The sequence below is a fragment of the Anaerolineae bacterium genome (assembly GCA_013178015.1).
Classification (GTDB): domain Bacteria; phylum Chloroflexota; class Anaerolineae; order DRVO01; family DRVO01; genus Ch71.
Window position 1 is genome coordinate 1 of sequence record JABLXR010000020.1, and the last position, 57,671, is coordinate 57,671.

42 protein-coding genes, 2 tRNA genes and 1 other RNA gene (1 of these 45 running past the window's edge) are annotated in these 57,671 nt (G+C 66.2%); 14 read left to right on the plus strand and 31 right to left on the minus strand.

All coding sequences use genetic code 11. From position 1 onward, the window contains the following. Positions 1–390 (minus strand): hypothetical protein (locus tag HPY83_09310; GenBank protein NPV08145.1); only part of this gene is annotated, 390 nt, incomplete at its 3' end. 12 nt (positions 391–402) lie between these two features. Further along, positions 403–1,497 (minus strand): site-specific integrase, encoded by a 1,095-nt coding sequence (locus HPY83_09315; GenBank protein NPV08146.1) that lies wholly within the window; start codon positions 1,495–1,497, stop codon positions 403–405. Positions 1,498–1,607: 110 nt separating this feature from the next. Here HPY83_09315 and HPY83_09320 point away from each other — a divergent pair. Then, positions 1,608–1,681: transfer RNA gene (locus HPY83_09320), tRNA-Val, on the plus strand. 105 nt (positions 1,682–1,786) lie between these two features. Next, positions 1,787–3,175 carry a phenylacetate--CoA ligase family protein gene (locus HPY83_09325; protein NPV08147.1) on the plus strand — a complete coding sequence of 463 codons (1,389 nt, stop codon included), beginning with the start codon at positions 1,787–1,789 and terminating at the stop codon, positions 3,173–3,175. 504 nt (positions 3,176–3,679) lie between these two features. On the opposite strand, the gene HPY83_09330 is transcribed toward HPY83_09325, so the two are convergent. The 15 genes from HPY83_09330 to HPY83_09400 all read right to left on the minus strand — a co-directional run bounded on the left by HPY83_09330 (position 3,680) and on the right by HPY83_09400 (position 20,888). Continuing rightward, positions 3,680–4,006 (minus strand): hypothetical protein, encoded by a 327-nt coding sequence (locus tag HPY83_09330; protein ID NPV08148.1) that lies wholly within the window; start codon positions 4,004–4,006, stop codon positions 3,680–3,682. A gap of 288 nt (positions 4,007–4,294) precedes the next feature. Next, positions 4,295–5,581, minus strand: a complete 1,287-nt coding sequence (locus HPY83_09335; protein NPV08149.1) for an MFS transporter — start codon at positions 5,579–5,581, stop codon at positions 4,295–4,297. A 34-nt stretch (positions 5,582–5,615) separates the two neighbouring features. Continuing rightward, complete coding sequence (locus tag HPY83_09340) at positions 5,616–6,122, minus strand: GNAT family N-acetyltransferase (protein NPV08150.1); 507 nt, start codon at positions 6,120–6,122, stop codon at positions 5,616–5,618. After that, positions 6,119–7,129 carry an SIS domain-containing protein gene (locus HPY83_09345; GenBank protein NPV08151.1) on the minus strand — a complete coding sequence of 337 codons (1,011 nt, stop codon included), beginning with the start codon at positions 7,127–7,129 and terminating at the stop codon, positions 6,119–6,121. Before HPY83_09345 ends, HPY83_09340 begins: the two co-directional genes overlap by 4 nt. Positions 7,130–7,154: 25 nt before the next feature. Next, the gene (locus tag HPY83_09350) at positions 7,155–8,354 is read right to left on the minus strand and encodes a M28 family peptidase (GenBank protein ID NPV08152.1); all 1,200 of its coding nucleotides are present in this window, start codon (positions 8,352–8,354) and stop codon (positions 7,155–7,157) included. Further along, positions 8,336–9,157, minus strand: coding sequence for an amino acid ABC transporter substrate-binding protein (locus tag HPY83_09355; GenBank protein NPV08153.1), 822 nt, complete (start codon positions 9,155–9,157; stop codon positions 8,336–8,338). The genes HPY83_09350 and HPY83_09355 overlap by 19 nt, the downstream gene beginning before the upstream one ends. After that, positions 9,148–10,302, minus strand: coding sequence for a hypothetical protein (locus HPY83_09360; GenBank protein NPV08154.1), 1,155 nt, complete (start codon positions 10,300–10,302; stop codon positions 9,148–9,150). The genes HPY83_09355 and HPY83_09360 overlap by 10 nt, the downstream gene beginning before the upstream one ends. Then, positions 10,299–11,450: a hypothetical protein gene (locus HPY83_09365; protein NPV08155.1), complete on the minus strand. Its 1,152-nt coding sequence runs from the start codon at positions 11,448–11,450 to the stop codon at positions 10,299–10,301. Before HPY83_09365 ends, HPY83_09360 begins: the two co-directional genes overlap by 4 nt. Beyond that, the gene (gene gltA / locus HPY83_09370; GenBank protein ID NPV08156.1) at positions 11,447–12,871 is read right to left on the minus strand and encodes an NADPH-dependent glutamate synthase; all 1,425 of its coding nucleotides are present in this window, start codon (positions 12,869–12,871) and stop codon (positions 11,447–11,449) included. Before gltA ends, HPY83_09365 begins: the two co-directional genes overlap by 4 nt. Beyond that, positions 12,858–13,724, minus strand: a complete 867-nt coding sequence (locus HPY83_09375; protein ID NPV08157.1) for a sulfide/dihydroorotate dehydrogenase-like FAD/NAD-binding protein — start codon at positions 13,722–13,724, stop codon at positions 12,858–12,860. Before HPY83_09375 ends, gltA begins: the two co-directional genes overlap by 14 nt. A 338-nt stretch (positions 13,725–14,062) precedes the next feature. After that, complete coding sequence (locus tag HPY83_09380) at positions 14,063–14,257, minus strand: hypothetical protein (GenBank protein NPV08158.1); 195 nt, start codon at positions 14,255–14,257, stop codon at positions 14,063–14,065. After that, a complete protein-coding gene (locus HPY83_09385) occupies positions 14,250–14,561 on the minus strand; it encodes a hypothetical protein (protein ID NPV08159.1) in 312 nt (103 codons plus the stop codon). The genes HPY83_09380 and HPY83_09385 overlap by 8 nt, the downstream gene beginning before the upstream one ends. After that, positions 14,554–15,246: an HAD-IA family hydrolase gene (locus HPY83_09390; protein ID NPV08160.1), complete on the minus strand. Its 693-nt coding sequence runs from the start codon at positions 15,244–15,246 to the stop codon at positions 14,554–14,556. The genes HPY83_09385 and HPY83_09390 overlap by 8 nt, the downstream gene beginning before the upstream one ends. Beyond that, a complete protein-coding gene (locus tag HPY83_09395; protein NPV08161.1) occupies positions 15,243–18,395 on the minus strand; it encodes a protein kinase in 3,153 nt (1,050 codons plus the stop codon). The genes HPY83_09390 and HPY83_09395 overlap by 4 nt, the downstream gene beginning before the upstream one ends. A gap of 288 nt (positions 18,396–18,683) precedes the next feature. Further along, the gene (locus HPY83_09400; GenBank protein NPV08162.1) at positions 18,684–20,888 is read right to left on the minus strand and encodes an ATP-dependent RecD-like DNA helicase; all 2,205 of its coding nucleotides are present in this window, start codon (positions 20,886–20,888) and stop codon (positions 18,684–18,686) included. A gap of 506 nt (positions 20,889–21,394) precedes the next feature. On the opposite strand from HPY83_09400, the gene HPY83_09405 reads away from it, so the two are divergent. Beyond that, on the plus strand, positions 21,395–23,650 hold the full coding sequence (locus HPY83_09405; GenBank protein ID NPV08163.1) for a GAF domain-containing sensor histidine kinase: 2,256 nt from the start codon (positions 21,395–21,397) through the stop codon (positions 23,648–23,650). Further along, entirely contained in the window at positions 23,647–24,300 is a 654-nt protein-coding gene (locus HPY83_09410) for a response regulator transcription factor (GenBank protein ID NPV08164.1), read from the plus strand. The genes HPY83_09405 and HPY83_09410 overlap by 4 nt, the downstream gene beginning before the upstream one ends. A 41-nt stretch (positions 24,301–24,341) precedes the next feature. Here HPY83_09410 and HPY83_09415 read toward each other — a convergent pair whose 3' ends face one another. Continuing rightward, on the minus strand, positions 24,342–24,770 hold the full coding sequence (locus HPY83_09415; GenBank protein NPV08165.1) for a response regulator transcription factor: 429 nt from the start codon (positions 24,768–24,770) through the stop codon (positions 24,342–24,344). Positions 24,771–25,170: 400 nt separating this feature from the next. Between HPY83_09415 and HPY83_09420 the strand changes: the two genes are divergently transcribed. The 3 genes from HPY83_09420 (at position 25,171) to HPY83_09430 (ending at position 28,928) form a co-directional block, all read left to right on the plus strand. Then, positions 25,171–26,232 (plus strand): hypothetical protein, encoded by a 1,062-nt coding sequence (locus tag HPY83_09420; GenBank protein ID NPV08166.1) that lies wholly within the window; start codon positions 25,171–25,173, stop codon positions 26,230–26,232. Between the two features lie 190 nt (positions 26,233–26,422). Beyond that, positions 26,423–27,955, plus strand: a complete 1,533-nt coding sequence (xylB, locus tag HPY83_09425) for a xylulokinase (protein ID NPV08167.1) — start codon at positions 26,423–26,425, stop codon at positions 27,953–27,955. A 25-nt stretch (positions 27,956–27,980) separates the two neighbouring features. After that, positions 27,981–28,928 carry a sugar kinase gene (locus tag HPY83_09430; protein ID NPV08168.1) on the plus strand — a complete coding sequence of 316 codons (948 nt, stop codon included), beginning with the start codon at positions 27,981–27,983 and terminating at the stop codon, positions 28,926–28,928. Here the strand turns inward: HPY83_09430 and HPY83_09435 are convergent. Further along, positions 28,914–30,008, minus strand: coding sequence for a geranylgeranyl reductase family protein (locus HPY83_09435; protein NPV08169.1), 1,095 nt, complete (start codon positions 30,006–30,008; stop codon positions 28,914–28,916). The two genes, HPY83_09430 and HPY83_09435, sit on opposite strands and share 15 nt — an antisense overlap. 596 nt (positions 30,009–30,604) lie before the next feature. On the opposite strand from HPY83_09435, the gene HPY83_09440 reads away from it, so the two are divergent. The 4 genes from HPY83_09440 (at position 30,605) to HPY83_09455 (ending at position 36,462) form a co-directional block, all read left to right on the plus strand. Next, positions 30,605–30,856, plus strand: coding sequence for a hypothetical protein (locus HPY83_09440; GenBank protein ID NPV08170.1), 252 nt, complete (start codon positions 30,605–30,607; stop codon positions 30,854–30,856). Between the two features lie 125 nt (positions 30,857–30,981). Beyond that, complete coding sequence (gene nifJ, locus HPY83_09445; protein ID NPV08171.1) at positions 30,982–34,593, plus strand: pyruvate:ferredoxin (flavodoxin) oxidoreductase; 3,612 nt, start codon at positions 30,982–30,984, stop codon at positions 34,591–34,593. A gap of 29 nt (positions 34,594–34,622) precedes the next feature. Beyond that, a complete protein-coding gene (locus HPY83_09450) occupies positions 34,623–35,651 on the plus strand; it encodes a dihydroorotate dehydrogenase-like protein (GenBank protein NPV08172.1) in 1,029 nt (342 codons plus the stop codon). A 235-nt stretch (positions 35,652–35,886) separates the two neighbouring features. Continuing rightward, entirely contained in the window at positions 35,887–36,462 is a 576-nt protein-coding gene (locus tag HPY83_09455) for a hypothetical protein (GenBank protein NPV08173.1), read from the plus strand. Between the two features lie 78 nt (positions 36,463–36,540). Here the strand turns inward: HPY83_09455 and HPY83_09460 are convergent, their stop codons facing one another. From HPY83_09460 to HPY83_09480, 5 genes are all read right to left on the minus strand, one after another. Continuing rightward, the gene (locus HPY83_09460) at positions 36,541–37,512 is read right to left on the minus strand and encodes a GNAT family N-acetyltransferase (GenBank protein NPV08174.1); all 972 of its coding nucleotides are present in this window, start codon (positions 37,510–37,512) and stop codon (positions 36,541–36,543) included. Further along, on the minus strand, positions 37,499–38,407 hold the full coding sequence (gene rsmA / locus HPY83_09465; protein NPV08175.1) for a ribosomal RNA small subunit methyltransferase A: 909 nt from the start codon (positions 38,405–38,407) through the stop codon (positions 37,499–37,501). The genes HPY83_09460 and rsmA overlap by 14 nt, the downstream gene beginning before the upstream one ends. Beyond that, entirely contained in the window at positions 38,407–39,336 is a 930-nt protein-coding gene (locus HPY83_09470; GenBank protein NPV08176.1) for a hypothetical protein, read from the minus strand. Before HPY83_09470 ends, rsmA begins: the two co-directional genes overlap by 1 nt. 331 nt (positions 39,337–39,667) lie before the next feature. Continuing rightward, positions 39,668–39,930: signal recognition particle sRNA large type (gene ffs / locus HPY83_09475), an RNA gene on the minus strand. Positions 39,931–39,983: 53 nt separating this feature from the next. Further along, a tRNA-Ser gene (locus HPY83_09480) sits at positions 39,984–40,069 on the minus strand. 1,055 nt (positions 40,070–41,124) lie between these two features. Here HPY83_09480 and HPY83_09485 point away from each other — a divergent pair. Both HPY83_09485 and gyrB read left to right on the plus strand, forming a co-directional pair. After that, positions 41,125–42,096, plus strand: a complete 972-nt coding sequence (locus HPY83_09485; protein NPV08177.1) for a hypothetical protein — start codon at positions 41,125–41,127, stop codon at positions 42,094–42,096. After that, positions 42,093–44,027 carry a DNA topoisomerase (ATP-hydrolyzing) subunit B gene (gyrB, locus tag HPY83_09490; GenBank protein NPV08178.1) on the plus strand — a complete coding sequence of 645 codons (1,935 nt, stop codon included), beginning with the start codon at positions 42,093–42,095 and terminating at the stop codon, positions 44,025–44,027. Before HPY83_09485 ends, gyrB begins: the two co-directional genes overlap by 4 nt. A gap of 311 nt (positions 44,028–44,338) precedes the next feature. On the opposite strand, the gene rpoD is transcribed toward gyrB, so the two are convergent. From rpoD to HPY83_09525, 7 genes are all read right to left on the minus strand, one after another. Further along, complete coding sequence (rpoD, locus tag HPY83_09495; protein NPV08179.1) at positions 44,339–45,520, minus strand: RNA polymerase sigma factor RpoD; 1,182 nt, start codon at positions 45,518–45,520, stop codon at positions 44,339–44,341. Between the two features lie 1,531 nt (positions 45,521–47,051). Continuing rightward, positions 47,052–49,739 (minus strand): hypothetical protein, encoded by a 2,688-nt coding sequence (locus HPY83_09500; protein NPV08180.1) that lies wholly within the window; start codon positions 49,737–49,739, stop codon positions 47,052–47,054. A gap of 162 nt (positions 49,740–49,901) precedes the next feature. Then, positions 49,902–50,867 (minus strand): ABC transporter permease, encoded by a 966-nt coding sequence (locus HPY83_09505; GenBank protein NPV08181.1) that lies wholly within the window; start codon positions 50,865–50,867, stop codon positions 49,902–49,904. Positions 50,868–50,933: 66 nt separating this feature from the next. After that, complete coding sequence (locus HPY83_09510; GenBank protein NPV08182.1) at positions 50,934–51,908, minus strand: ABC transporter permease; 975 nt, start codon at positions 51,906–51,908, stop codon at positions 50,934–50,936. A 177-nt stretch (positions 51,909–52,085) separates the two neighbouring features. After that, on the minus strand, positions 52,086–53,933 hold the full coding sequence (locus HPY83_09515; protein NPV08183.1) for a peptide ABC transporter substrate-binding protein: 1,848 nt from the start codon (positions 53,931–53,933) through the stop codon (positions 52,086–52,088). Positions 53,934–54,078: 145 nt separating this feature from the next. Then, a complete protein-coding gene (locus HPY83_09520; protein ID NPV08184.1) occupies positions 54,079–55,077 on the minus strand; it encodes a dipeptide ABC transporter ATP-binding protein in 999 nt (332 codons plus the stop codon). Beyond that, positions 55,067–56,056, minus strand: a complete 990-nt coding sequence (locus tag HPY83_09525; protein ID NPV08185.1) for an ABC transporter ATP-binding protein — start codon at positions 56,054–56,056, stop codon at positions 55,067–55,069. The genes HPY83_09520 and HPY83_09525 overlap by 11 nt, the downstream gene beginning before the upstream one ends. 230 nt (positions 56,057–56,286) lie before the next feature. Between HPY83_09525 and HPY83_09530 the strand changes: the two genes are divergently transcribed. After that, positions 56,287–57,671, plus strand: partial view of a DUF4038 domain-containing protein gene (locus tag HPY83_09530; protein ID NPV08186.1) — the 5' portion only. It continues 187 nt past the right edge of the window; 1,385 of the gene's 1,572 nt are visible here — the first part of the coding sequence; the start codon lies at positions 56,287–56,289; the stop codon falls past the right edge of the window.

Sequence of the window (57,671 nt, forward strand, 5' to 3'; positions counted from 1 at the left end):
GGGCAGGCTCTCTGCCTCCCGTTCTTCCAGCAGCAGCCCCACGAAGGCCCGCAGGGGCCAGTCGGGGTTGCGCTTCATGAACCACGTCAAGTCGCTCTTGCCGGCCCAGTCCCGGTACCAGGCCAGGTCGTATCCCAGCTTGGGCAGCCAGCGAACCATGTGCTTGCGGGTGCAGGGCACCCACCACTGAGGCAGGCGCACGCCGTACTGCCGGGCCAGTTCCGCCCAGTGAGGAGCGTCCAGGAAGTCCCGGCGTAGGTTGGCCTTGGCCCATTCCCGTTGCGCTTTCCTGGCCTCCCGACTCTTGGCCGCAGCGGCTTTCACATCCCACTTTGAACGACGATTCTGAGGGGTTTTCGTGCGGTTCTGGGTAGGGGCAGTGTCTTTCATCACGTGGCCTCCCTAACGTGCCAAAGCCTTGGTGATAGCCGCTGCAGCAGCGCCATCGTCGGCACCGATGACGTGGGCGTACACGCTCATGGTGATGCTGGGGTTGGCGTGCCCCAGCCGCTGGCTCACCAGGGGCACGGGGAGGCCCTGAGACAGCAGCAGGCTGGCGCTGGTGTGTCTCAGATCGTGTACGGCCAGCGTGGGCACTCCCAGGCGACGGCACTCCCGCTTGAGGGCGTTCAGGGGTGTCGATCGGTGTAGGGGTGCGCCCGCTCTGGTGGTGAACACGAAGTCAGTGCCTTCCCAGGCAGGCCCCGCTCTCAGTCTCCATTCGGCCTGTTGTGCCCGCTGGCGGCGGAGCGCCCGTAGCCCCTCGGAGCCCACGGCCAGCGTCCGCACTGAGGCTTCGCTCTTGGGTGCCGTCACGATGTACTGCCCATCCAGCCGGTGCAGGGTCTGGCCCACGGTGATGGTGCCGGCCTCAAGGTCCACCTCATCCCAGGTCAAGGCCCGGAGCTCGCCCGAACGGCAGCCAGTGACGATGGCCAGCGACCAGAAGGGATGCAGCCAGTGGCCCTCAGTCCCAGCCACGAAGGTGCGCAGCTGGTCGGCGGTCCACAGGCTGCGCCGCTCCGTCCGGTAGGCCGGGCGCAGCACCCGGTCGGCGGGGTTGGCGCCGATCCACTTCCATCGGACGGCTACCTCCAGGGCCCGGTGCAGCACCCGATGCGCCTTGTCCGCCACGGACGGGCTGAGGCCGGCATAGAGCCTCTGCAGGTGGCTCGGTTCCAGCCGGCTCAGGCGCACATTGCCCAGAGCGGGCAGTACGTAGGTCTTGAGCACCAGTTGATGATGGGCCTTGGTGGAGGGCTTGAGGTCGGCGGCCGCCAGCCACTCGGTCGCCAGGTCGGCCACCGTCCGCCGTCCGGCCTCGGGGAGCCCGGTGCCCGCACTCGCTTGCCGCCTAAGCTCCGCCAGCTTCGCCCTCGCCTCCGCCTTCGTCTTCCCGTAGACAGTGCGACGGTTCCGCCCTATCATGAGGGAGGCTTGCCACCGTCCATCCTGTCGCTGAAACACAGTGCCTTCGCCGGGGCCACGGTTCGCCATCGGTGCCTCCTTCGCCCCGGCGTTGCTGTAACGTTGCTGTCAGAACGGATGTTCTGGCGGTGACCTACTAGGGGTAGTATGCCAGATGCCTCGCACCTACTACACGTTGTGGGCGAGTAGCTCAGTTGGTCAGAGCGCTTCCCTTACAAGGAAGAGGCCACAGGTTCGAGTCCTGTCTCGCCCACTGCTGGCACCGGATGGGGCCCGTCGGCGCACTGCCTAGTGAACCGCGGGCCTTCTTCTGCTCAGTGGCCATCGCAAACGCTACGTGACCGCTCGGGAGGGTTCGATGGCGACCAGGGCGACAGACGGACCGCTGTCGATCGCCTTCGACGCCTGGAGGGTCGGCAAGGCATCTCCCGGATCGTGGGCGCCGCGGCGCCAGGCACGGCTGACGCAGCTCATTCGTCACGCCCGCCAGTCCTCGCCCTTCTACAGCAAGCTGTACCGCTCCTCCCCCGAGCCGTGCATTGACTTGAGATACCTGCCGGTGGTCACCAAACCCGACCTGATGGCCGCGTTCGACGAGTCTGTCACCGATCGCGCCGTCACCAGGACTGGGGTGGAGGCCTTCGTCTCGGACGCAGAACGGGTCGGGGAGCCCTTTCTGGGGCGCTACCTGGTGTGCACTTCCTCGGGCACCACTGGAGTGCCGGGGATCTTCCTCCACGACCCTCACGCTGTGGCCGTGTATCAAGCCCTGGTGATGACACGAAGCTACGTGCGGTGGTTCACACTCTCTCAGACTTGGGCGCTGGCCCGCCGCGGGGTGCGTGGGGCCATGGTTCTGGCCGCCGGTGGCCACTTCGCTGGCATCGGCTGGCTTGAGCGGGCCCGAAGGCTCTATCCCCGACTGGCAGGCATGTTCCGGTCCTTCTCCGCTCTGCAGCCGATTGACGAGTTGGTCAGCCAGCTAACCGACTTTCAGCCCACCTTGCTGTTGGGTTACCCCAGCGCCTTGGCGGTGCTGGCCGACGAGCGTGCTGCGGGAAGGCTGGCGATCGAGCCGATGCTGGTAGCCAGCGTTGGGGAGTCCTTCACCGAGGCCATGCGTCAGCGGATCGAGGAAGGCTTCCAGTCGCGTCTGCGCGACAGCTACGGGGCCTCGGAGTTCCTCTACATGGCCTTCGGGTGCGACCAGGGGTGGCTACACCTGCACGCTGACTGGGTGGTGCTGGAACCGGTCGACAAGCAATACGGACCGGTGCCGCCGGGAGAACCGTCTCACACAGTTCTGCTGACCAACCTGGCCAATCGCGTCCAGCCCATCATCCGGTACGACCTCGGGGACAGCGTGACTGTCAAGCCAGAGCCGTGTCCCTGCGGCTACCCCTTGCCGGCCATCAAGGTGCAGGGTAGACAGGCCGACGTCCTTTCATTCCGGGGGGCCGGAGGTCGCTCCGTGCCGGTGCTGCCCCTGGCCCTTGCTACCGTCATCGAGGAGACAGTGGGAGTGCAGCGGTTCCAGGCTATCCAGACTGGTCCGGCGGAGCTCCGGCTGAGGCTGCTGCCGGAAGCGGACAGAGATGCAGAGCAGGTCTGGGAGGCCGTCCAGGGCCGGCTCCGGGCGTGGCTGGGCAGTCAGGGGCTGGAGAACGTGCGTCTCGTCAGGGCAGGAGAGCCACCACAGCAGGACCCAGTGAGCGGCAAGCTGCGCCAGGTATGGGCGGATCTGTAGGCCGCTCCCGCGGGTCGCGGGTGCACGGGGCGACCCGATGCGCTTCGCTGGGGTGACCGCACCGAAGCGGGCACCCAATATCCGAGACCGGCCGCGGTCGCCTCGGCCCTCCATGCCGCCCGTGCCGATAGGGGATGGGGAGCGGGTCGGGGAGACAGCGGCGCAGGTACTCGCGGTCATGGGGCACCGGCGTTCACCGTGCTCCAAGCGATCCGGCCCATCGCTCCCGGTGCTCAGGGTGGGGGAGAGGCTTCGGGACCCTGGCTGCAGTCACGGTGAACTACGGGTTGCGACAACTTGTGCCTACCTCACAGACGGCCCAGGCCCGGGACAGGTCATGAACCCAGGTGCCCGCGCAGATCGCTGGACGGACAGCCTCGCCTACACTACCTCGGGCGATGGGCCCGGCTCGACCAACAGCCCGCCTGGCACTGGCATGGGCTTTCGCCCAGCGGGGCAGAGCTCCGCTAAGCTGGCCGCCTATCGCTGCCGGGCAGGTGCCGCTCAGTGACCCCCCTGAGACCCGGCACTTCTCCCGGACTCTTCCTCGCCGAGGACGTGACGCACCCCCGCGGGAGTGATCCTGATGACGGGGGGCATGCGCCCCAGCTCCCGGAGCAGGATCAGGCCCATCTTGTGGAGCCGGCGGTAGACAGCCATATTCGAGGGAGCAGCTACCAAGTAGTGCCCCGTTCTAGTACCGCGCAGGGCGGCGCCGCCACCCTCTTCGAAGATCACCTGGTAGCTATCCCCCTCGCCAGCCCGCTCATACATGGCGAGGGACCATAGCAGGGCGAACTCCTCCGGAAGCACCTCCTGCCGGTAAGCCACGACTTCCCCCAAGCCGGTTGACGGCTAGTACTTTAGTACTATGTGCTGTCGTCCTTCTGACATTATTATGCACCCATTGTATATGAAACCTGGGCCTCATTCGTTTGATTCTGGTTAGAAGCCGAAGCGTGGTCCCGCGCCCGGCAGTGAGGGTGACTCAGGCTTAGGAGAGGCTGTACAGCCAGGGAGCGACTGGGTACACGAAGCGGCCTGGCTGGGTCGGCTTGGCCCGGCCGATGGGAGTTGACTCCGGCGGAGTGTGCCGGACTCTTTGGGAGGAGCAGTGGCCTAGGGAGAAGGGCGGTCGGCTGCTTGCTCGTCGCCGGGCGGAGGGCCGCTGCCGTCTTCGAAGCGGAGGAGCTCCGGCACCAGGAAGCCTGTCAGTCCACAAGCTAGGCACACTGTGGCACCGGCAACGTAGATGGGCCTCACTCCGACGGCATCGGCGAGAGGGCCCGAGATCATGAGCCCTAGCGGGGTGGCCGCATGGGCCAGGCTGAGAGCGAAGGTCATCACCCGACCTTGAATGGCGGGATCCACGGTGGCCTGCAGGATAGCGACTATGGGCCCGTTGATCAGCGGGTTGACGAAGGCGAATCCGGCCATGCCTACGACCGCCAGCCAGAACCGCTGACTGGGCGCCAGCCCCACCGTGAGCAGAAACATCCCGGCGACAAGTAGGCCCAGCAGAACGGTCAACATCCTCCTCCTGAAGCCGCCCCAGGCAGCGAGCAGCAAGCCGCCGCCGACCATGCCCAGGCTAAAGGCGGACTCCAGAGTGGCCAGGTGACCGGGGCCGCCAGCGAAGTGGTCAGTGACTAGGAGGGGCAGCAGCCACATGGCCGGGTTGATGACCGCGTTCAGTAGGGCAGCGGTGGCCATGAGAAGGCCCAGCGCCCGCCATTCCAGCACGTAGCGCATGCCGGCCCTGAGATCGGACAGCAGCGTAGGCCTCAAGGCGACCGGGGCTGCTAGGTCTTCGCGTAACGGTTGGGGAACGGTCACGCAGGCCAGCAGGGCAACGGCGATGGCAGCGGTGGCCACGTCCAGAACCATGATGCTGGCTATGGAAGTGATGGAGAGGAGGAGGGCTCCTAGGGGCGGCGAGAGGACGGCCATGGATGCTTGCACTGTCTGATTCAGCCCGGCCACGCGCGAGAGGTGCCGGCCGGGCACCATCAGCGTGGTGGAGGCCTGCATGGCGGCGAAGTGGAAGGCCCCGCCCAGGCCTCGCGCCGCCATGATGACGAAGACGTGCCAAGACTGGGCCTGGCTCGACCAGAACAAGTAGGCGAGCCAAGCCGACACCAGGGCGACGGCGGCGTCGGCCGCCATCATCACCGCGCGCCGGTCCAGGCGATCCACTAGCGCCCCCGCCACCGGCCCCAAGAGCACTTGGGGGAGAGTGGTGGCCAGGGCGGAGGCGACCAGAACGGTGGCGGAACCGGTGGTCGTGGTCAGCCACCACACCAGGGCGAACCCAGCCACCGAGCTCCCCACGATGGAGACAGCCTGGCTGGCCCACACGGTGAAGAACCGGGGCCACCAGTTGGGGGCCACTTCAGTCGTCGCCATGCCGCCTCCGGCCCTCGCCGCGCCGGCCCGGCCGCTACAGCTTCATCATATACTCGACGCTGGAGAGCACGGGCACGAAACCGACCTTCTCGTACGCGCGGCGGGCAGCGGCGTGAGCCTCGTCCAGCCCGGTCACCACGGTGGCGAAGCGCATGCCCTCGCGGCGGAAGACGTCTAACACCGCCCGGTACTGGGCGCTGCCGATCCCGCGGCCGCAGAACTCCGGGTCCACCGCGTTGTTGCCAATGGTGCCGATCCTCCGCTCGCGATCGAGGGTGAAGGTGATGAACCCAACCACTCGCCCGCCTACCTCGCTCACTAGAGTCCATCCAGGGTGGTCGCGGGCGAAGGACCGCACCTGTTCCCGCTTGTTCTCGACGCTCGACCGACGTGCCACCTCGCCCAGGGCCTGCTCCTGGAGATATGCGAAATGCGCGTAGATGGGCGTCCAGGCAGCGGCGGCGATGTCCTCGATGGCCTGGGCGTCCGCGGGCCGGAATGGGCGGATGACAAGGTCAGAGCGCTGGATGGCTGCGCTCATATGGTGAGCGTCACCTTGGTGAGCGCTCGCGGGCTGTCGGGATCGAACCCCTTGGTGAGCGCCAGATGGTGGGCCAGCCACTGCCCGGGCACGATATTGACTATGGGGCTGAGCCACTCGGGCACGGAGGGGACCCTCAGCGCCACCCGACCCAGGGCTAGGGCCTCGTCCGCGTCGGAGATCACCACCACCTCGGCCTGCCGGTCCTTTACCGTCTTGATAGAGGACAGGAGGTTGTGATACAGAGCACCGGTTGATGCTACCGCTATCACGGGGAAACCCTCGTCTACGGTGGCCAGAGGGCCGTGCATGAAGTCGGCGGTGCTGTAGGCCTGAACGTGGCTGTAGGTGAGCTCTTTGATCTTGAGGGCGATCTCCGCCGCCGTGGCCAGGTTGTACCCTCGACTCAGGACCAGGGCTGACTCCATGTACCGATAGCGCTCCGCGGACGCTCGTACCTGGTCCTCAAGGTCGAGGGCCTGGGCGACGGCGTCGGGTATCCGCTCGATGTCCGCCTGGCGCGCCTTGTCGCCGGACAGGGCGGTCGAAAGCAGGGCCACACAGGCCAGCTGGGAGGTGTAGGTCTTCGTGGCCGCTACTGCCTTCTCTTCGCCGGCCAGGCAGGGCAGCACAAACTGGCAGGCGCGTGCCAAGGGCGAGTCCTCGTCGTTGGTGACGGCCAGGGTCAGGGCTCCCTGGGAACGCGCGTCCTCCAGCACGGTGACAATGTCGGTGCTGGCTCCGGACTGGGAGATGCCCACCACCAGAGCTCCGTCGAGTCGAGGGGGGGACTGGTAGAAAGTGTACAGCGACGGGGCGGCCAGCGCCACAGGAAGGCGGTTGGCGGAGCCCCACAGGTACTTGGCGTAGGTGGCGGCGTGGTCCGAGGTGCCGCGGGCGGCGATGAGGGCGAACCTGATGCCGCTTGAGGCGATGGCGGCGGCACACTCCCGAGCGCGCTGCCAGTTCTGCGTTACCACCCGGCGCAGCACCTCGGGCTGTTGCATGATCTCGCGTCGAGTCTGGGTCAACCTAACCCTCCATCCTTAGTCTTCCGGCCGTCAGGAGCTCCTCGTCAAGCTTGGCGGCTAGGCCCTGAGCCAGTTGTGCTGCTACTTCCAGGGTCGAAGGCTCCAGCCGGTCCGGGGTGTCCGTGATCCAGTGCCGGTTGGGCACGGCTCCCCTGCGGTCGAGGGCATGCACGGTGACGGCGGGCATGCCGGAGCGCAGGGCCAGGTAGGCGGCGCTGTTGGAGTCCTGATAGGGGCGGGCCCGCACGGGCAGCCCGAGCTCGGCCACGACATCTCCCGCCAGACCCAGCACCTTCCTGGGGACGGGGACCGACCGCACCATCCCTTCCATCAGGCTGATGGTGACCGTTCCGCTGCCCACGCCAGCCAGGTTGACGAGCAGTGTGCTCGCCTGTCGCAGGCGGAAGGAGGCCAGGAACGCTCGCTGCCCGGCCATGCCAGTCTCGTGACCGGCGGTGGCCACGATCCAGGTCTCTGTCTGTTCTAGGCGAGGCAGCGTCTCTGCCAACTCGATGAGCACGGCCAGCCCCGAGGCACCGTCGTTGGCTCCGGGGGACCGGGGTAGGTTCAGCACCCCGTGAACCAGCACCCCCAGGTGGAAGATAAGGTAGAGCCCGGCCGCAAACGCCACCCAGACGAACCCCGAGAGAGGGCTAAAGACGGCGACCACGGCCAGCACCAAGATGATCACACCGGCATTGAAGGCGAAGAGAAGAGCCTGGCGCTGGATGAGGGCCGCCCGGGGCGCGCTGAAGAGCGTAGGCTGGGCCGTGTCCAGGTGGGCCACGAACACTATGGCCCGCAGGGGAGAGCCATTGGCCGCCCGCCTGCCGATCACGTTGTGCGAACGGGCGCGAGGCAGCCACCGCGATAGAGCCGGGATGGCTGCAGCCTCAGTGGCGAGGATGCTCACCCCAGCGAGGGCGGCGGCGGCCGCCAAGGGGGCGGAGTAGGTCAGGATGATGGAGGCTGACACCAACAGGCCGTAGGCGATGATCTGGGGCAGGTGAGGCTGAGTGGCGACCTCGACCGGCTGCAGGTCTGCCTGAACCCCGGCCGAGTCCAGACGGTCTCGCACGTACTCTGCTGTCTGCCTCTCCGCTGGCGACCCCGCCGGACGGGCGCCGAAACGCTCCACGATCTCACGGGCGGTCGACAGAAGCCGGTTCTGCCTCGCCGGGTCTATCTGGGCTCGCGCCAACAACCCTCTCCCAACCAATACACCACCGCCGCCCGATAGTCGTCGCTGGCCATCACCTCGTCCAGGGCGTCGGCCACGGCCTCGGCCACAGCGGTATCGCCTGCTCGTGCCACTACGCTGTACGGCACCTCGGAGATCAGCGGCCCGAAGGCGATCCCGTCATGGGGAAGGCCGAAGCTGCAAGCGGAGACGCGGGTGACGATGCCTGCCTCGGCCCCTTCGGTCAGCTGCAGCACCACATCCTGCTCCGACAACACCTCGGTGACCCGAGCCCTGGGCCAGTTCTGCCGGGCTAGGCGGGCGGCCTCGCTCCCCGCCTCGGCCAGCACCTCGCCCTCGAATGCGTCCGGGTCCGCGGCCCAGGAGTCCACTCGGTACAGCCACTGGAGGCCGTCGGTGAAGTAGGGAGCACTGTACCGAACGTCGCCCGTGCGCAGGGGGTCGTACGGAAGGGCGGAAAGGAGCAGGTCAACCTCCCCGCACGATAGGGCTTCGTACAGGCCGTCGAAGGCGATGTTGGCGATGTCCAGGTTCAGGTCCATCTCCCGCGCCAGCAGCCGCGCCAGGTCCACATCCAGTCCCTCCAGCTCGCCGACGGCATTGACGACCTCGAAAGGGGGGAAGGAGGCATCCATCCCTACGCGCAGAGTCCCCCTCTGCCTCACTAGATCCAGCGAGTGATCCCGGCTACGGTCGGAGACGGCCATCCCCAACACGAGCACGAGCAAGATCGGGATCAGTACGAGGGCCCATCGGCGCATGGACGGATTATAGCCGGAGGCGACGGCCTTGGCTATCGGCACTGGTGGGCGTATAGACGCACGGCATCGTACACCGGCCGGGGCTGGAAGCCGGGGGTCACGAAGGCGAAGTAGTCCTGGTAGGAATGCTGGAGCCAGGGGAAGCGGAAGGCCCACGTGGCGACCATGGGGCACCAGGACCAGCGATGACGGGCGAACTCATAGGCCCGCACAGTGTAGTCCAGGCGGAGAGCCGGACTCACTGCTCTCGTCCATCTGGGATGGTCGTTCCACCCCGCTTCGGTGACGTACGCCGGCATCCCCGTGTAGCCCAGTCGGCCCAGGGCTGCGCGCAGGAGCTCGGCGCGGCGGAAGTTGACCCGGCCCGGCTCCGGATCGTCTTCCGGTGGGGAGGCCCAGCCGTAGGCATGCACCGCCAGCGCATCCATGCTCTGGCAGGCGCCGACGGCGCAGGCCCTCTCCAGGAAAGTGAGGTCATCCATGGCCTGGGGGTCGTCCAGCGGCGCCGGGACGGGCGCCAAGGCGCCGCCGAGGACCACCGTCTCGGGCGCCTCGGCCTTGATGGCTCCGTAGCAAAGGTGCAGTAGCTCAGCATAGCCCGCGGGATCGGGAGGCCGGAAACCCCACTCTAGGGCCAGGTTAGGCTCGTTCCAGACGATAACGTGAGCCACCTCCTCCCGGTAGCGCTGAGCGAACCGGGAGCAGAAACGGGCGAAGTCGTCATAGTGGTCGGGATCGAGGTAAGAGGAAGCGGAACCGGTCGGGCGGGCCCACTGGGGGACGTACCCCAGGCGGGCCACCAGCTTGAGCCCCTGGCGGGCGGCGTGCTTCACCGTGAGGTCGGCGTGAGCCCAGGAGAACCGCCCCGGCTGTGGCTCTACGTAGGCCCAGGGGAAGTACTCCACTACCCAGTGGGCCCCCATCTCGCGCACCATCTCCAGGGTGCGCTTGATCTTCCACTCCTCCACCTCGTCGGTGAGCCGAGTGTGGACGCCCAGAATGGGGTTGCAGCCGCGAACCGCCTGCTGCGGACCCAGGGACACCAATGGCTCTGGGTGCACTCCGGCAGCCAGCCCCACGATGGCGGTGGCCAGGCCCCGTAGCACCTGCCGCCGGGAGGGGGAGAAGATGGGGACTCGCGAGGCCGCCGGTGCCAGCCAGAGGCGAGGCGACGCGAGGTCGCTCAAGACAGGGATGGCAGCCCGGCCAGGAAGTCCCGCGCTTCCCTCAGCCTGGCGAAGCGGGAGTCTCCGGTGGCGAAGAACGAGACACCCTCAGGTGCTGCGGTGAGAGCGGCGGCGGTGGCGGCGGCCACCTCGGGATCGTCCAGCCACAGGATGGGGACCAGCTCGGCCCGGCCACTGAGGCGGGCTCTAGCGCGTCCCGCCTCGATACTCACCGCATCGAGAGTCAGGCCTTGGTCTAGAGGAGCACCGGGTCGGCTGGCAGCCTCTAGGCCCAGGAATCGCAAAACCGCCTGATCCCGGTCCGCCGGCGGCGCGGCCGCCAACAGCGTGCCTAATCCAGTGACCTCGGATGCGAGACAGGCAGGCCCTTGGCCCAGTCGGTATATCATGGGCGCTAGGACATCGAGGCTGGTCCCCAGCCGGGCGTAGTCCTGTCCCACCAGGGGAGCGAGTGAAGGGGTGAAGACGTAGGCTCCCAAACGCATCTCCGGGGCGGTCGCCCGGAGCACGGCCCGCACCTCGGTCACTGCCTCGCTGATGACATCGGCGCGGAACTGCAGCCACTGCCCAACCTCCTCGCTCGCATCCAGGAACGCCAGGAGGTCGACGGGGGCTCGTAAGCCGGGAAGGGACCGGCGCAGGGCGTCTGCGGTCAGGCTGGCGAGACGATCGCGGAGCCGCCGCAATCCCTCGGCCAGCCGATCCAGCGACAGACCCTTGTCGGAGGCTAGGGCGGCACACCAGCGACAGGTGCAGGTGAGGAAGGTCTCTGCTCCCTCGAAGGGCGAAGCGAAGCGAATGCCGTCCAGGAGGAGCCCGGCAGCCCCCCAGCCGGCCATGTCCCGGACCCGGTCCAGCAGGCGCTGGCGGAGGACGGGGTGACTGGGGCAACCGGACGAGAACCAGGTACGTTGCCTGCCCTCGAGGGATTGGCAGAGAAGGTGGGCCTCGTTCTCGGCGACGGTGAAGGCCCCCAGGCACAGCCAGGGCTCCAGCCCCTGGTCCCTGACGGCCGCTACCTCATCAGGAGAGCCCGCCGAGACTAGGTGCTGCACGCCCAGTTGGGCAGCAGCACTACGCGAAAGGGCGCTGTCCTGGTGAAGCTGACCGTGCAGCCACAGCGCGGGGCTGCCAGCGCTCATGGTCAACGGACGATCTCCTCCGCACCGGCCCAGACGGGGCTGACGGCGCTGAGATAGGCGTCAATGTCGGCGGCGGCTCGTTTCCCGGCGCCCATAGCTGAAATGACGGTAGCCGACCCGGTGGTCACGTCTCCCCCCGCCCAGACGCGTTCCCGGGTGGTGCGTCCGGTGGTGGGGTCGGCCTCCACCGTGCCGCGACGGGAGCGCTCAAGGCCGGCTGCCTCAGAGAAGACGAGCGGGTTGGGGCGGGTACCCAGAGCCATGATCACCATGTCCACTTCCATGTCAAACTCGGTGCCTTCCAGCGGGTAGCAGACCCGCCGGCCGTCGGGCCCCGGCTCGCCCAGCTGCATGCGCACGTTTCGCATGCCGGTGACCTTCTGCTTCTCATCGCCGTGGATCATGATCGGGGTGGCCAGGAAGTCGAACGCTATGCCCTCGGCGCGGGCATGATGGACCTCCTCAGCCCGGGCGGGCATCTCCTGGGCGGATCGGCGATACACGATGCGGACGTCGTCGGCCCCGAGGCGGAGAGCAGTCCTGGCGGCGTCCAGAGCCACGTTGCCAGCACCGATCACGGCCACCCGTCTGCCCACGTAGACGGGTGTGTCGTACTCGGGGAAGAGGTAGGCCTTCATGAGATTGACGCGGGTGAGGAACTCGTTGGCCGAGAAGACGCCGTTTAGATTCTCCCCCGGAATGCCCATCCACATGGGCAACCCGGCGCCGGTACCGAGGAAGACGGCATCATGTTCCCGGAGGAGTTCGTCTATGGTGTAGAGCCGGCCCACTACCGAGTTGAGGCGTATCTCCACCCCCAGGCTCTGCACGAATTGGACCTCGGCATCCACTACGTCCTTGGGAAGCCGGAACTCGGGGATGCCGTACATGAGCACTCCGCCCGGCCGGTGAAGGCTTTCGTATATCACCACCGAATGACCGGCGCGAGCTAGATCGGCTGCTGCTGTCAATCCAGCGGGCCCGGACCCGACGACTGCTACGCTCCTACCCGTAGGAGGGGCGATTTCCACCGACTGGACCCCGTACTGGCGCTCCCAATCGGCGACGAACCGTTCCAGCCTGCCCACGGCAATGGGTTGCCCCCTCCGCGCCAGAACGCAGGTCATTTCGCACTGCGTCTCTTGAGGGCAGACCCGGCCGCAGATGGCAGGCAGATTGTTGCGGCTCTTCAGGATCCGACTCGCCTCCGGCATGTCACCCCTGCAAAGGGCGTGAATGAACTCGGGGATGGGCACCTCGACCGGGCAGCCTTCGATGCAGCCAGGCCTTCGACACTGGAGGCACCTCTCGGCTTCCAGTTGGGCCATCTCGGCCGTATAGCCTAGGGCGACCTCCTCGAAGTTGTGGCGGCGCACGATGGGGTCCTGCTCCGGCATCTCCTGTCGGGGCAAATCACGCGGCTTCATGAGCGCCCTCCTTGCGGCTGCCGCAGGCGCACTGCTGTTCTCGGAACCGTTCCAGGGCAAGTCGCTCGCTGTCCAGGTAGAGCCGTTGCTTCTCGAGCAGCAGATCCCAGTTGACCAGGTGCCCGTCGAACTCAGGCCCATCCACGCAGGCGAAACGCGTCTCGCCCCCGATCTCGACCCGGCAGGCGCCGCACATCCCCGTTCCATCCACCATTATGCTATTCAAGCTGACGATGACGGGTGTCTCGTAACGCTTGCAGGTCAAGGCGCTGAACTTCATCATGATGGCTGGGCCGACGGCCCAGACGCGGGCGACGCGCTCGCGTTCGAGCAGCTCGGCTAGGGGCTCAGTGACCAAGGCCTTGCGCTTGTAGGAACCGTCGTCGGTGCACACCAGAGGCTCGTCGCTAAGGGCGGCCATCTTCTCCTCCCAGAAGATCAGGTCCTTGCTGCGGCAGCCCATGATGGTGTGCACCTTGTTGCCGGCTGAGCGTAGCGCACGGGCGATGGGGTAGACGGCGGCGATGCCGACTCCTCCTCCCACGCAGGCCACGGTGCCGTAATGCTGAATCTCGCTCGGCCGTCCCAGAGGGCCGGTCAGGGCGTAGAGCGAGTCGCCCGGCTCAAAGGTCGCCAACAGGGCGGTGGTCTTGCCCACCTGCTGGAAGACGAGGTCAACGGTGCCCTTCTCCCGGTCCCAGTCGCCCAGGGTGAGAGGGATGCGCTCGCCGGACTCAATGGCGATGAGGATGACGAACTGCCCTGCTTGGGCCTTGCGCGCGACTTCGGGCGCAGAGACGCGGAGTAGGGTGGTCACCGGAGCGAGCTGCTCCTTACCCACGATCTCATACACGACTAGCCTCCTGCAGCGCGACCCTCAGTATCCCCTCGACTATGGGGGCTACGCGATGACTGGCGGTGCATCTGCCCCGCAGTAGATACAGCCGGCGGACGGGGCCGACAGCGATCGCTTTACCCCTCGGGCTCGGCGTTCGGCCCCTCGCCCCTTGCGGCTTCTCTCCGTTCCCCCCCCGAGCTGCGCCCGCCGTTGTGTAAGGGCAAGGGGCTCAACCACACCACCCCTGACTGCGGCCGCATGCCAAGCTGTGAGGCCAGGCCGTATGGGAGCCCGGCGGGGGCGGTCACGGTGCCCGCCGCCAAGGCCTGGCCGGTGGGCGCCGGCTGCCCGATCTAGCCGAAGGCGTCTATCACCTGCTTGGCCAGAGCCAACGCCGTCATGCCGATGCCGGTGATGTCGGTGGCGCTGGGGCCGGCGGGCTTCCTGCTCCCCGAGCGCCGAGAAGCGACCACGGCGCCCAGCAGGGCGCCCAGGGTCCCGCCGATGATGGCACCGACGAGAATGCTTTTAGCTCCCACCTTACCCACGGTACGACCTCCAGACTCTGCTTCGCGGGGAGCTTACCAGGGAGGCGACGGTGGCGATGGCCGACGCCAGGGCCGCCAAGGCAACGAACGGGGCGGCCGCGTATCCCACGTACTGCTCCACGTAGTCTCGCCCGCGCACGGCTGCCACCTGCCAGACGGGGAAGTTGATGGCCAGCCAGTGCCGGAAACCCCGCAGATAGCGGACGGCGAAGTAGCCGACCGCTAGCATGGGCAGACCGACCAGGAAGAACTCCAGAGCCAGAAGCACTATGGAAGCATCGCGCCAACCGGCCAGATCACCCATCTCGCTTACTCCTGCTCTCCGCAACCACACGCCAGCTGCCATTATTCACTAACCCGATGAGGGAATCCATACGATCTATCATGAAGTCGGGAGTCACGTCGAAAGCCTCTGCCGCTCTGGTAGTAGTGAGCCCCACCGAGACCATCCCCGCTGCCTGGGCAGCCTGGATGTCGGTGGGATGGTCTCCCACCATGATGGAGCAGCCTGGGGAGGCGCCTAGCAACCTTAGCCCCTCCAGAAGGTGCTCGGGATTGGGCTTGACGTGGCGGACGTCGTCGCGACTGAGGAGCACGTCGAAGGGCAGACCGTGCCGCACTGCCACTTCTAGGACTGCTGGTCGGCAGTTCCGGGTGACGATGCCCAGCCTGATGCCCCGAGCCCGCAGCCAGGCCAGCGTCTCCGGAACTCCTGGTAGGGGTCGGGCATCCCGGGCCGCCATGAGCTCCACCTCACGTATGCTGGCCAGGGCGTCCCGCTGGAAAGCAGCGGCGATGGCCTCGTCTCGGGCGGCCAGGCGGTCGCGAACCGACTCCACTAGCTCCAGGGTGAACCGGCTGCCGCCCTCTGCCGTCTCGCCATAGCGGTGGATAACGTCCACGGCACCCTGGCGCATGGCCTGGAAGTCAATAGTGATGTGCACCAGAGTGCCATCGAAATCGAACAAGACAGCCTGCGGCAGGCTCATTCGGTGATCACCACCTCAACCTCTCCCCTCCATTCGCCGATCGCCACGACAACCACTGCTCCAATCTCCTGGCCCGCCGGCGGGCTCTCCGCTACCACTCTGAGCCGGGCCCGATGGCCCGGCCTGATGGTAAGCTGCCTGGGCCGGACGCTCAGCCAGGCAGCCGAGGCCTGCGCTATGCCGTCTGCCGTCGCCCGGCCGGCATTCCGGACGATGATAATGCCTTCCATCCCCGGCTTCAAGACCAATCGGTCCGGGGTCAGCTCGATCTGGGGACGCGCCACTACCCGCAGCCGGAGCTCGACCTCGGCCTCGCCACCGTTGGAGGACACGAACAATGCGCCCGGCAGCGTCACTTCACCCGGGTGCATGTCCTGGGGAGGCTGGGCGGCAATGGCGACAGTCTCAGATCGGCCGCTGGCTATAGAGACCTCGGGGTCCAAAACGGACACCCAAGGCACCGATGAAGCTACCGCGGCCCGCAGCTCTCCCACTCCCCGGTTGAACAAGATGAGCTGCCCCTGGACGGGGGCGAAGTCCACGCTGTCGGGAAGGCTCAGAACAGGCTCGACAGCCAGGATAGGCTGGGAGAACGCCACGGTGGCCGGAACCGGTCGGCTGTTGTGGGGCCCGTGGAAGGTCAGGAGGGCGCGGGCCTGATGGGTGCCCGATGGGACCGCCAGCCCGTAGGCGCGCACCGTCAGAGAGGTCGTCTCTCCTTCCGGGCACACGCCCGAGGAGGGGCTCAGCTCGACCCAGGGGGCATCGGTGGTGGCGCTCCAGTGCAGGTCGCCGGTACCGCTGTTAGCGATGGTGAGATGACGCTCGCTTACGCCCTGCTCTGGGATCACTCCGAAGTCCAAGGAGGCTGGCTCTACCTCGAGCACGGGCTTGACGAGCTTGTAGCGAGCGGCGATGCCGATGTTGCCCCCCTCGCTGCGCACAGCCAGGGCTGGGCTGGCCTGGTGAGCTCCGGGCTGCTCGGTTGCTGCCTCGGTGAGGGACACGGTGACCACGGTGCTCGATCCGGGCCTCAGGCTGCCCTCGGCCGGCCTGGCGGCGATCCAGACCACCTGGGGCACCAGCCTGAAGGTGAGCGCTTCGTTCCCTCGGTTGGACAGCACCAGCGAGAGCTGAGCTCTCGCTACCTCATGGGGCCCGAGAGCTCCGAAGTCCAGGTCATTGTCCGCCACCGCCAGCAGAGGCCGGATGACTTCGACCTCGGCGGCCAGCTGGCGGTTCCCGACCGGGCTGGTGATGCGGATGGCGGACGGCAGCGTCAATCTGCCGGGCTTGAGAGAGCCGGTATCCAGCCGGGCTGAGACCCGCACCCATTGCCGCGGGGGAACGGTCACCTCGGGGGTGATGACGGTGATGGCGTCGTCGGCGGACCGGATGCGGGCGGTGAGGGGTGCGGAGCCGGGGTTAGCCACGATCAACTCCGCCTGGGCTGCCTCCGGGTGGCGGACCGCGCCGAAGCTCAGGGCTTCGGGCTGGACGCAGAGCTCGGGGCGGCCTCGGCTGAAGGAGACGTCAGCATAAGCTTGGCCTGCATCGCTATCCACCAGCAGAGCGCGCGTGAATGTGCCCCCCTCTTCAGGAGCCTCGGGGGTCAGTCGGACCTGAACGGTGGCTGATCGGCCCGCCTCCAGCCTGACGTCGGAAGTGGACACCTGCAGCCAAGGAACGGCGGTGCTCAGATGAACGGAGAGCTGCCCCCCGCCGGCATTGCTCACAGTGATGGGTTGCGTGGCGCCCTCGGGCCCAACCAGCCCGAAGTCCAAAGCCTGACGGTCCAGCTCTAGCTCAGGGGCGGGCTCGACCACCTCCGCCGGCACCCAGTGCCGGCCTGCGGCGATCACCAGCACCGCTCGAGGCACCCGGGAGGTGTGAGCGGGAATCTGGTCTAGATTCGCCCGAATGAGCACGCTGCCCTCTGCGTCTGGGTCCAGCTCGATCGTGTCCGAGGCAGGCGTGAGCCAGGGGACGGCCGTGCGTACCTGGGCCGTGACTACCCGCTGCAGGTTGTTGCGGAGGCGGAGGCGGTAGCCCACCTGACGCCGCTTGGGGCTCCGCACGATGCGCAGGCGCCTGGTAACCACGGTGATGTCTGGCATTGCCGCCGGCCTGGCCGGGGTTGCGGGCGCGGGAGCCGGAGTCACGGTATCGCCGCTGGGAGCCGTCGCCGGCGCTGCCGCCGGCTGGGCGTCGTCAGCCGGCGCCAGCGCCCGACGCAAGTGGGCCATGCTGGGGTACCTCTTGGCCGGGTCCTGGCGGCGGGCGCGCGCCAGAGCCCGGCGGAGAGTGGGAGACAGGTCGGGAGCACCGCGACCGTCCTTAGGACCACGGGCCAGCAGCAGGAGCAGAGTGCCCAGAGCGTAGATGTCGGACTCAGGCCCGGCATAGGCCTCGGCTGCCTGCTCGGGTGCCTCGAAGGGAGGGGTGCCGCGGTTGGCCTCCCCGCGCGACTGGCCGGCCCTGAAGTGACGAGAGAGGCCCAGGTCGAGGAGGATGGCGTCTCCCCGCTTGGTGACCATCACGTGCGACGGTTTCAGGTCGCGAAGAAGGACGGGCGGCTCCTGGGAGTGAAGGAAGGCGATGGCGTCCGCCAGTTGAGCTCCCAACGCTCGCACCTGTGGCTCGAGCAACGGCCCCCGCCGGTAGATCTCCTGAAGAGTCTCACCCTCGATCCAGGGCATGACCACCCCCACCGAATCCTTATCCCGAAAGTGGGAGAGGATGGGCACCACGCCAGGGTGGCGGAGAGTCTCTAGGGCAGAGACCTCGCGGAGGAAGTTGGCCAGGGCGGTCCGTTTCTCCTCGGCGGTCACCAGGGCCACGAGGTCCAGGCGCTTGACGGCCACCGTGTGCCCTGACTGGAGGTCAAGCGCGCGATAGACCGCCGAGGTGCGGCTGCGAGAGGCTTGCTGCAGAACCTGATACCTGCCCGCCAGCACGTACAGCTCCCGCCCCAGGGCAGAGCGAGCCGGGCGGCCGCTGACCACCGACTGGCCGCATCGGGGACAGGCGGTGGCATCCCCATCCAGGCCGAAGCCGCAGCGTGGGCAGGGCAGCCGGAGGCGGGCGCGGCAGTGCTCGCAGGCCACCGCGCCCTCTCGGTTGGGGTAGCCGCATTCGGGGCAGCGCATAGGGGGTCCAGAGTCCCTGTGAGAGATAGACGCCCGATAGTGGGCGAAGAGCGCATCCCATTATACCTGTGGCGGGTGGAGTGACGCCAGAGTGCTGCTGTCGCCGCCGCTGGGCGTGGGTCGGAGGTCGACCAGAGCAGGGCCTGGGCCTCGACCCGAGGCACGCCGTGGCAACGGTCAGCGTGAAAGGCCTGTAGGGGGAAGGCCGGTCAGGGCTGGCCTCGGCGCTGGGCAGCCTCCGTCTGGTTCCCCCGCCCGGCAAGGCCGCTTCTGCTGCTGGGCTAAGCCCTATCGGGTCTCGAGGGCTCGCAGCCGGTCCGCCAAGCGGGTGTTGCGCTGGGCGACGCGGTTGTTGCGCACGGCCATGGCGATGGCGCGCCGGTCTCCCACCAGGACTACCATCTCCCGGGCGCGGGTGACGGCGGTGTAGAGCAGGTTACGTTGAAGCATAACGTAGTGCTGCGTCAACAACGGCACGACCACCACCGGAAACTCACAGCCCTGGGACTTATGGATGCTCAGGGCATAGGCGTGCGCCAGCTCGTCCAGCTGGACGAAGTCGTAGGCGACGGGCCTGCCGTCGAACGAGACTACGATCAGGCCTTCTTCGAGGTCTATCCCGGCCACGCGGCCCAGGTCGCCGTTAAAGACCTGGCGGTCGTAGTTGTTTCTGATCTGCATCACCCGGTCGCCTACCCGGAAGACGCGATGACCGTGCCTGCGCTCAGCACGAGAAGGGCTAGGAGGATTCAGGGCGGCCTGAAGTCGCTCGTTGAGCTCACCCACGCCGGCAGCGCCACGATGCATAGGGGCCAGCACCTGGATGTCGTCCATGGGGTCGAAGCCGAACCGGGCCGGGATGCGTCGCGTCACCAATTCGATCACGCGCTCGGCGGCTCGGCGTGCGTCTCGCTCCGGGAAGAGGAAGAAGTCGCGGGAGTGACGCTCGAAGAGAGGGATCTCGCCCTGGTTGATGCGATGGGCGTTCACGATGATGAAACTGTCCGGGCTCTGACGGAAGATGGTGTCAAGCCTGGTGGTGGGCACCCGTCGGCTGGCGATCAGGTCGCGCAGGACATTGCCAGGCCCCACGGAGGGAAGCTGGTCAACGTCGCCCACCAGCAGCAGGTGGCCGCCGGGCGGCACGGCTGCCACTAGATGGTTCATCAGCAGAACATCGATCATCGAGGCCTCGTCCACGATGAGGATGTCAGCGTCCAGAGGGTTGTCGCGGTCGCGCAGGAAGCGGTACCCAGCCGCCGGCTGGAACTCCAGCAGGCGGTGGATGGTCTTGGCCCCCACTCCGGTAGTCTCCGTCAGTCGCTTGGCGGCGCGGCCGGTGGGGGCTGCCAACAGCACCGACCGCTCCTTGGCCCGCAGAAGCTGCACTATGCCAGCCACGATGGTGCTCTTGCCGGTGCCGGGGCCGCCGGTGAGGATGCTGACCCGTTCGGTCAGGGCCATGCGAATGGCGGCCTTCTGCTGGGGCGTCAGGGCTATGGCGGAGAGGCGGTCGAGCCAGGAGAAGGCGCGATCCCAGTCCACGGTGGCGAAGGCGCCCAGACGGTCCTGGGGTGTGGTCTGGAGCCTATGGATGCGACTAGCGATGCCCGTCTCTGCGTGGAGGAAGGGAGGCAGATAGACCGCGTCGTCCTCGGCCACCAAGTCGTTCTGGCGCAGCAGGGCTTCCAGCTGGGCTCCGCAGGCATCGGCGGGAACCTCAAGCAGCTCGGACGCTTGCTGGAGCAACTGCTCCTGGGTCGCGTAGCAGTGGCCCTCGTCGCAGAGAGTGCTGAGGGCGTACAGCAGGCCGGCCTGCACCCGGGCGGGGGCATCCGGTGCGAGGCCCAGGTTGCGGGCGATCTTGTCGGCAGTCTTGAACCCGATCCCATAGACGTCGCGAGCCAGGCGGTATGGGTCCTCGCGCACCACAGCCACGGCCTGGTCGCCGTAGTGGCGGTAGATCTTCACCGCCAGCCCGGTGCTGACTCCGTGGCTCTGGAGGAACACCATCAGATCCTTGATCTGCTTCTGCTCCTCCCAGGCGCGGACGATCATCCCGCTGCGCTTCTCGCCGATGCCCGGCACCTCGAGCAAGCGCGATGGCGACTCTTCGATGACGTCCATGGCTTCGAGCCCGAAAGCGTTGACCACTCGCGCTGCCGTCACTGGCCCGATCCCCTTTATCAAGCCGCTTCCCAAGTACTTGCGGAGCCCCTCAATGGTAGCCGGCAGCTCCACCGAATAGGTGCGAGCTTCGAACTGGCGACCGTACTGAGGATGGTTGGTCCAGCGACCCTGCAAGCGGACCGATTCGCCCGGGTTGACTCCGGCCAGGGGGCCGACCACCGTCACCAGGTGAGACTTCCCTTTGGGTACCACCCGGGCCACCGTGTAGCCCGTCTCCTCGCTCTGGAAGGTGAGACGTTCCACGGTTCCCTCAAGGGTCTGCAGGGGGTATTCTGCTCCGACGGGGGTGCTCCCTACGGTCATGTCTTGCGCCTTGCTCCAGTAAGCTATTGTACACCCCGTCGTGTTCCTACCTAAATGACGTGGGGGCTCAGGGTCGAGGGGAAGAACCGAACGGGCCGCGGTGGCCAAGAAGGGGCGGCAACTTGTCGCAGTTCGGGGCACCGGTGGCGCGGACGACAAGACCGTGCTGACGGGGCTCCCGCCCGCGTTGGGCGCGTGCTTCATGGGCGGCCGGCTTCCGCCCCTCGTCTGCTGTGCCGCGAGGAGCGCTGGCTCGTCTCCGTTGAAGGCAGTCGTCCGCGCCTGGGGAGGCTCCTTCCTGGTCAGGGGGCGAGCCATGCCTGCCAGATGCGCTCTCCCCGCGATGTTGCTCAGGCTTGAGTGGCGGCGCCGGTGTGATAGAATGCCCACGCCGGAAGGGAGGCCGTTCTGAGAAGCAGGCTCAGCCTACTGCTCATGCCTGGAGCCCTTCGGCGCTCTCTCGCACGCATGGGCGGTGAAATGCAAGCCATGGAGGTCCGAGGATCATGCCAGCCGGTGCGCGCAGCCTCAGAGATACTGCCGGCCTACGCGGGCCAGGGATGTGGCGCGGGCGCGAGTCGGACTTCCAGGCGTTGCTCGCCGCGGCCCGGTCTATCCTAGGCCAGCCGGACTTCCAGCACGCTGCCCGCGCCATCTTCGATGCCTGCAAGTCGGTCACCGGGGCAACGGCCGGGTACGTAGCCCTGCTCACTCCGGACTCCAAGTTCAACTCGCTGTTGTTTGTGGATGCCGGCGGGTTGACGTGTCTGGCTGACGAGAGCGTGCCCATGCCCATCAGAGGCATGCGCCAAGAGGCAGTTCGGGCGGGGGTGCCGATCTGGCACAACGACTTCGCTCATAGCCCGTGGTACGGCCTCGTTCCTGAAGGCCACTGCCCCTTGGATAATGTTATGTTCGTGCCCCTGATGTCGGGAGGGCGGGCCGTGGGCCTGTTAGGGCTGGCCAACAAACCGGGAGGTTTCCAGGAGAGCGACGCCCAGGCGGCGGAGGCATTCGGGGAGCTGGCTGCGGTAGCCCTCACGCACGGCCAGTCAGTGGAGGAACTCAAACGCTACGCGGAGAAGCAGTCCGCTCTGTACCGCGTCAGTTCGGCTGCCGCGTCCTCGATGGACCCGACGCAGCTTCTGCTGGTGGCTCTCGATACCGTCCTCTGTCACTTTGGCGCCGATGCGGGCTGGGTGACTCTACCCGGTGCCACCGCGGATGACACGCCGCGTCTAGCTGCTTCGTCGGGGATGTCTCAGCGATTCATCGAGGCGGTGGAGGCACTGCCATGCGCCCGGTGTCCGCTGCTACGGTCGCTGTTCTACGGGGAGGGGCGGGAGGCCGGCCTGCTCTCAGTGGACAGGTGCGACGTCCTCCCAGCGGATGTGCTGGAGGAAGAGGGCATCAACGAGCACGTCACCGTCCCTTTGCGGGCCGGGGACAGCACTCTGGGGGCGCTGCACATAGCCTGGCGTGCCGGGCGCCCACCGGTCCTGGATACGGCTCTGGCCCTGGCAGTGGGCCAGCAGGTAGGCCTGGCGCTACACAATGCCCACCTGTTCCAAGCCGCGCTGCACGCGGATCATTTGCGTACCGTCAATCGGCTGGACCAGGCTCTGACCGGCTCGCTGAACCCGGAGGAAGTCCAGGAGAGATCTCTCCGGCTGGTGGCGGCGGCGCTGAACGCTCGACTGGGGGCCGTGTTCGTGCTGGAACGATGGGCGGAGCCCAGTCAGGCTTCGGTGTTCACTCTGAGCCATGGCTGGGTTCGGATGCTCACATCACCCTCAGCGGCCCAGTTTGTGGACAGAGTGTTCCGGAGTGCGCCCGACCACCGAAGACCGGTCACCCTGCGACTGGAGGACTTCCAGCACCTGTGCCCGGACGGGCATAGCCGGCTAGCTGAGAGTTGGGGTTCTGAAGGGCTGCTCATCCCGGTGTGGACCGAGCATCGCCTGATCGCCGCCATGGCCCTGGGTGGGAGGCCGGTGGATCGCCCCTTGACGGCCGACGATCTGGCTCTGGCGGAGGCGGCGGGGGGCCGGATCGGGCAGGCCATAGAGAACGCGCTTCTCTTCCAGGCGGTTCAGAGGCAGCGCGACGAGCTGGCGGCCCTGGGTGCCCGGCTGGCCGAGGCCGAGGAAGCCGAGCGGCAGCGGCTGGCGCGGGAGCTCCACGACCAGGTGGGGCAGAACCTCACCGCCCTCGGGCTGAGCCTCAACCTGGCGCGCATGTACCTGCCTGAGGACGCCTGTCAGTCCGCGGTGACGGCTCTGGACCGCGCCTTGGCGCTGGTGGAGGAGACTACTGAGTCCATCCGGAGCGTCATGTCGGCTCTGCGTCCACCCGTTTTGGATGACTATGGCCTGCAGGCGGCGCTGCGCTGGTACGGAGAGCGTCTTGCCAGCCAGTTCGGGCTGGTGGTCCGGGTTGAGGGCCCTGATCTTGATCCCCGGCTGCCGGATGCAGTGGAGACGGCGATGTTTCGGGTGGCCCAGGAGGCTCTCACCAACGCGGCCAGACACGCATCGGCGCGCGAGGTCAGAGTGAGCCTGCAGGAGAGCGGTGGGGTGGTGCGACTGGAGATCGTAGATGACGGAGTGGGGTTCGACACGGAGGCGGTGCGAGCGCGCACCGAGGGCGGGGGGTGGGGCCTCCTGTCCATGTCCGAGCGCTGCGCGGCGGTGGGGGGCACGTTCCGGTTGGAGTCGGAGCGCGGCCGTGGGACCCGAGTCACTATGGAGATAGCCCGGTGATCAGCGTCTACCTGGCAGACGATCACGCAGTGGTGAGGGACGGCTTGCGGTCGCTGCTGGAGGCGCACCCGGGAATCCGAGTGGTGGGGGATGCGGCTACGGGCAGCGAGGCAGTGCAGGAGATCGCCCGGCTGAGGCCGAATGTGGCCGTCGTAGACATCGCCATGCCGGTGCTCAACGGCATCGAAGCTGCTCGCCAGGTGGCGCAGGTCTCTCCTGACACCCGAGTGATCATCCTGTCGGTGCACTCCTCGTCCGAGCACGTCTTTCGGGCTTTGCAGGCGGGAGCTCGCGGCTACCTGCTCAAGGAGTCGGCAGGTGCCGAAGTGGTGGACGCCGTGCGCGCGGTGGCGCTGGGGGAGCGCTACCTGTGTCGGAGGGTCAGCGACGCCATCACCGAGGATTACGTGAGGTACCGGGAAGCGGCGGACGCGGACAGCCCCCTGGCCCGGCTGAGCGATCGCGAGCGGGAGGTGCTTCAGCTAGTGGTGGAAGGCCGTTCTTCGGCCGAGATCGCCCAGCGGCTCTTCCTGTCTCCCAAGACGGTGGACACGTACCGCAGTCGTCTTATGCACAAGCTGGGGGTGCACGACGTGCCCGGTTTGGTCAAGTTCGCTATCCGCCACGGGGTGATCTCGTTGGACGGCTGAGTGTGCCCGGGCCGGTCACCCGGACGGCTCTCTCGTTCCTCTCAGAGCGGGGCAGACGGAGTCAGACCGCGCTGCACCTTGGGGCTGAGGTAGTGCCCACCGCCGTGCACCGTACGCACGGCGGTGGCGATCTCAGTGCCGGCGCTCTCCTTGGCTACGTATGCGCTGGCGCCGGCGGCCAGGGCGCGCTGGACGTACTCGGGAGTGCAGTGCATGGAGAGCATCACTACTTGAGTGGACGGGCAGAGCTGCCGAATGCGGCGCGAGGCCTCTATCCCGTCTACGTGCGGCATCACGACGTCCATGATGAGCACGTCTGGCTGCAGTCGCTGCACCAACCCCAGGGCTTCGGCGCCGTCGGCCACATCTCCCACCACCTTCATATCGGGTTGGAGTGCCAGGAGGCTGCGCAGAGCGGCGCGCACGCCGACGTGGTCGTCGACGATCATGATGGTGATAGGCTCGGTCATCCGGTGCGCTCCTAAGGGTCGGCCTCTTCAGCGGCCCCAGCCCGCTAGTTGGGTGGCATGGGTAGCCTGAGGTGCCATCGCCCAACGCTGGCGACACGGATTTCGCCGAGCCATCCCCTGGCCGGCGCGGCCGGACCGCGAACGATGGTCTGCCTTCCACCAGGGTGTCGCCTTGGCACCTGCTAGCGGCGTTCGCTGCGGTGCAGTCTACAGCCGGTATTGCCCCTGGTCTGTCGGGAGACCTGGACACTTCGGGCTGCTTTGGAGCGGCGGCTTGCCCTCTGCCCCTCGCGGCAGGTGGGGGCGGGAGCTGCTGCCCAGTCGAGACCCATGGGGGGCTGGACAGCGGGGCCGGGGTTGCCTACTCTTTGGCGCAGCATAGGGGGCACGGGAGGATGGCGTGACGCCTAGAGAGCGAGTGGACGCGGCCCTGAGGGGCGAGATGCCGGATGCGGTTCCTTTCACGGTCTACGAGTGCATGCTCCCCAAGAGCGCGGCCGAGCGGCGCCTCCGCAACGAGGGGCTGTGCATCGTGGAGCGCAGCTCGGTTTTCCGTGTCGTCTACCATGAGGTCAAAGTCGAGCGCACCCAGTACGTGGGCGAGGACGGGATAGATCGGGTGCGGACAGAGGTGAGGACCCCTGAGGGGACGCTGACGGCGGTGGACCGCCCGGCCGACTTCACCCACTGGCATGAGAAGCGCCTCTTCAGCGGCCCGGATGACTATGCCGCCCTGGAATGTATGATAGCAGACCGCAGCTACGAGCCCCGGTACGCGGAATTCGCTGAGCTTCAGGCCCTCATGGGAGATGACGCCTCAGTTCGGGCCGGCATCGGCTACTCTCCCCTGCAAGAGATCATCTACACCCTGATGGGAGTGACCGAGTTCGCCATCCAATGGGCGGAGAACCGGGACCGGCTGATGAGCCTATACCGGACCCTGATCGAGGACAGGCGGAAGATCTACGATGTGGTGGCCCATTCCCCGGCCCACACGGTGAACTACGGGGGGAACGTTAGCCCGGAGGTGGTGGGCCGAGAGCGGTTCGAGACCATGATCTTGCCTCACTACGAGGAGGCGGCCGAGGTGCTGCAGGCCCATGGGAAGCTGATGGGAGTGCATTTCGATGCCAACACCCGCCTGCTGGCCCCGGGGATCGCTCGCTCGCGGATGGACTACGTGGAGGCCTTCACCCCGTATCCCGACACCGACATGACGGTAAGGGAGGCGAGGGAAGCCTGGCCAGGCAAGACACTGTGGATCAACTTCCCCTCGTCGGTCCACCTTCAGAGCCACGAAGACATCGCCGACATGACGCGGCAGATGCTGAGAGAGGCGGCACCGGGCGACCGCTTCATAGTCGGGATCACCGAGGACCTGCCGCCCGGACGATGGCAGGGCAACTACGAGACCATTCTGAGGGTGTGCAACACCGAGGGCCGGACACCCATCGCCGGCTAGGGGTTTGGCGTCGCCTCCGGCGCGGCCGACGCGCCGGCAGCACCCGGTGCCTCGGGTCCAGGGCGCCGGGCGCCGTTGACGGGCCACGGCCGCGTGCTAGAATCGGCCTGCTGTGGCGGCCGAAGTCGGCCTCTCCGGTGACCGATGGGTGGCGGCGGCTACAGCTCTCCCTCTAGACGGAGGCACTGTCATGGCATACCTGCTTGGCGTGGACATTGGCACCGGCGGCGCGCGGGCCCTCCTCATCCAGGAGGATGGTGCTCCAGTAGCGTCCGCTACCTCCGAGTACCCTCTCTACCAGCCCCGGCCCCAATGGGCGGAGCAAGAGCCGGAGGACTGGTGGACCGGGGCGGTGCAGGCCGTCCGCCAGGTTATGGCCCGCGCTGGGGCCGACCCAGCTGAAGTGCGTGCCCTCGGGCTCTCGGGCCAGATGCACGGGGTGGTGTTGCTGGACGGCCAGAACCATGTCCTCCGGCGGAGCATCATCTGGGCGGATCAGCGCAGCCAGGCACAGTGCGACTGGATCACGGAGCGGATAGGGGCCAAGCGTCTCGTCGAGCGCACCTCCAACCCGGCCCTCACCGGGTTCAGCGCCCCGAAGCTTCTGTGGATCAGGGACAACGAGCCGGAGATCTTCGAGCGAGCGCGCAAGTTCCTTCTGCCCAAGGACTTCATTCGTCTCCGCCTTACCGGTGAGTACGCCACCGAGGTCTCTGACGCCTCGGGCACCTCCCTGTTCGACGTGCAAGGGCGCGACTGGGCCTGGGACGTAGTGGACGACCTGGGCCTGGACCGAGACCTGCTGCCCAGGGCGTTCGAGTCTCCCGAGGTTTCGGGAAGGCTGACTGCCGCGGCTGCCCAGGAGACGGGCCTGCCGCCAGGCCTCCCGGTAGTAGGGGGAGGAGGAGACCAAGCGGCGGGCGCTGTGGGTAACGGGATCGTGGAGACGGGGATCGTGTCCTCGACCATCGGGACCTCCGGCGTGGTCTTTGCCTTCACTGACGAGCCTCGAAGAGACGATCGGGGCCGGCTGCAAACTTTCTGTCACGCTGTCCCTGGCAAGTGGCACGTGATGGGAGTGACGCAGGGTGCCGGGCTGTCGCTGCGCTGGTTTCGGGACAACTTCGGCGAGTGCGAGGTGGCTGCCGCCCGCTGGCTGGATACCGACCCGTACGACTTGCTTGCGCGAGAGGCGGAGCAGGCGCCGCTCGGGTGCGAGGGGCTGCTGTGGCTTCCCTACCTGATGGGGGAGAGGGCGCCCGTGCTGGATCCTGAGGCCAGAGGGGTTCTGTTCGGCATTACCGCCCGGCACGACCGGGCCATGGTGGTGCGGGCCATCATGGAGGGCGTCACCTACAGCCTGCGCGACTCGCTCGACATAATGCGGAAAGAGATGCAGGTGCCGGTGCGCCAGATCCGGGCTTCCGGGGGAGGGGCGCGCAGTTCCCTGTGGCGGCAGATGCAGGCGGACGTCTTCGGAGTGGAGACGGTGGCCCTGCACGTGGCGGAGGGTCCGGCCTACGGGGTGGCGCTGCTGGCCGCGGTGGGGGCCGGGCTGTACGGTTCGGTGGCCGAGGCCTGCCGGGAGACGTTACGGGTGACTGAAGTGCTCAACCCGGTGCCGGAGCACTCTCGGGCCTACGAGAGCTTCTATGGCATCTACACCAGCCTGTACTCGGCCCTGAAGGACAAGTTCCATGCCATGGCTAGCCTGGTGCAGTAACGGGTGTGGTGGAACATGAGGTGAGATGATGCAGGTAGCCTGTCTGGGAATCATGGTAGCGGACGTAGTGGCGCGCCCGGTGGTGGACCTGCCTGAGAGGGGGCGCCTCACCCTGGTGGACCAGATGGAGCTGCACACCGGTGGATGCGCGGTTAACACCAGTATCTCCCTGGCGAAGTTGGGCGTGGGGGCCGGCGTCCTCGGTGCCGTAGGCGACGACGGCTTCGGCGAGTTTGTGCTGGGCCAGCTGGCTCGGTACGGAGTGGACTCCCGCGGTGTGCGGCGTAAGAGCGACGTGAACACGTCTGCCACCATGGTCATGGTGGAGCCAGACGGCGAGCGCCGCTTCCTTCACTACCTGGGAGCCAACGCCAAGCTGGTGGAGTCGGACGTGGACCTGACTCTCATCCAGGGGGCCAGGATACTGCACATAGCTGGGGCCTTGGTGATGCCCGGCATTGATGGAGAGCCCACCGCCCGCCTATTGCGCCGGGCTCGGGAGATGGGTCTGACGACTTCGTTCGACACCGTATGGGACGCGCGGGGGCAGTGGATGCGTCTGGTGGAGCCCTGCTTGCCCTACGTGGACGTGATGCTCCCCAGCCTGGCTGAGGCGCAGATGATTACGGGCAAGGAGCGGCCGGAGGAAGTGGCTGAGGTGTTCCTCCGGTATGGGGTTGACATCGTAGGCCTCAAGATGGGCGAGCGAGGGTCGTACGTGCGTCAGGGCGACACGGAGCTCTGGCTGCCCCCGTACGTGATTGACCCCGTGGACGCCACCGGCGCCGGCGACGCCTACGTGGCCGGGTTCCTAACCGGGCTGGTGCAGGGCTGGGACCTGGAGAAGACGGCGCGGTTCGCCAATGCCGTGGGTGCTCTCTGTGTGACGGCCATGGGCGCCGTGACGGGGGTGAGATCTCTGGAGGAGACGCTCCGCTTCATGGAGACCACGCCCGTCTCACATCTGCCCTAGCGTCCTCAGGACAGGCAGGTTCATCAAGAACTCGGCGAAGGCCAGTTGGCCCACGAGGAGCGCAGTTAGCGTGCGGCGTTCTTCGCCTATTCCGGTGAACAGGCGGTAGCACGTATCGGGGAAGCGCCGCACGATGTCGCCGATCACCCGGGCATAGCGCTGGTCCCGGCGTACCATTCGGTCCAGCTCGGCATCGTACCGATCAAGTGCCGCCGGGTTGCCCTGCAAGGCCTCGGCGATCAGCCTTCCGGCCAGGTCTCCGTTGTCCAGGGCGTAGCAGATGCCCTCTCCGGCGAGACCATCGGCCAGGCCGGCGGCGTCGCCGGCCAACAGCACACCACCCTTCCGACAGGGATCCCCGAGGTTGGACAGGGGCAGGGGGTGCACGTAGGTGTGCAGTTCCTCCAGGTCTGCCTCGGGGACGAGATCGTTCTCCAGGATGAAACTCCACAGGCGCTGGCGCAGCGAGGTCCCCGGCCGGTGCATACTTCCCGCGCCGACTGACAGATGGTCGGCCTTAGGGAAGATCCAGGCGTATCCGCCCTTCACTGCTTCCACATCGAACACCAGCGTGCCTGCATAGCGCTCCAGCACCTCCGGCGACACCGTTAGCTCACACTCGATCGCTACGCCCCGTTGAGGAGGGTAGCGAAACCCCAGGAGCCGCCGCAGCGGGCCAGTGGCCCCATCGGCTGCGACCACGTACGGAGCCCGGAACTGCCCGGCGTTCGTCTGTACCAGGTGGCCGTCCCCGTGCTGGTACACCGCGGTGACCTCTGCCTGCTCTCGGAGATAGGCGCCGACCACGACCGCCGACCGGACCAGAGCGTAATCCAGGTCGCTGCGCATGACGCTGTAGAAGGGAGTCCCCTTGGGCAGCGGCCAAGTGACGGGCATCGTGCCCCTCAGGCGAAAGCTCACGTGGGTGATGCGATGATGCGGTATGTCCTCCACCGGGAAGGGCAGTCGAGCCACGCTCTTGGGGCTCAGTCCGCCGCCACATGCCTTGTAACGGGGAAGCGCCTCGCGCTCCAGCAGAAGGACCTGGTGGCCCTCTAGCGCCAGGCTTCGGGCAGCCATACACCCGGCCGGCCCTGCTCCGACCACTATGGCGTCAAAGGGTTCGGGTTCAGCCAGGGCGTCCCTCTCGAGTTCTGGGGCAGGGACCGATGTCCAGACCGGTGCAGCTGTCAGAACGCGGGAGTTCACTGGAGACCAACCTCGTTACCGGCGTCCGGTCGGCTGACCGAGGACGCGGTCAATGGACGCTGTATACCACTGCCCACCGCAACGGTCAAGGTCATGTCACAGGTGAGTGGAGCTGTAGGGTGCGACGCGGGATCGAGGCGCGCCCAGACCTCCACCGCCATGCGAAGACAAAGGCACGGATGCGTCCGCTTGAGCAGGGACTCGCAGCCCCGACGTGGGCATTCTTAGCTCACCTGTTGCCACTGGGCCCGACCGGTCGCAGTCACCGGCCTCTCACTGCCTCATGCGGAGTACCTTGGGCAGTGCTGCGCCCGGTGGCGGGGCGAACGCATGCGTTGCCTCGCGAGCGAAACGCGTGCGGCTTGGGGGGCACTTGGTAGAACTGGAGCAAGTCGGTATAATGCGGGCGTGCTGGTCAGCGGGACCGGCTTGGGCGGTGTCGTTAGCGATAGCGTTAGGAGGTCAGTATGCCGCATCACGAGCAACCTCAACATGGTCTTCCCCGTCACGGCGAGACCACCGGCACCTCGGATGTCACCTACGGCCTGACGAGCGTTCTCTATCATGCCCTCCAGGGCGCCGAGACCTACGCGGCTTACGTGGAGGACGCCGAGAGGCTGGGCGACCAAGAGGCGGCGCGGTTCTTCCAGGAGGCTCAGCAGGAGGAGACGCGTAGGGCCGACCGGGCCAAGGCCCTGCTTCGCACCAGGATCGGCTAAGCCAACGGGACCGCCCTTCCCATCCGGCGGGGCGGTCACGTCATTATTAGTGGCCGCAGGGCGTGCGCCACCCCCGGAGCGGGATGGCCCCACCCGCGGGTCCAAGCAACCTCCGGAGATGAGGCATGGCACGGCAGTACGTAACCATTGACGGTAACGAGGCGGCGGCCTACGTAGCCCACAAGACAGCGGAAGTGATCGTCATCTACCCTATCACCCCGTCCTCTCCTATGGGCGAACACGCCGACGAGTGGAGCTCATGGGGGAGTACCAACATCTGGGGGACGGTCCCCACGGTGGTGGAGATGCAGTCAGAGGCGGGCGCAGCGGGAGCAGTGCACGGGGCCCTGCAGACCGGCTCGTTGTCCACCACCTTCACCGCCAGCCAGGGCCTGCTCCTGATGATACCCAACATGTACAAGATAGCCGGCGAGCTGACGAGCACGGTGTTCCACATCGCGGCCCGGACTGTGGCCACTCACGCGCTCTCCATCTTCGGCGATCACAGCGACGTGATGGCGGCCCGAAGTACGGGGTGGGCCATGCTGTTCGCCAACTCGGTGCAGGAGGTAATGGACTTCGCCCTGATCTCCCAGACGGCCACTCTGAAGGCGCGGGTCCCCTTCCTGCACGTGTTCGACGGGTTCCGCACCTCGCACGAAGTGGCCAAGATAGAGCGGCTGGATGACGACGACATTCGAGCCTTGATAGACGATGACCTGGTGCGCGCTCATCGGGCCCGGGGCCTCTCGCCCGACCGACCCTTCACTCGGGGTACGGCTCAGAACCCGGATGTGTTCTTCCAGAGCCGGGAGGCTGCCAATCCCTTCTACGCTTCTGTCCCTGGCATCGTTGAGGACACCATGGAGCAGTTCGCGGCCCAAGTCGGGAGGCAGTATCGGCCGTTCGACTATGTGGGGGCACCCGATGCGGAACGGGTGCTGGTGGCGATGGGCTCGGCCTGTGAGACAGCGCACGAGGCGGTCGAGTACCTGGCCGGACGGGGCGAGAGAGTGGGTCTGGTGAAGGTGCGGTTGTTCCGTCCCTTCTCTGCCGCCCACTTCGTGGAAGCGCTGCCGGCGACGTGCGAGGCCCTGGCAGTCCTCGACCGGACCAAAGAGCCAGGGGCGCTGGGGGAACCGCTCTACCAGGACGTAGTCACCGCGCTTGCCGAAGGCGCCGAGCCGAGCCGAGCGATTCGGGTCATCGGGGGCAGGTACGGGCTGTCCTCCAAGGAGTTCACCCCCGAGATGGTCCAGAGCGCTTTGGAGGAGCTCAAGAGAGACAAGCCGAAGAATCACTTCACGGTGGGCATAATGGACGACGTCAGCGGCACCAGCCTCGACCATAGTCGTCCCTTGGATAGCGAGTCGCCGGGAGTGGTGAGAGCCGTCTTCTGGGGGTTGGGTTCAGATGGCACGGTGGGAGCAAACAAGAACTCCATCAAGATCATTGGGGAGACCACCGACTACCACGCCCAGGGCTATTTCGTCTATGACTCCAAGAAGGCCGGTGCCCATACCGTGTCGCACCTGCGCTTTGGCCCTGAGCCCATCCGCTCGACCTATCTCATCAGGCAAGCCGATTTCGTCGGGGTGCATCAGTTCGGGTTCCTGGAGCGCTTCCGTGTTCTCGATACCGCTCGCCCGGGGGCGACGCTGCTGCTCAATGCACCCTATGAGAAGGACGAGGTGTGGGATCACATCCCCCGAGCCGTGCAGGAGCAGATCATAGAGAAGCAGCTCGAAGTCTACGCCATCAACGGCTACCGGGTGGCGAGGGACATGGGCATGGGTAACCGTATCAACACCATCATGCAGACGTGCTTCTTCGCCATTACCGACATCCTCCTTACTGATCGGGCCATCGAGGAAATCAAGAAGACCATCCGCGATACGTATGGCAAGCGAGGCGAGGCGGTGGTGCAGAGGAACTTCGCTGCGGTGGACGCGGCCCTGGAGCACCTCCACCGGCTAGACGTCCCTGAGAGGGCCACGGGGACCATCGAGGTGCCTCCGGCGGTGCCTGAGGATGCGCCTGCGTTCGTGCGCGAGGTCACCGGCCGCATCATGGCCGGGGACGGGGACCGACTGCCCGTGAGCGCCATGCCGGTGGATGGTACCTTCCCCAACGGCACTACCCGATGGGAGAAGCGCAACCTGGCGCTCGAGGTGCCGGTCTGGTTGCCCCACGTCTGCATCCAATGCGGGCGTTGCGTGATGTACTGCCCCCACGCCGTCATCCGCTCCAAGGTCTACGATCCGGCCCTCCTCGAAGGCGCCCCGCCGGCGTTCAAGTCGGTCGAGGCGCGCTGGCGTGAGCCGGCGCTGAAAGGCATGAGATACACAGTGCAGGTGGCGGTTGAGGACTGCACCGGCTGCGCCGTGTGCGTGGAGGTATGCCCGGCCAGGGACAAGACGGCGGTGGGCCGGAAGGCCATCAACATGGAGCCTCAACTGCCTATCCGAGAGCAGGAGCGCCAGAACTGGGCCTTCTTCCTCTCCCTGCCCGACCTTCCTCGCGACGTGGGCCTGCGCTTCACCAACACCAGGAATGTGCAGCTGCTTCGTCCCCTGTTCGAGTTTCACTCCGCCTGTGCCGGTTGCGGGGAGACGCCCTACCTGCGCCTGCTGAGCCAGTTGTTCGGTGACCGGGCCTTGATCGCCAATGCCACCGGCTGCAGCAGCATCTACAGTGCCAATCTGCCCGGTACGGCCTGGAGCTACGACGCAGAGGGGCGGGGCCCGGCCTGGAGCAACTCGCTGTTCGAGGACAACGCCGAGTTTGGCTTCGGCTTCCGGCTCACGCTGGACAAGCAGAACGAGTACGCTCGCGAGCTGCTGGGTCAGCTCAGGGGCGAGGTGGGGGAGGATCTGGTTCAGGCGATCCTGGATGCTGACCAATCCGACGAGGCGGGCGTCCGGGCGCAGCGGGAGCGCGTGTCACGTCTGCGCCAAGTGCTGGAAGGGCACAGGGACTCCAGGGCGCGGGAGCTTCTCAGCGTGGCTGGCTCTCTGGTGCGCAGGAGCGTCTGGGCCGTGGGGGGCGATGGGTGGGCCTACGACATCGGCTATGGCGGCCTGGACCATGTGCTGGCCGCTGGGCGAGACGTCAATCTGCTGGTGCTGGACACAGAGGTGTACTCGAACACGGGAGGGCAAGCGTCCAAGGCTACGGGGCTGGGAGCGGTGGCCAAGTTCGCCGCCAGTGGGAAGCCCCTGCCCAAGAAAGACCTGGGCATGATGGCCATGAACTACGGATACGTCTACGTGGCGCAGGTGGCCATGGGAGCCGACGACCGGCAGACCATCCAGGCTTTCCTGGAAGCGGAGAGCTACCCCGGGCCTTCGCTCATCATCGCCTACAGCACCTGCATTGCCCACGGGATCAACATGGCCCAGGGCATGGATCAGGAGAAGTTGGCGGTGGCGTCGGGGCACTGGCCGCTGTACCGATACGATCCTCGAAGGCGGGACGAGGGGCTCAACCCGCTCCAGCTGGACTCTCGTGCTCCGAGCATCCCGCTGCAGGACTACATCTACAACGAGAACCGTTACCGGATGCTGGTCCGCAGCGACCCGGATCAGGCGGCGCGCCTGCTGGCACGGGCCCAGCGGGCAGTCCTGGAGCGCTGGAGGAAGTACGAGCACTTGGCCGCCATGAGCTTCGATCTGGGGGCGGAAGCGGGGGCGCTGGAGAAGAGCGACGAGACGGCCGGGCTGGACGGGGTGGAGTGACGCGCCCAATCGGGAAAGGAGAAGGCCCAATGGACTTGAGCACCACCTATCTGGGGATGACACTCAAGAGCCCGCTGGTGGCGTCAGCGTCCCCTCTGTCGCGCAACCTGGACGTAGCCCGGCGGATGGAAGATGCCGGGGCTTCGGCGCTGGTGATGTACTCGCTGTTCGAGGAGGAGGCCAGCCTGGAGAGCGAGCAACTGGACCACTACCTCAGCTACTTCACCGAGGCTTTCGCCGAGGCTCTGAGCTGGCATCCGGAGCAGAAAACCTACCACGTGGGTCCGCAGGAGTACCTGAACGCCGTGGCGCGGCTGAAGCAATCCCTGGGCATACCAGTCATCGGCAGCCTCAATGGCGTGTCCACCGGCGGGTGGATCGAGAACGCCAGGGGGATCCAGGAAGCGGGCGCTGATGCTCTGGAGCTGAACGTATACTTCATCCCGACGGACGTGACCCTGCAGGGCTCTGAGGTAGAGCGGATGGCGGTAGAGGTCCTGGAGGCGGTCAAGCGGACGGTTTCCATCCCGGTGGCGGTCAAGCTGAGCCCGTACTACAGCTCGACGCCCAACATGCTGCAGCGGCTGTCGGCCGCTGGAGCGGACGCGCTGGTGCTATTCAACCGCTTCTATCAGCCCGACTTGGACCTGGATGCGCTGCAGGTCGTGCCCAGGCTAGTCCTGAGCACGTCGGCGGAACTGCGGCTGCCCCTGCGCTGGGTGGCGATCATGTATGGGAGGATCGAGGCCGACATGGCCATCACCGGCGGGGTCCATACCCATGAAGACGCTGCCAAAGCGATCATGGCCGGCGCCAAGGTGGCCATGATGACGTCCGAGATTCTGGCGCGGGGAGTTGGGCGCTTCACTGAGATCGAGCAGGGGCTGCGCCGCTGGATGGGTGAGCGGGGCTACGAGTCGGTTACTGAGATGCGCGGAAGCATGAGCCAACGGAACGTGGGCGACCCGGCGGCGTTCGAGCGGGCCAACTACATGCGCGTGCTCCAGTCCTGGCGGCCTGACCCGGCGGGCCAGCTGTTTAGAGAGATGATACACTAGTGGACGATGGTTAGCCTGGCGAAGCCACGTTCGCCGATGGGTGAGTGGCCGGTCGGCCATGTATGGTCGGAGCTACGCGGGGCAAAGCCTGCCTGAGTGGGTTCCGGCAGCTCTGAGCCGGCGCGGAGCTTGCCCTGAAGGCACGGAACGGGTCGCCTTCGCTAGATGTAGCCCCGCGGCTTCGGCCTAGCGCGGGCTATGCACTGGCCACCGTCTGCCATTCACTAGCCTGTGAATGAGGTTCGGGAGTCTGGGAGAGAGGGTGGAGCTGCGACCGGCATTCCGTGAAGCGCGACGTTGGCCGGGGAGCGAGTGGATCAAGGACCATCCCCGGGTGCTGGAGAAGGCCTACGATCTTACCCGTCGGGCGGTGGAGCGCGTCTATCCGGTGCTGAGTAGAGTGAGCCCCGGGCTGGCCCAACGGCTGTTCCGGTTAGGCGAGCAGGTGGCCAAGGGGTACCTCTTCAACTGCTTCATGTGCGGCCAGTGCATACTGCACAGCACCGGAATGACCTGCCCCATGAACTGCCCGAAGAAGATGCGCAATGGCCCATGCGGCGGGGTGCGGCCGGGCGGCTACTGCGAGGTGATCCCGGAGATGCGCTGCGTGTGGACCCAGGCATGGGAGCGCAGCCGCGACATGCCGGTGTATGGCGATGAGATGCTGCTGATCCAGCCGCCGGTTGACTACCGACTCCAGGGCACTTCGGCGTGGGCCAATATGATCACTGGGGCCGACCGGGCGCACCCTCCGGCATGGCGCGAACCCGAAGGAGCCGAGGAGACGAGCGTCAGCAAGCCCCAGGCATAGGCGCTGCTCTCGCGCCGCGGTCTGTTGGCGGAAGGTGCGCCTGCCGGCGCCGGGGCGGCACGCGCGTCATGTGCCCGCCTAGGCTCCGATGATGGACTCGGTCAGGGCAAACCAAGGCCGTGGGCCCGGCGCGCAGGGGAAGTCGGGCGCCAGCGGCAGCACCAGGGCGGCCTCCGCCTGCCCCCGAGCGAAGCCTGCCGCTCCCAACACCCCGCTGAGTGTCGCGTCCCGCTCGTCGGCGACGGCGACCAGGGGCGCCTTCCCAGCCAGGTGGCGGCAGAGGCGGGAGAAGGCGGCCGCGTCCTCCGCGAGGGGATCGCTCAGTACTAGCCGTTCTCCCTGCATCGTCAGGCGCACGGCGGACGTGGTCACCGTCTCGCCTCCGATGGGGCCGCTGGCCCGAAGCCAGACCCTAGCCGCCACCTCTGGCGGACGGTCCTGGCGGCGCCAGCGCCAGACTGCGTCGCTGTCCTCAGGTACGCCGTCGTACCGGGACGAAGCGGCGCCCAGCAGCTCCCGCACTCGTTTCTGTTCGGCAGGAGTGGCTGGGTGCCACTCTCCAGCGTCGTTCGAAGGGGGCGATTCCGAGGTCAGCTCCCAGCAGTGAAGCCGGGCCCACTCGACGAAGCCCAGGCGGCAATATAGCCGGTACCCGTCCGAGCCGGCGCTAGTGTAGAGCTGGAGTGCCTCCAAGCCCGCGGCCCGGCTCTCCTCGATGGCACGCGAAAGCAGGGCCCGGGCCAGGCCCCGACGCCGATGGTCGGGATGGGTCATGACGGTGTCAACGATGCCTACTGATCTCGGCGTGCCTCCGATGATGAGCCGCCACCGGGTGACGAACAGGCTGGAGGCGAGCAGGTCACCTTGCCACGCGGCCGTGGACAGACCATGGTCCAGGCCCGGCCGGGCAAGGAACCAGCGAAGGAACGGCTCCCCGGCGTCAATGACACCTCCGTACTGGGCGAAGGCGAGGCGTACCAGGCCGGTGAGACTCTCACACGAGGGCAGGCGCTGGCGGTAGGGCAGAAGCTGGTACTCAAGCTGGGGCATTGGCGCTCTCCTCGTCGGGCAGGGCATGGTGGCGCTCGGTGGTGGCCCGAGCCAGCGCCTGCCACTGGTCGGTGGTGAGCTCCTGAGCTCGGGCCGCCGGATTGATGCCGAGGTCGAGCAGTAGTTGGGCCAGATGCTGCCGCGAGATAGGGACGATGCCGGCGAGGGAGTTGAGGAGCGTCTTGCGCTTCTGCTGGAAAGCCGCACGCGCTAGGGCGAAGAGCTGCTTCTCCACCGCGGGATGGGGGCGTCGGGCGGGGTCAGGCACTATCCGGAGCAGGGCCGAATCTACCTTCGGCGGGGGCACGAAGGCGCCGGCGGGCACGCGGGCGGCTATCTCTGCCTGAGCGCGGAGCTGCACCATGAGCGCCAGGAGCGACAGCTCGCCCGGCCGAGCCACGATCCGTCGCGCTACCTCCTCCTGCACCATCACCACGATCACCTGAGGGGCGGGGTCCCAGCCAAGGATGTGTCTCAAGGCGGCCGAGGTGATGTAGTAGGGAAGGTTGCCCGCCACTTTGTAGGGTTGCGTGACGTCGGACAGCAATTCGGCGGGCGTGAGGTCCAGGATGTCGCCCGGGACCACGCGCACTGTCTCTACGCCGTGGAAGCGCTCGGCGAGATATCGGGCGAGGTTGTCGTCCAGCTCGACGGCCACCACCTGGCCCGCCTGTGCCGCTAGGAACCCGGTCAGGGTGCCCAGGCCGGCGCCGACCTCGACCACCGCGTCTCCCGGACGCAGGTCCAGGGCGAGGAGGATGCGCCGCAGGGCGCTCTTGCTCGCCAGGAAGTTCTGTCCCAATGCCTTGCGAGGGCCCAAATCCAGCGAGCGCAGCAGTTGGGCGGGCGCAAGCGCCTCGGGAGTCAGCGTGGGAAAGTCCGTGTCTTCCGCCACTACCGCTCTCTAGGCCAGCTGGGAAGGACCCAGCGGATTCTGGACTCGGGGGGCACGGGTGTGAGCAGGTAGATGTCCACCCACCGGCGCCAGTATACCAGGTTGTGGTCGTCGTAGCAGACGTCTATGTGGCGCCCGATGATGGCGTTGCCGGTGTCTTCGGCTACCCCTATGCCGTATCCGGGGACGTACATGCTGGTGCCCATCGGGATCACCGATGGGTCCACCGCCACCATGCCGGTGGTGGCCCGCTTGCCCGAGCGGGTGATGCCGTAGTTGGAGGCGGAGGGCGAGGGGCCGGCCGTGCTAGGGCTGTACGATGTGACCAGGACCCGCAGCCGGCGCCAGTACTGCACCGGACCCTGGGGCGTGTCCAACTGCCTCACCACTACCTTGGTCCCATAGGCCATGATGCGGTCCAGAGGTTCCTGCTGGATCCAGGAGTCCTCCAGCCTCCTTTCTACCTCCTCTCCGTTGACTGCCGTGACCCGATAGCGGTGCAGCCGGATCCCCTCCTGCCCTTCGCGAACTAGCCGGGTGTGGTCCAGCTCCAGGTCAGGATCAGGCTGCCAGATGGTTTCGAACGAGGTGGTCTCCTGTTTGATCTCGATGCTCTCGGTCACGCGGTAGATAGAAATGGCCTGATGGCGACGGAGCGGCTCCCAGCCGGCGGGTACGGTGTAGTCGCGGCCGACGAGATAGACGCCGACGCTGGCAAGGACCTCGGCCACTGTGACCCCGCGGCCACGGAGGCTGGTCCGCTCGGCGCCGCGGACAAGGGTGAAGGGCACGGAGCGGTCCAGCCACACGGACAGTCCCGAAGTGAGAGGCTGCCCCTCGGAGGGCCAGAGCCGGTCTCCCTCGAAGAGCCGGGCGGAGGAGTGGAACCCTTCGGCGACGCTCCGCCCACTGAGTGGAACCGTGGCCATGAGCGGGCCGGCGCGGACGGTGATGAGAGCTGGGGCATTAGCCCACGGCGGGGTAGGCGCGGGGCTGAGGAGCGGCGCAGCCGGTTGGCTCCAGCGACGAGACTGCCTCACGGAGAGATGGCCTAGCACTACGGCGCTGGCGGCGAGGGCAGTAGTACTTAGGAGCAAGAAGAAGGTGACAAGCGACTGGGCTCTGGGGGGGCTGATTGAGTTGGCAGCGTCGCGTGCGGTAGGTGCTGTGGCTGTCGTTGACGCTGGTGCCTCGGCGATGATGGCAGCACCTCCGAAGGAAATCGGTATGTGCAGTCACCTTCGGCTAAGCTAGTTGAGACCGTGCACCGCCTGTCGAACCAGCGGAACCGACTTACCTCGGAGAACGACTCAGGCCAGGCCACCCTGCGGCACCCGGAGGAATCCTCTTACCGCTGCTTCCTTCCGGACCTGACGGGGTTCGTGGCCCTCCGCCGCGCAGGACCCAGCCATCAACGCCGCTCTGTCGAGACAGGCTCGGCTCGCTTGGGCCTCGAGGCGGGGTTCAGCCCCGCTATAGCGGATTGCGGGTTCAGGGCACCGCTAGTTCCCCGCCTAGCACGGTCTCAATTCCCAGGCTAACACAGTAGGCGAGAGGAGGCAAGAGAAAAGAGAGGCGGAGAGGGCGGGATTCGAACCCGCGAAGGATTGCTCCTTACGCGATTTCCAATCGCGCGCGTTAGGCCAACTACGCTACCTCTCCGTGCCTACCTTGACATTATACCCGCGGGCTCGGTTCGGGTCCAATCATGGCCAGCTCAGGACTGAGGGACAGATGCCCAACAAGGCCTCCGCTCAGGCCCTTCGCTGCGCTCACACTAGTGGAAGCTCTCCGACTGCACCGTGGGCACACCTTCCTGCAAGCGGTGCTCGCCCTGCCTCCACCTCTCGACTGTGCCCGATGCATCTACCTTGGGAGAGTGCGCGCCTATGCACGCTGTGCCTCCAAGTGCCTACCGTCATTGGCACGGACTCGCCGGGAGGCTGCTGCAACCTGCCGAGATGCTGGTGCCTTGCCCTCGGGGCCGGCTGAAGAGCCTGCCCTGAGAGCGGGTGACGATGCCATCAGCGCCTTTGCCCCGTGCAACCACAGCCCCCGAGCTCATTCGGCCCCTCGATGTCGACCCCTGGGCCAATCAGGTTGGTTCCCGCTGCGTATCCCGCATAGGGTCGGATGGCAGGGGGCATGCGAGCGCCTAATGCGTCACGTCTGGTGGGGCTTCTGCTTGTGGGGTGAAAGCAAAGCGGCTTGCCGGCGCTGAGATTCCTCGCTGTCGCTCGGAATGACAAGACAGGACAGGTCGTGGTTTGTCGCTGAGGCGGCGCTCTTCGCAGGGAGACGCTGAAGCAGGAGAGCGGCGAGCACCGACGCTGCCCTCGGCAGTGTCATGCCGAGCGACAGTGAGGCATCTCCGGGTTGCGGGTGGAGACCCTCTGTGGACGCTCAGAGCCGGCCCCGCGACTGCCGAAGGGGCGACGCGGAGGCCACTACAGGGACGACGCGGGATACAGCGAGACCGGAGGGACCGTAGCCAGGACCGTACCTCACCTGTGGGCCTACGGCTTTCGCCCGGCTCCCGCTACCTATTATCTCCGACGAGCGCTCCCACCCAGGGGGTGGCGGTCGTCGGCAGGGTGTGATAGAATAGAACAAATGTGCTAGCGCGCGCCTACCGGTGGTTCGCCGCGGTGCGTTCCTGGTGGTATAATGAAGTGTTGGCGCAGTTTCTGCAGCACTCATCCAGGGGCGCAGTTGGCATGGGAGTAATCGACTCCATTTCCGAGGGCCTGGCGGTGGTCAGGCGGCGGCCGGTGATCATGCTGGTGCCCGTACTGGTGGATCTCTTCCTTTGGCTCTCTCCGCAGCTGTCGGTAGAGCCGCTGGCGACGAGATTGGCCGGCACCCTAGCTCGCTCTGTGACGGCCGGTGGCGTGCAACCCTCCGAGTCGGCGGAGGTCATCACGCAGGCCCTGTTGAGTTTGGGCCAGGAGGCAAACCTCCTGGGCCTATTGGCCAGCAGCGTCGTGGGCATACCAAGCCTGTTGGGCGGGGGCATCCCGGACGGCATGTGGCGACCGGCAGGAAGCATCGAGGTGTCTCAGCTACCTGTGGCTCTGTCTCTGGTTGTGGCGCTGGGGTTGGTCGGGTTGCTCATCGCAGCTGTGTATCTGACCGCTGTGGCCGCCGCGGTGCAAGGGCACAAGCTGGGGGCGCCCTTGGTGGCCCGCAAGGCCTGGGCCAATGGCAGGAGGCTGGTGCTGGCGGCGCTGGCCTTGGTAGCGATCGCCATTGGAGTGGCGGTTCCTGTGAGCCTGCTGGTCTCATTGATGTCTCTGATCAGCCCCACGGTCGCCGCTCTGGCGCTCAGTCTACTGGGGATCCTGGCCGTATGGGTAGGGCTCTGGATGCTCTTCTACCTGTTCTTCGTGGTGGACGCCATGGTGCTGCAGGAGATCGGACTACAGAGAGCAGTGCTCAACAGCATCATTGTGGTGCGCTCCAGTTTCTGGTCGGCGTTGGGTCTCATTGTGCTGCTCAATGTGCTGGCCGCCGGTTTCTCCATTGTCTGGCGGTGGGTGGCTGTCAGCGTGCCCCTGGGACCAGCGCTGGCCATGGGCGGCAACACATTCATCGGCAGTGGATTGGTGGCGGCGAGCTTCGTGTTCTACCGGGACCGCTATGAGGCGCTGATGGCAAGGGTGGCTGGTAGCGGTCGTAGGGCGCTATGATCAGGGAGGTTGCTAGATTGGCAACGGTAGAGAGGCAGGCATACGGAGCCGACCAGATCCAGGTGCTGGAGGGCCTGCAGGCGGTTCGCCGACGGCCCGGCATGTACATCGGGTCGACCGACGTGAGGGGCCTGCACCACCTAGTCTACGAGGTGGTGGACAACTCGGTGGACGAGGCACTGGCAGGCGTTTGCGACCGCATCGAGGTTGTGATTGGTCAGGACCTGTCAGTCACAGTATCCGACAATGGTCGGGGCATCCCGGTGGGCATCCAGCCTCAGACGGGCAAGTCGGCGCTAGAGGTGGTGCACACCATCCTGCACTCGGGGGGGAAGTTCGGCGGGGGCGGCTACAAGGTGGCCTCGGGCCTGCACGGTGTGGGCGTCTCGGCTGTCAATGCCCTGTCCGAATGGATGGAAGTGACGTCCTCACCCGAAGGGGACGGGTATAGCTACCGCCAGCGCTACGAGCGGGGCGAACCGGTAACCGAGGTGGAGCGCATCGGACCCGCAGACAGCGCTGGGACTACCACTCGGTTCCGGCCGGATCCCCAGATCTTCGCCGAGATAGACTTCCGTTTCGAGACCCTCACTCAGCGCCTGCGGGAGATGGCTTTCCTCACCCGGGGGCTGCGCATCCGCCTTCTGGATGAGCGGGACGGGCGGGAGGCCACCTACTACTTCCAGGGCGGCATCTCGTCCTTCGTGCGGTATCTGAACCGCAACCGCACGGTGGTGCACCAACCTATCTACGTGGAACGGGAGATCAACGGCACTCTGGTGGAGGCGGTGGTTCAATACACCACCGGCTATTCCGAGTCTGTCTACTCCTTCGCCAACAACATCAATACGGTGGATGGGGGTACCCACCTCACTGGCTTGCGCTCGGCCGTCACCCGCACCCTCAACGACTACGCTCGCCGCAACAACTGCCTGAAGGATACCGAGGGGAACCTGACCGGAGACGACGTCCGGGAGGGTCTCACCGCTGTGGTCAGCGTCAAGCTAACGGACCCCCAGTTCGAGAGCCAGACGAAGGCCAAGCTGGGCAATGCCGAAGTTCGCGGCCACGTGGAGACGGTGGTCTCGGAAGCCATGGCTACCTACCTGGAGGAAAACCCCAGGGAGGCGCGCGCCATCATCGACAAATGCCTGACGGCGGCGCGAGCGAGGATGGCGGCCCGCCAGGCGCGCGACCTGGTCATCCGCAAGAGCGCCCTGGAGAGCATGGCTCTGCCCGGCAAGCTGGCAGACTGCTCGGAGCGCGACCCAAGCCTGTGCGAGGTGTACGTGGTGGAGGGCGACTCCGCCGGTGGCACGGCCAAGCAAGGGCGCGACCGGCGGTTCCAGGCTGTCTTGCCTCTGCGGGGCAAGATCCTCAATGTAGAGAAAGCTCGCCTAGACAAGATACTGGACAATAACGAGGTGAGGGCGTTGATCACCGCCCTGGGGTGCGGCATCGGCGATAGCTTCGACATGTCGCGGCTGCGCTATGGGAGGGTGATTCTCATGTGCGACGCGGACGTGGACGGGTCGCACATCCGAACGCTGCTCCTCACGTTCTTCTTCCGCTACATGCAGCCGCTGATCGAGGAGGGGCACCTGTACATCGCTCAGCCGCCCCTCTACCGGATCGTGGCCAAGGGGAACAAGCACTACTACGTGTACCGCGAAGAGGAGCACGACCGGCTGCTGAAGGAGCTGGACGGCCAGGTGACGGCGGTCCAGCGCTACAAGGGTCTCGGTGAGATGAACTGGGACGAGCTCTGGGAGACAACCATGAACCCTGAGACCCGCACCATCCTGCAAGTTACCATCGAGGACGCTGCGGCTGCCGATCGCACCTTCGACATGCTCATGGGATCGGCGGTGGCGCCTCGGAAGCGCTTCATCCAGACGCACGCCCGGCAGGTACGGAACCTGGACGTCTAGGTCAGCCCGTGATGGCGCCCCGCTGCGGCTGGGGCGGGCGTCACCAGGGCCCTGAAGGCCGAGCGCCGAAGGCGGCCACAGAGTCGTGGCCGCGTTCGGCGCTGGTGCGTCGCATGAGTTAAGAGTGGGGAGAGCTAGGCGGATCCGCGGCCCCGCCGATCATGAATGGTCGGGCCAGTGCAGGGCGAAGGGCCGGCTGTGAGCGGGCTGATACCTTTGGCGGCCGGCCAGAGGGTCGGCTTCGCCTCGCTCTAGTTCCGGGGCTCAGCCTGGAGCGGATTCGCGCATGGGATTCACCCCGCCCTCGGGAGCTACGTCAGGTACTCTTTCAGGCGGCGGCAACGGCGGGGATGCTTGAGCCGCTGCAGTGCCTGAGCCTCAATCTGCCGTATGCGCTCCCGGGTGACGCCGAACCGTCGCCCCACCTCTTCCAGGGTGTAAGTGTAGCCGTCAATGAGGCCGAACCTAAGCTGCAGTATCTTCACTTCGCGAGGAGTCAGGCTGTTGAAGAGGTCCTCCAGGTGATCCTGGAGCATACTAACCGAAGCGGCCTCCACCGGGCTGGGTGCGTCCCCATCCTCGATGAAGTCTCCCAAGGCACTATCTTCCTCCTCGCCCACCGGAGTCTCCAGCGATAGCGGCCGCTGGGCCACCTTCAGGATCTGCTCCACCTTAGCGACGGGCATCTCCATCTCGTCGGCCAGTTCCTCGGGAGTGGGCTCGCGACCCAGGTCCTGGACCAGCTTGCGGGTGGCGCGGGCCAGGCGGTTGATCTGCTCGCACATGTGCACCGGTACCCGGATGGTGCGCCCCTGGTCAGCGATGGCGCGAGTCACCGCCTGGCGAATCCACCAGGTGGCGTAGGTACTGAACTTGTACCCGCGCCGGTAGTCGAACTTGGCCACAGCGCGGATGAGGCCGATGTTGCCTTCCTGTATGAGATCGAGGAAGGGAACACCCCGGCCCATGTACTTCTTGGCCACGCTGACGACCAGGCGGGAGTTGGCCTTGATGAGGTGCTGCTCCGCCTGGTGGCCTCGGAAGGAGATCGCCTTTAGCCGCTGCACTTCCTCCTCAGGGAGGCCGCCCCGGCTCAGCCTGCGGGTGGCGAAGCGACCTTCCTCCATCCGCTTGGCCAGCTCCACCTCCTCCTCTGCCGTGAGCAGGGGAACACGGCCTATCTCGCGCAGGTAGAGGCTCACGGCGTCACTGGTGTCCAGCCCAGCCAATTGGGCCTCGTCCTCTTCAGTACTGACGCGGGCCCTCAGGCGCCTGGCCAGCCATTCGTCCTTCTGATCGGCCTTGCGATACGATATCGCTACTCCCCGGTCGTCGAGGGCGGCGAAGATGCAGTCAACCTGCTCCCCGCTCTCGTCTAGCTCGGGTAGGGCCTCGAGAACGTCGTCGTAGTCCAGGCTTCCCTGCTCTTTCGCCCGGAGTTCAAGCTGCTGGACTATCGCCTCGTGTTCGTCAGCGGTGAGTTGTAGCACTATCTCGCGCTCCTCTGCATAACTGTGTAGAAAGCGAAATCACTCCCGAACGCCCGGGCATCACTACGCTGATAATGACCACCAGAAGAAATCAGAACGAGTGACACGGAAGTCCTGCGGTGGGAGCTAGCATCGAAAGAGAACCGATATCGAGCCGGCCGGGAGAACGGGTGCGGCGGTGAGGTGAAGTGCCCTGCTGGCGCTGCCTCACAAGCGCTCCGCCGTCAGCGGCCGTGTATGAGCCTACCTCCACTGCAGCAGCCTCCGCCTCATTGTGGTGCAGGGTGGCCATCAGCCGAGGGCCGGCCCATCGCGCCGGCGTAAGCGGCATCATCCGATGGCGTGACCATCACCTTGTGACTGGCCCTCGGCCAGGGGCTGGCGCCTCTAGCCTCTCGTCCCTGGCGTCGAGAGGGGACGTCCGCACCCCCGCTGGCCTCCCAGAGGGCATGGGTATCACGTACCAGAGCCAAGAACACCGGTGGAGAGCCAAAGTCGCTATCCACGCCCGCTGGTACTCACGCTGTGGTGTCCGCCATCGGGGTGCTCCAGAAGGTCCGCTGCCCGGCTGGCGGATCGGCGGTCGCGGGCTCCCTGCAGAGTGAGGGAAGCGCGTACCGTCGGTCCGCCCGAGGAAGCACGGATGTCCCCTGACCGCCCATCTGGGCCTGACTGGCACCGGGCGCGGCCGGCAATGAGCCGTCTGGCCCCGGGGGCGCAGGCAGGGGGGCGGAGCAAAGCGGTAAAGCTGGCACCGGGCACATACGAGGCAGTTCGCCGACGGGTGACCGAAAGGGGGTCTGGACGCCTACCGGGAAACCAAGGTACTTCGGCCGTTCTGACGTCTGTGCTTACGTCCCCGATGACGACCGTGCTGCCGAAGTTCCTGGTCAGGCTGTGAGCCTCGATCATCCCTCTCGCCTGGTAGGCTGCTGAGATACGAACCGAAGGTAATTATAGCACAGGGCTGCAAGCTCCTGGCGCCGGCAGACATTTCGGGCAACAGGTCAGGATCGGGGGCGACAGTGCGTCTGGGAAGCGGCAGGCCGCCGTACACCAGCGCCCATGGTCGCCCGTTATTCGCCCAAGGCAGGCCCCGAGGCCGACAACGAGCCAAGGAGGCAGCATCGTGGCAGAGGTCCCGGTCTCTCTTGAGGAGTGACCGCCGCCCGGCGCGCTACGCGAACGGAGGAAGCGAACGTGCCAGCGAGCGCCCTCCGTCGAGGAGGGCGGATCGTGAAAGCACTCAGGGCGTTCTTGCGTGGCCTGAGGGCAACGAAGGGCTAGTGCGAAAGTACTGTTGGCAGGCCGTCGGCCCGATCTTGAGCTGCTGCCAGCGCGGGGTTGGGCGGATGTCGAGGTACGGCGCCACTACAGCATGTCCCTCCATAGGAGCCGAGGCCGTGGGCGCTCGATGGCAATAGCGGCGCAGGCGCTGGGCGTCTGCCCAGTGACAGCCTGGCAGGATTCGCAAGGCACCACGCGCTCTAGGGCAATGGTCCCGGGCCCGGCTCTTCCGCGCGGGCCCGAGGTCTCAACTGCGGCGCATGCACAGGGGGACGAGGATGCGGTGGCCATTCTCCCACGCTACCGTCGCTCCGGGGCTGTTAGAGATGGCCGATACGTTGGGCACCTCGTCCAGGGTCTTGATCGCGAAGTAGTAGGTACGTCCGGAAGTCAACCCGGTGACGGTCATGGACTGCGGTGTTCCGGCGTCTGCGGGGATCGGTATGCCGTGGGATACCGGGGTAGCCGTGCCCCAGTCGGCCTCGGTGATGACCGACGAGCCGTAGCGGACTTGGTAGGCGGTGGCGGTGCCGGCGGTGCCATCGTCGCCGGGAGCGGTCCAGTGGAGCACAATAGTGCCGGCCACGGGGCCGGTAGCTGCTGTCAGGTCGGCTATAGCGGCGGGTGGCGTGGTATCTCCGTTGGTCGAGGGCTCGCCTATCTTGGCCACAAAGGCATCGTAGCTCCCGTTGAAGGTTAGGTCCGGGCCCACCGTCTCAGGGAAGGTGTCAATGGGGTACTCCTCGAAGTCTGGGACAGTGTAGTAGGTGAAGCCGGTGAGGTAAGCGTTGCCTTGGCTATCTACGGCCACTCCCTTGCCCAGGTCAGTAGCGGCGCTACCTACGTAGCCGCAGTACTGGAGCTCGGTGCCATCGGGCCGCACCTTGGCCACGAAGGCATCGCTGTCACCTCCGAACGTGAGCGTCGGGCCCTCGCGCACGGGGAAGGTCGCTTCCGATGAGCTGGTGTATCCGGTGACGTAGGCGGCGCCCTGGGAATCAACGGCTATGTCGGTGCCGCTATCCATGTCTGTCCCGCCGACGTAGCCGGAGTACACCAGCCCGGTTCCGTCGGGCCTCACCTTGGCCACGAAAGCATCCTCGGCGCCGTTGAAGGTCAGGTCCGGTCCTACCAGCAAAGGGAGGTTGCCCGCGCCAGTAGTGCCGGTCACGTAGGCTGCCCCCAGGGCGTCCACCGCGATGCCCTGGCCGGCGAATCCGCCCAGGTAACCACAGTAGACTAACCCTGTGCCGTCGGGCCTGACCTTCGCCACGAAGGCGTTGAAGTCCCAGAAGCCGCCGTTGAAGGTGAGGTCTGGCCCCACGAGCACGGGGAAGCTGACCTGCGTGGACCTGGTCCTGCCAGTGATGTAGGCAGCACCGGACGCGTCTACCGCTATGGCGTTGCCCTCGTCCCGGCCCGTGCCTACGATACGATCCACCACCGATCCGCCGATGTAGCCGCAATACTCTAGCGAGCTGCCATCGGGCCTGACCTTGGCCACGAAGACGTCGCCATCCCCCTTGTAGGTGAGGAAGGGGCCTGCCTGTACCGGGAAGCTATTGTGATCCGACGTCGTTGTTCCCACCACGTAGGCTGCTCCGGAGGAGTCCACGGCTATGCCCGCTGGCGAGTCTTCTTGGAGCCCGCCGATGTAGCCGCAGTACTCCAACGCCGTGCCCGCCGGGTTGACCTTGGCGACGAACGCATCGGCGCCTCCGTTGTGCGTGAGGTCAGGGCCCACCAGGACGGGGAAACTGGCTTCGGTGCTCTCGGTGACGCCGGTGACATACGCTGCCCCGTGGGAATCCACGGCGATGCCCAGGTCGCCGGAATAGGCGTCGCGCAGGGCGCCCCCGATGTAGCCGCAATACTCCAAGGCAGTGCCTTCGGGGTTGACCTTGGCCACGAAGACATCAACCCAGCCACCGTTGAAAGTAGAGTCGGGGCCCACCACCACTGGGAAGCTGTCTTGGTGCGACTGGGTGTTTCCCACAACGTAGGCGGCGCCTTCGGCGTCCACGGCGATGTCATAGCCCTCGTCCGAGTCCGACCCGCCCAGGAAGCCGCAGTAGAGCAGCTCCGGGTCGAGAACGAGGGTGGTAGAGCGATCATAGGGGCCAAGAGTGAAGCCGAAGGAGAGGCCGTCGCCATCCACGGCGTAGGCCGCCTCCACCAGCCGCCGTTCTCCCCCGACGTCCTGGTAGGCCAAAGGCGCCTGATCAGAGATGGTGCGGGCAGGAGTGGCTATCTCGAGAGAGCCGGTCTCGTTCAGGTGCATCGAGGTGGCACCCCGGTAGGCGAGGCGGATACGGGAGGGATCACCACCCGGCCGGACTATGAACTCGTATTTCAGGTTCCCTGCCTCACCGTAGTAGGCCAGGTCTATGCCAGGCCAGAGGTCGGAGTACACCACGCGGTGATAGGTCGGCACGCCGACGTGCCACCGCTCGAGCTGGCTCCGGAAGTAGGACACCACTGTCTGGGCGCGCTCCCGTCCCGCCGGCGTCACGCGAGCGGCGCCCAGGAAGTCCAGCTGCACCACGTGCCTTCTACTGCGAGGGTATGCGCTCCCCGTGGCCACCCCTGGGACATCGGGCGTCGCCCCTTGCAGCACGAAAGTGACACCGTCGGCGGTGAAGTAGACAGTGGCGCTTTGCCCCGGAAGGTAGTAGACGACCCGGCGGTCCAGCTGTCCCTGGTTCTCGATGAAGAGAAGGGGCAAGTGGCCCAGGGCGCCCACCAATCTAGCTCGGTCCTCAAGCGAAACGGATTGCGGAGACGAGCGGCCCACCGCGATTGGCGAGGCCACGGAAGCCGGTTCAGGGGGAAGGGCGGAACCGGCCCGAACGTGGATGGGCGACAAGCAGGAGAGCAGCAGAACTAGGCTCAAGGCGGAATGAAGACACCGACGCGAAGAAGAAGACTGGCTCATGGGGTGCCTCCACGACGGACAGCCTATCGGCCGGAGCGTCAGCTGCCCGCATGGTAGCGGTAGTGTTTGGAGATGTCCAGTGGCCTCGTGCCGGTGTCTGCCATGTCCACGGCCCGGCTACCGGCCGGGCCGTGGGGGTAGGCGAGAGATCCTGCTGGACCGCTACTCGCGCAGGCGCGGGTCGAAGGCGTCGCGCAGACCGTCGCCCAGGAAGTTGAAGGCGAGGACGGTGAGGGTCAGGGCCGTCGCTGGTACCAGGATTACGTGCGGGTACGACCGGATGCCCTGGAAGCCTTCGTTTATCATGATGCCCCAGCTGGGCGTAGGCGGGTTGGCGCCCAGTCCTATGTAGCTGAGAAAGGCCTCGGTCATGATGTAGCCGGGGATGGAGAGGGTCTCGGCCACGATGCACGGACCGAGTATGTTGGGTAGCAGGTGGCGGAAGAGCACCCGAGGCGTGCCCACGCCGATGGCGCGAGCCGCCTCCACGAACTCGCGCTCCTTGTAGGAGAGCACCTGCCCGCGGGCTATGCGCGCCATCCCGATCCAGTTGAGAAGCCCGAGGGCGAGGAACACGAAGAACAGCCCACCCAGGGCAGTGTCCAACCTCACCAGGGCTGCCATCAGCCCGGTCACCTCTCCTCGTCTGGAGACGGCCTTGAAGAAGACCTGCATGAGGATGACCACGATGAGCACGGGCAGCCCGTAGAGGAAGTCCACTATGCGCATCATGAGGTTGTCAACCCATCCGCCAGCATAGCCGGAGATGGTACCGTAGGCTACGCCGACGACGAGGCTCACGGTGGCAGCCACGAAGGCGACCGCGAGAGAAACGCGCGCACCATAGATGGTACGGCTGAGTATGTCGCGGCCTAGGTAGTCGGCGCCAAGCGGGTAATCGGGCCCGGGGAGGGCGTAGTTGTCCTGGAAGTGGGTCTCGGCGTAGCCGTACGGAGCCAGAACCGGGGCGAAGACGGCGACGACGAGCAGAGCGAGGATAAACACACCGCCCGCAGTGGCCACGCGGTTTCTGAACAACTGGTGAAGCGCGTCCGACCAGGGACTACGCTGGCGCCTCTGTGCCCGGCTGGCGAAGACCTGCTGGGCTACTGCCTCCTGAACGGCCATTCTAACTCCTCACTAGATGCGGCGGGGTTCACAGCGGCCCTTCGCAGTGACCTCGTCCGCGACTGCCTACGAGTAGCGTATGCGCGGGTCAAGCCAGGCATAGGTGATGTCCACCGCCAGGTTGGAGAGCACCAGGATGACGGCGTAGATCAGGGTGACTCCCATGATCACGGGATAGTCGCGGTTACTGATGCCCTGCACGAAGTACTTGCCCATCCCGGGAATGCCGAAGACCGCCTCGATAACGATAGTGCCGGTAATGACGGCGGCGAACATGGGGCCCAAGACCGTCACTACCGGTATGAGGCTGTTCTTCAGAGCGTGGCGCACCACCACGGCCCGCTCCCGCAGCCCCTTGGCCCGAGCGGTGCGGATGTAGTCCTCGCGGATGACCTGGAGCAGAGAGGCGCGAGTGAGGCGAGCGATACTGGCGGAAAGGCCCGTGCCCAGAGCAAGAGTGGGCAGGATGGCATGCCGGAAGAACTTCGCCGTCGGGGTAGGAATGAAGCCGAGGAAGAACGGTCGCTCAGCTCCCCACAGAGCCACCGGCAACCAGCCCAGCTTCAGGGCGAACACCCAGTAGAGCACCGGGCCCAGTACCAAAGCCGGGATGGACACGCCCACGATGGCCAGGAAGGAGGCCAGGTAATCGGGAAGGCGGTTGTGGTTGAGGGCAGCGATGATCCCGGCCGGCACGCCGATGAGCAGGGCCAGCCCTATGGCCAGGATGCCTAGCTGAGCGGAGATGGGCAGGCTGTCGCCCACGATGTCGTTGACCGTCCGGTTCCGTTGAGTGAACGAGGGGCCGAGGTCGCCTTCCAGCACTACAGCCTTGAGGTAGTTGAGGAACTGCTCGTGTAACGGCTTGTCCAGCCCGTACTTCCGCTCCAGATTCTGCACCACGGCGGGGGGCAGGTTGCGCTCCCCGGCGAAGTCGAAAGGGCCACCGGGTATGGCCTGCATCAGCAGAAACACGGCCAGCAACAGGGCCAGCAGCACCGGCACAGACCAAAGCAGCCGGCGCACGATGTATGTGGTCATTAAGCATCACTCCGGTAATAGTCGGTCTTCAGTCTCACGCAATCACCGTCGGTCCACATGCGGCCAGTGCACTTGCCGCTGGCCGCATGTGGACCGACGGGGATCTAGGTCCCCGTCGTCGTTCTGCGGGTGGAGACGGGGCCTGTCGCACCCCGTCTCCGATCATTCACAGACGCTCTACCTGCCGGTGGCGGCCTTCTTGGCCTCCCAGTCTATCTTCCACTTCCACACGTGGTCCATGCTCAGGGGGTTCACGATGCGCGTCAGGTACGGCTTGTTGAGCGTGACCCGGGTGTAGAAGTAGATGGGCGCCATGGCGGTGACCTCGTTGTTCAGGATGATCTCCGCCTGCTTGTAGAGCGCGGCGCGGACGTCGGGATCAGTCTCGACCTGAGCCTGCTCCACCAGCGCATCGAACTCATCGTTGTAGAACTTCTCGTAGTTCTCGGTGCTCTTGCTGTGCAGCACGTCGGCCAGGAAGTTGTTGGCATCCAGATAGTCGGCGCACCAGCCCATGCGGAAGATGTGAGGCTTGTCCTCGTCGGGCGAGTCTGGCTTCAGGGTGTTCAGGTAGACTGCCCACTCCTGCTGCTCGATGTTGACCTCCACGTTGAGGACCTCCATCCACATGGCCTGGATGGCCTGAGCGATCTGGAGGTGAGCCTCGGACTGGTTGATCATCAGAGTGATCGGCGGCAGGCCCTCGCCGTTCGGATATCCGGCCTCAGCCAGAGCGGCACGCGCTGCATCCGGATCGAACAACAACCCTACCTCGGGGTCTCCAGCCACGTTGCCGAACACGCCGGGGCAGGTGAAGGAATTGGCGGGACGCTGCTCGCCCTTCAGCAGGGTGTCAATCAGGGTCTGGCGGTCAATGGCGTAGGAGAACGCCTTGCGCACCAGATGATTGTCGAACGGCGGCTTGTTGTTAAGGAAGCCATAGTAGTAGGTGCACAGCCGAGGCAGGATCTGCAGCTCCTGGCTGAGCACTGGGTCGGCCTTGATGCGATCCATGTCGGGCAAGGGCGGGCCCCACCCGGGATCGCCAGCGAAGTCTATCTCGCCGGCTTCGTACATGGCCATGCCGGTGGAGGCCTCAGCCACTATAGGAGCCTGGAGGACCTCGATCTGCACCTGGTCGGCGTCGTACCACAAGGGGTTCTTCACCAGCGTCAGGTGGTCGCCGTGGGCCCATTCCTTGAGCATGTATGGGCCGTTAGTGACGATCAGGCCAGGCTCGATCCAGCGGTCGCCCCATTCTTCGATGGCGGCCTGGGGCTGCGGGCGGAAGATCCACAGGCTGACCATGGCGGGGAAGTAGGTGGCCGGCTGCTTGAGAGTATACTCGACGGTGTAGTCATCAATGGCACGCACGCCCACAGCGTTGCGGAGCTCCTCCAGGCCCTCCTCGCCGACTTCGTCAACGTCGGCAAAGGCGAACTCCTCCGCGCCCACGAGTACAGTGGTGGGGACGTAGGAGTAGGGAGCGCCGGTGCGCGGGTCGAGAGTGCGGAGAATGCCGTAGACCACGTCATGAGCGGTGACCGGGCCGATCTCGTTCACCTGATTGCCCACGAGCTGCACCCACACGGCATCGTCGCGGAGATGGAAGGTATAGACCGTTCCGTCCTCGGAGATGTCCCAGCTGGTGGCTAGCTCGGGCACGACCTCCAGGGTGTCATCGTCGTAGTCGGTGAGAGCCAGGAACATCTGCTCCACCAACCACACCGAGGTAGTGTCCTCACTGATGGCCGGGTCAATGGTGGGCGGCTCGGACCCGAAGATGAAATCGAGGGTCACTCGCTCAGCGCCGGGCTCGGGCGTGGGGGTCACCACCACTTCCTGGGTGACGATCACCTCCTGGGTGACCACCACTTCCTGGGTAACTACCTTCTCGACCTCCTGGGTGACTACGACGGTCTCCTTGATGACCTCCGGCGCCGGTGTGGCGCCGCAGGCCGCCACCACCATAGCAAGGACGGCCAAGATGGCCAGCGCCCCAAACCACTTGCTCTTAGGTCTCATCTATCCCTCCTGACAATGAAAGCACCTCCATGGCTCTTCCATGGGCCGGTACCGACAACACCCGGGAGGCGTCTCCCCCGTACGGTATAGCATCCGCCGGCTCACCTCCTTCTGGCCAGAGCGTCGCAGACTGGCCGTGTGGGTTCTATCCTTCCCGACTCCGGTAACACGCCACCCAGTGGCCTTCGCTGACCTCCTCGAAAGGAGGCTCCTCCTGCTTACAGATGTCCATGACCACGGGACATCTGGTGCAGAAGTTGCATCCCTGAGGCGGGTTGGCAGGGCTGGGCACATCCCCTTCCAGGATGATGCGCTGACGCTTGGCCTCCACCACTGGATCCGGGATGGGCACTGCCGAGAGCAGGGCCCGGGTGTAAGGGTGCCTTGGATCTCGGTACAAGTCCAGGCGCTCAGCTAACTCCACGATCTTGCCCAGGTACATTACGGCGACGCGGTCGCTGATGTGCCTGACGACGCTCAGGTCGTGGGCGATGAACAGGTAGGTGAGCCCGAACTGCTCCTGCAGGTCCTCCAGGAGGTTGATGATCTGAGCCTGGATGGACACGTCCAGCGCCGAGATGGGCTCATCGCATACGATGAAGTCGGGCTGCACGGCTAGGGCCCGGGCCACGCCGATCCTCTGGCGCTGACCCCCAGAGAACTCATGGGGGTAACGGGAGGCGAAGTACGGGTTCAGGCCCACGAGAGCAAGCAACTCGCGGACGCGCTCCTGGAGCGCCCTGCCCTGAGCCAGCCCATGGACCTCCAGGGGCTCGCCGATGATGGAGCCGACGGTCATGCGAGGGTTGAGGGAGGCGTAGGGGTCCTGGAAGATGATCTGCATGTTGCGGCGCATACGGCGTAGCGGTTCGCCCTTGAGCTTCACTAGGTCCACGTCCTGGAAGAGCACCTGCCCGGCCGTGGGTCGGTAGAGCTGCAGGATGGCGCGCCCGGTGGTTGACTTGCCGCAGCCGCTCTCTCCCACCAGGCCCAGCGTCTCCCCTTTCTTGATGTCGAAGGAGATGCCGTCCACCGCGCGAATGGAGCCGATCTTGCGCTGCAGGATGATACCCCGCGTGATGGGGAAATGCATCTTGAGATCGCGAACACGGATCAGAGCGTCATTGCCGTTGTCAGAGGCCATTGCTGCCGTCCGGGATAATATCTTGCCAGCAAGCCACCTTGTGCCCTCCACCGATGGATCGGAGGCTGGGATTGCCCGACCAGCACTTGTCTATGGCCGCAGGACAGCGAGGTGCGAAGGGACAGGCGTCCGGCAGGTCAATCAGGTCGGGCGGAAGGCCCTCGATCGGTATGAGCCTGGTGGCCCTCTCCTCGTCCAGCCGGGGCACCGACCGCAGCAGACCCACGGTGTAGGGGTGCCGGGGGTTGACGTAAAGCTCTTTGACCGGGGCCGATTCGATGATGTAGCCTGCGTACATCACAATGACCCGGTCGGCCAGGCCGGCAACTATGCCCAGGTCGTGGGTGATCCAGATGACGGCCATGCCCAATTCGTCCCGGAGCCGCTTCACCAACTCGATGATCTGGGCCTGGATGGTGACGTCGAGAGCGGTAGTGGGCTCGTCCGCGATGAGAAGCTGAGGGTCGCATGACAGTGCCATGGCGATCATGGCCCGCTGGCGCATGCCGCCCGAGAACTGGTGCGGGTAGTCATCCAGACGGCGATGGGCCTCAGGAATGCCGACCATCCGCAGCAGCTCCACGGTCCGGTTTCGGGCCTCGGAGGAGCTGAGCCCCTGGTGTACCTCCAGCGCCTCGCCCACCTGCCTGCCTATGGTCAGCACCGGATTGAGCGAGGTCATAGGATCCTGGAAGATCATGGAGATACGGTTGCCCCGTATGGTGCGGAGCTGGTCCTCGGGAAGGCGCAGGAGATCCCGATCCTGGAACAGCACCTGGCCACCGACGATGCGGCCAGGTGGCTGGGGAATCAGGCGCATGATCGAGAGCACGCCAACGCTCTTGCCGCATCCGCTTTCCCCCACGATGGCGACGGTCTCTCCCTCGTTGACTTCGTAGGAGATGCCGTTCACGGCCATGACTACGCCGTCTTGGGTATGGAATTCCGTCCTGAGATCCTTGACCTCGAGTAACGCCATGCTGGCTGCTACCTTGCTAGGGCTAGGATTGATGCCCATCCAGGCACGTTCTATTGGCAGGGGCCTGTAGACAACAGAGAAATGCTAACAAGGAGGGAAACGGTTTGTCAAGCTAGATAGTGCAAGGATGGGGTCAGGTTTTCGCTGACGATGTAGGCGCACGGGCTTGGGCAGGGCAACCCCGGTGGCTGGCGCACGTGCCGTTGAGTGCGAGGGAAGGGGTAGTTAGGATGCAAAGGGTCGGAATCTGGCGGGTAGCGGAGCTGACGCTGGAGGCGGATAGGAGGCACAGCAATCCCCTGTACGACGTGGTGGTGGAGGCCCGCTTGCGGGGCCCCGGGGGCCGGGAGCGACGGGTGGAAGGGTTTTGGGACGGAGGCAAGACCTGGCGGGTGCGGTTCGCGCCCGACGCGGCGGGGGAGTGGCACTACGACATCGTCTGCCGCAAAGGCGCAGATCCGGGCCTGGACGGACGCAGCGGCGTGGTACAGTGCGTGGCAGGCGAGCCCGACGCGGCGCTCTTTCGATATGGGCCGGTGGCGGTATCCCCAGACGGCCGGCACCTCATCCACGCCGATGGCACGCCCTTCTTCTGGCTGGCGGACGCGGCCTGGAATGGGGTTCTGAAGGCGAAGCTGTCCGACTGGAAGGCATACCTCCGGACGCGCCGGGAGCAGGGTTTCACCGCGGTGATGTTCGTGCTCACGCACTGGCGGGCCTTCCTGGGCGACGCGCTCGGGGAGCGGGCCTACACCGGGGCGGGGCCGATCCAGGTCAACCCCGGCTTCTTCGCCCGCCTGGACGCCAAGGTAGAGGCGGTGAACCGGGAGGGCCTGCTGGCGGCGCCGGTGCTGCTGTGGGCCATCGCGGCCCCCGATGACCGCAATCCGGGCTACTCCCTGCCCGAGGACGATGCGGTGGCCCTGGCGCGGTACATGGTGGCGCGCTACGGGGCGTATCAGGTGGCCTGGCTGCTGGGCGGCGACGGCGACTACGAGGGGGAGAAGGCGGAGCGCTGGCGCCGGATCGGGCGGAGGGTGTTCGGAGACGGCCACGACCGGCCGGTGACGATGCATCCCCGCGGGGTGCAGTGGGTAGGGGTCGAGTTCCGCCGGGAGGAGTGGTTCGACTTCATCGGGTACCAGAGCGGCCACGGCGACAGCCGTGACCACCTGGCCTGGCTCACGCAGGGACCACCGGCGACGGACTGGGACACGCCGCCGGTACGGCCGGTCATCAACCTGGAGCCCAACTACGAGTATCACGTGTCCTATCACTCGCGGCAGCGATTCACCGACTACCACGTGCGTCGCGCACTGTACTGGAGCCTGCTAGTCTCTCCCACTGCGGGCGTGACGTACGGGCACCACGGCGTGTGGCCCTGGATGGAGGAGCATGCGGTGCCCCCAGACCATCCCAGTAGCGGTGAGGCACCGCCTTGGCACGAGGCCCTGCACAGCCCGGGCAGCATCTCCGTGAGGCACCTGCGTTCGTTCTTCAACGGCATCGAGTGGTGGCGCCTGAGGCCCGCGCCGGAGCTGCTGCTCGCCCAGCCCGGCGGCCACGACCCGGCGGAGTTCGTGGCCGTGGGTGCTACCGCAGAGAGAGACCTCGT

Coding starts and splice junctions, on each gene's coding strand:
- HPY83_09315 (NPV08146.1), bottom strand. CDS start 1,497: ATGGCGAACCGTGGCCCCGGCGAAGGCACTGTGTTTCAGCGACAGGAT.
- HPY83_09325 (NPV08147.1), top strand. CDS start 1,787: ATGGCGACCAGGGCGACAGACGGACCGCTGTCGATCGCCTTCGACGCC.
- HPY83_09335 (NPV08149.1), bottom strand. CDS start 5,581: ATGGCGACGACTGAAGTGGCCCCCAACTGGTGGCCCCGGTTCTTCACC.
- HPY83_09340 (NPV08150.1), bottom strand. CDS start 6,122: ATGAGCGCAGCCATCCAGCGCTCTGACCTTGTCATCCGCCCATTCCGG.
- HPY83_09345 (NPV08151.1), bottom strand. CDS start 7,129: ATGCAACAGCCCGAGGTGCTGCGCCGGGTGGTAACGCAGAACTGGCAG.
- gltA (NPV08156.1), bottom strand. CDS start 12,871: ATGAAGCCGCGTGATTTGCCCCGACAGGAGATGCCGGAGCAGGACCCC.
- HPY83_09385 (NPV08159.1), bottom strand. CDS start 14,561: ATGGGTGATCTGGCCGGTTGGCGCGATGCTTCCATAGTGCTTCTGGCT.
- HPY83_09390 (NPV08160.1), bottom strand. CDS start 15,246: ATGAGCCTGCCGCAGGCTGTCTTGTTCGATTTCGATGGCACTCTGGTG.
- HPY83_09395 (NPV08161.1), bottom strand. CDS start 18,395: ATGCGCTGCCCCGAATGCGGCTACCCCAACCGAGAGGGCGCGGTGGCC.
- HPY83_09400 (NPV08162.1), bottom strand. CDS start 20,888: ATGACCGTAGGGAGCACCCCCGTCGGAGCAGAATACCCCCTGCAGACC.
- HPY83_09405 (NPV08163.1), top strand. CDS start 21,395: ATGCCAGCCGGTGCGCGCAGCCTCAGAGATACTGCCGGCCTACGCGGG.
- HPY83_09415 (NPV08165.1), bottom strand. CDS start 24,770: ATGACCGAGCCTATCACCATCATGATCGTCGACGACCACGTCGGCGTG.
- xylB (NPV08167.1), top strand. CDS start 26,423: ATGGCATACCTGCTTGGCGTGGACATTGGCACCGGCGGCGCGCGGGCC.
- HPY83_09430 (NPV08168.1), top strand. CDS start 27,981: ATGATGCAGGTAGCCTGTCTGGGAATCATGGTAGCGGACGTAGTGGCG.
- HPY83_09435 (NPV08169.1), bottom strand. CDS start 30,008: ATGGCTGCCCGAAGCCTGGCGCTAGAGGGCCACCAGGTCCTTCTGCTG.
- HPY83_09440 (NPV08170.1), top strand. CDS start 30,605: ATGCCGCATCACGAGCAACCTCAACATGGTCTTCCCCGTCACGGCGAG.
- nifJ (NPV08171.1), top strand. CDS start 30,982: ATGGCACGGCAGTACGTAACCATTGACGGTAACGAGGCGGCGGCCTAC.
- HPY83_09450 (NPV08172.1), top strand. CDS start 34,623: ATGGACTTGAGCACCACCTATCTGGGGATGACACTCAAGAGCCCGCTG.
- HPY83_09455 (NPV08173.1), top strand. CDS start 35,887: ATGAGGTTCGGGAGTCTGGGAGAGAGGGTGGAGCTGCGACCGGCATTC.
- HPY83_09460 (NPV08174.1), bottom strand. CDS start 37,512: ATGCCCCAGCTTGAGTACCAGCTTCTGCCCTACCGCCAGCGCCTGCCC.
- HPY83_09470 (NPV08176.1), bottom strand. CDS start 39,336: ATGGCCACGGTTCCACTCAGTGGGCGGAGCGTCGCCGAAGGGTTCCAC.
- HPY83_09485 (NPV08177.1), top strand. CDS start 41,125: ATGGGAGTAATCGACTCCATTTCCGAGGGCCTGGCGGTGGTCAGGCGG.
- gyrB (NPV08178.1), top strand. CDS start 42,093: ATGATCAGGGAGGTTGCTAGATTGGCAACGGTAGAGAGGCAGGCATAC.
- HPY83_09500 (NPV08180.1), bottom strand. CDS start 49,739: ATGAGCCAGTCTTCTTCTTCGCGTCGGTGTCTTCATTCCGCCTTGAGC.
- HPY83_09505 (NPV08181.1), bottom strand. CDS start 50,867: ATGGCCGTTCAGGAGGCAGTAGCCCAGCAGGTCTTCGCCAGCCGGGCA.
- HPY83_09510 (NPV08182.1), bottom strand. CDS start 51,908: ATGACCACATACATCGTGCGCCGGCTGCTTTGGTCTGTGCCGGTGCTG.
- HPY83_09515 (NPV08183.1), bottom strand. CDS start 53,933: ATGAGACCTAAGAGCAAGTGGTTTGGGGCGCTGGCCATCTTGGCCGTC.
- HPY83_09520 (NPV08184.1), bottom strand. CDS start 55,077: ATGGCCTCTGACAACGGCAATGACGCTCTGATCCGTGTTCGCGATCTC.
- HPY83_09525 (NPV08185.1), bottom strand. CDS start 56,056: ATGGCGTTACTCGAGGTCAAGGATCTCAGGACGGAATTCCATACCCAA.